This window comes from Actinoplanes sp. NPDC048967, assembly GCF_040649415.1.
GTDB lineage: Bacteria > Actinomycetota > Actinomycetes > Mycobacteriales > Micromonosporaceae > Actinoplanes.
Genome location: NZ_JBEZFL010000007.1, coordinates 433,514 through 491,184, shown reverse-complemented (window position 1 = coordinate 491,184; position 57,671 = coordinate 433,514). Strand labels below are relative to the sequence as shown.

The following is a 57,671-nucleotide window of genomic DNA, read 5'->3' as shown; positions in this document are numbered from 1 at the left end:
CGGCCTGGCGCCGAGCCCGCACCGACCGAGACCCGGCCTGGCGCACCGAAGTCCGCCGCCTGACCTCAGCGATCCCCACCCACGCCGGCGGCGACAGCGACAGCAGCGGCCGGGAGTGGTTGCCCGACGATCTGGCCGCGGGGCTGATCGTCGGCCTGGCGTACCCGGAACGGGTGGCCAAGGTCCGCGAGCCCGGCGGCCGCGCGTACCTGATGGCCGGCGGAACCGCCGCCGACCTCACCGCCGGCAGCGCCCTGGCCGGCACGACCTGGCTGGCCATCGCCGACGCGGACCGAGCTCCGGGCGCCCGCACCGCCCGCATCCGCAGCGCCGCACCCCTCGACGAAGCAACAGCCCGCGAGGCGGCCTCAACCCTGCTGGAATCCGGCACGGAGATCGGCTGGCTGAACGGCGACGTGGTGGCCCGCCGCACAGCACGCCTGGGCGCGATAACCCTGGTGGAGCGCCGCATCGACAAGCCGGACCCGGCCCGTCTGCAGGCTGCCCTCCGGGAAGGTCTCCGCCGCGAAGGCCTCTCCCTGCTCACCTGGTCCCGAGCAGCCAAGGAACTCCGCGACCGCCTGGCCTTCGCCCACACCGCCCTGGGCCCACCATGGCCGGCCGTGGACGACGAATCTCTGCTGAAGAATCTGGAGGACTGGCTTCCCCTGGGCCAGTCCCGCCGCCGCGCCGACCTGGCCAAGATCGACACAGTGGGAGCCCTGCGCCGCCTCCTCCCCTGGTCGATAGCGGGCCGCCTGGACGACATAGCCCCGGAACGCCTTCCGGTTCCGAGCGGCTCGAAGGTCAGAATCGACTACACAGACCCCTCAGCCCCGGTCCTCGCGGTCAAGGTCCAGGAAGCCTTCGGCTGGCGCGAAGCCCCCCGCCTGGCCGACGGCCGCATCCCGATCCTGCTGCACCTGCTCTCCCCGGCCGGCCGGCCGGTGGCGGTGACCCGGGACCTCGCCTCCTTCTGGTCCACGGGATACCCCCAGGTGAGAGCGGAACTCCGCGGCCGCTACCCGCGCCACCCCTGGCCGGAGGATCCGACGACAGCCCCACCAACCCGCCGCCTGAACCCGCGGAGCCGCTAGGACGCCAGGTGCGGTGAGGAATGCGGGGAAGGCTGGGCCGGAACGGTCGCGGTGAGCCGATGAACCGGACCGGGCTGACCGAACAGATAACCCTGCCCGAGATGACACCCCAGAGCGGCAAGAGCATGAGCACGAGCAGGTGTCTCGATCCCCTCGGCCACCACAGCGATCCCCAGCTCAGCGCAAATGGCCAGGACAGAACGGCACAAAGCCCCGGCCCGCTCCGGCGACACGTCCACATCGGTCAGGGTGGAGTCCAGCTTCACGATGTCCACCGGCAGTGAGTGCAACTGCGCCAAAGCGTTATAGCCGCTGCCGAAGTCGTCCAGGGCCACCCGTACGCCGCGCCGGCGCAGCCGCTCCGCGACCTCGATCGCGCGGGGCATGTCCGGGATGCGGCGGGTCTCGGTGATCTCCACGACCAGCCGGGACGGCCGTACGTCGTGCCGTTCCAAAGCCTGGGCCACCGCCTCCTCCAGCCCGTGCTGCCCCAGCCGGGCCGCCGAGACGTTGACGTGCACGTCGATCGGCCGGCCGTAGGTGTTGGCCAGCCCGGCCGCGTCCGCGCAGGCCCGGTCCAGCACGAAGTCGTCGATCGCCGCGACCAGTCCGGTGCGTTCCGCGACCGTCACGAACACGTCCGGGTCGACCGGCCCGGCCACCGGGTCGGTCCAGCGGGCCAGGGCTTCGACGGCGACGATCGCGCCGTCGGTCAGCCGGACGATCGGCTGGTAGTAGACCTCGAAGCCGGCCGCCGCCGGGGCGCCGGACAGGGCCCGGGCCAGCAGGTGCGGCAGGTCCGCGTTCGGTCCGCCGTCCGCGCCGCCGGAGTAGCGGGCGAGGGCGTTCTTGCCGCGGCGTTTGCTGACGTACATCGCTGCGTCCGCCCGGCGCAGCAGCGTGTCCGCGGACAGCTCCGGGTCGCCGGGCTCGGGCACGACCAGGCCGAGGCTGGCGCTGATGCCGACCGTGTGGCCGTCGATGACGAACGGTTCGCGCAGGGCCGCCAGGATGCGGTGGCCGGCCGGTTCGGCGTCGGCGGCGCGGTGGTCGAGCAGCACCGCGAACTCGTCGCCGCCGAGGCGGGCCACCAGGGCGCCGGGGCCGACCGCGGCGACCAGCCGGTCGCCGATCGCCCGCAGCAGCCGGTCGCCCATGGCGTGGCCGAAGCTGTCGTTGATGAGCTTGAAGTCGTCGAGGTCGGCGAACAGCAACGCCACCGGTACGCCGCGGTGCCGGTACGCGTCCAGGGCCAGCACCAGCCGCTCGCGGAACAGCGCCCGGTTGGCCAGACCGGTCAGCGAGTCGTGGTAAGCCTGGTGGTGCAGTCGTTGCTGGCCTTCGGAGACGCGGGCGAGCAGCACCGTGTTGTCGACGATGGTGAACATCTGCCGGGCCACCACCAGCCCCAGCCCGAGCCAGCCGAGGTACGCCTCGTACGAGGTGAGCTGCCCGCCGGTCCCGGTGCGCACCGCGATGACCACGCCGGTGGCGACCACCGGCACGTACGGCAGCAGCAGGTGCAGCCATTCCGCCTCGGCCTGTTCGTCGAGGCTCGGGTCGGCCAGCCCGGGGTTGCTGATCGCCGCGAGGGCGAGCAGCGCCGGCCCGAGCAGGTAGCCGGCTGACTCGACCGGGGTGAGCGCACCGCTGCTCAGTTGGAGCAGCCGTAGCGTGTCGGAGACGCCCAGCGCCAGCATGGCCAGCGCGGTGAGCCGCAACGGCACCCGCGCCGCCCGCGAGGCCGGCCGGGTGGCCAGCAGGAGCATGACCATGACCGCGATCAGCAGGTCCGCGACCGGGTAGGCCGCCGCGAAGCCCACCACCCACGGGTTCTCCCCCACTTCGTGGAAGATCCGCCGGGGCACCGCCGACCAGACCAGCGCGAGCAGCGAGCCGGCGATCAGGACGCTGTCGATCACCAGCACGATCCGGTCCCGGCGCAGCGACGCCTGCACCGGCCGGGGCAGGGCCATCGAGCCGGCGACCAGGCCCAGGACGGTGAAGACCGGCAGGAACAGGACGCCGATGTCGGCCACGTCGGCCGCGACGGCCCGGGTCGGCTCGAGCACGTCGCTGACGGTCCACCAGAGGCGGACGGCCGCGAAGCCGGCGAGGCCGGTGCCGAGCAGGATCCGCCAGCGGCGCCGGTGACCGGACCTGTCCCGCCCGGCGGCGAAGCAGACCACGGCGGCGAGCACCCCGGCCGCACACTGGGCGGCGTCGGTGAAGAGTCGCTGGCCGGCTTCGGCGGGCACGGCGTACGTGCCGATCGCCGTGACGGCGGCGACGAGCGCCAGCGTCACGGCTGACTGTGCCGACAGCCGTCCCGTCGTCATCACCACCCGCAGCAGAGCCGCGGCTGGCCGTCCCGCGACCGGAGTAAGGTACCGCAGCCCCGGGCCGCTGCGGGAAGCCCGCGGCGCCCCGGGATCACGCCGCTCAGTCGACGGCGACCAGATCGGCGACGATCACCGTGATGTTGTCCGGGCCGCCGCCCTGCAGAGCCAGATCGAGCAGCCGTTCGGCGCAGCTCTGCGGGGCGTCGCAGTCGAGCAGCTCAGCCTCGATCCGCTCGGCCGTGACCACGGTGGTGAGGCCGTCGCTGCACAGCAGCCAGCGATCGCCCGGCTCGGGCTCGACGATCACGTACGACGGGCTGACCGGCTCGCCCTGCAGCGCCTGGGTGACGACCGCGCGGCGCGGGTGGCTGCCCGCCTCCTCCGGCCGGATCAGGCCCTGGTCGACCAGCATCTGCACGTACGTGTCGTCCTTGGTGAGCTGGTTGAGCCGGCCGTCGCGCAGCAGGTAGGCCCGGGAGTCGCCGACGTGGGCGAGGGCGGCCCGGTCGCCGGAGAAGATCACGGCGGTCAGCGTGGTGCCCATGCCCTGCAGGGCGGCGTCGGTGGCGACGGTCTCGGCGATCCGGCCGTTGGCCACCTCGAGCGCCTTGTGCAGCGCGTCCATCTGGCTGTCGTTGTCGATCGGCACGTCGAGGGAGGTCATCGCCTCGACGGCGAGGCGGCTCGCGACGTCGCCGGCGGCCATGCCGCCCATCCCGTCCGCGACGACGAGGAGCCGGTCACCGGCGTAGTAAGCGTCCTGGTTGTTGCTCCGGACGTGGCCTCTATCGGTGACGGCCGCCCACCGCAGGTGCAAGGTCATGGCGTGCAGCCTGCCAGGTCCGGTCCAACCTGTCTGCACGTGGTCGGCGGCGCGTCGCGACAAGCCGTGCGTACCCGTGCAAAACCGGAGGTCATCGCGGCCGCAGCGGGCGGCCGAGGCAGCGCGGGTCGACGTCGGTGACCGGCCGGGTGGGTGCGACCCATTCCAGCGCGGACTCGTCGATCGGCCAGCCGCGTACCGTGATCCGGCTCTTCTGGGTCCGGATCGGCTCCGGGCACAGGGTCTTGGACCGCACGTCGGCGTTGGGGATGAACAGCACCTCGCCGCCGCGCCGCAGAATGGTGGTGGCGGTGTCGTCGACGGTGATCAGCTGGCCGCGGACGACTTCGACGGCGGCACCCTCGGCCCCGATCTCCACGGCGCTGTTGGGCAGCACCGGCGCGCGCAGGAAGACCACACCGATCACGAACGGGGCGACGATCATCGCGCCGACGGCCGGCCAGTGCGTGGCGAGCCGGGCCGCGCGGGGCGGGAGCGGCCCGGTGAGCAGCCAGCCGAGCAGCGACGGGGCGATCAGCAGGGCGGCCGTGCCGTACTCGCCGGCGGCCAGCGACATCCGGATGCCCGGCCGGACCCAGAGCAGGATCAGCAGGCCGAGCACGATCGGGACCACCAGGGTGACCACGGTCAGCATCCGGCGCTCGCCGGGGTAGCGCTGCACCGCGGTCAGCGCCAGGATGACGGCGACCAGCATGAGCAGGGTGGGCAGCAGGCGCAGTTGCCAGGTGAAGCCGGCCAGCGCCACCGCGACCGCCACCACCCAGTCCGGCATGCGCAGGGCGGTGAGCGCCAGCAGCGAGCGCCGGGCGGCCTCCTCCTGGTCGGGTGAGCTGATCAGCAGCAGGCCGCCGAGGGCCCGCAGCACCAGCACGACGGCCGGGACGGTCCAGATCAGCGTGATGATCAGCGCGCTGATCATGCCGAGCGGGCTGATGTACTGCACCAGCAGCAGCATCGTCGGCAGGTCCTGCCGGCTCAGGTACCAGAGCCGGAGCACGAGCAGCACCAGCGGGAACGCGGGCAGCGCGGTGAGCACCCAGTTGAGCTGGTTGCGGCGCACCCGGCGGGCCGGCCGGGCGAACGGCGTCACGGTCACGGGACCACCTCCTCCCAGGGCAGCTCCCGGACCCGGGGCCGGGCGGTGACCGGCTGCCCGGGCCGGGACAGCGGCACGAGCTGACCGTCGGCCGCCTTGTTCCGCGCCGTCTCGGGCAGGATGTTGTTCTGGTACGCCTGCTCCCAGCGCGCGTCCTTCGGGTCTTTGAAGGACCGGTAGAGCGTGATGTTGACGAGGTCACGCAGGGCCGCGTTGGCGCCGACGCTGACGCCCCACGCCTCGGTCTTGTCCAGGCCCAGATCCCAGTGGTCGTACTTGTCCGGGTGACGGGCCTTGTAGCCGCCGAGGATGGCCGCGTCGGTGGTGACCGCGTCGACCTTCTCGTCGTCCAGCAGCCGGAAGCACTCGGAGATCCGGTTCCGCCGGGTGATCCTGGCGTCGGAGTCGTCGGCGGTCTTCGCGCTGGTGGAGCTGGACAGCGAGCAGACGTCCTTGTCCTTGAACTCCTCCAGGCTGGCGACCTTGTCATGACCTTTGAGGGTGATCACCGACTGCTCGGTGTGCAGGTACGACTGGGTGAACATGACGTTGGGCTCGCGCTCACGCTCCTCGGTGATGCTGTAGCTGGCGATCACCATCTTGACCGGCACCGGTTTGCCGTCCAGGTCGGTGGCCTCCATCCGGGCCCGGTCCTCGCTCTCGATGCCGTAGAAGCGCACCTCGTCGCGGCGGAAACCCAGATCCTCGGCGATCATGTACGCGATGTCGATGTCGAAGCCGCGCCAGACGCCGTCCACGGGGTTGCGCTCGGCGATGCCGGGCTGATCGTCCTTGACCGCGATGGGCAGCGTCTGCCACTCGTCGACGCCGGCGGTGCGGCGCAGGTCCTCGATCGAGGGCGGGCCGATGTGGAAGAGCCGCACCCAGGAGAACGCCAGCACCAGAATGATGATCACGCCGACCGCCACCAGCCGCCACGGGGCCAGCGAGCCGCCCCAGGTGCGCACCAGGCGATCGGGCCGGGCGAAGGCGGGCGGGAAGTCGGTCTGGGTGAAGGTGCGCCGCAGCCCGGTCATCGCCCGCTGGGCGCGGGCCGAGCGGGGGCGGCGCGGCGCGGGCACCCGCCGGTGCACAACCACCTTGCGGACCTGCGCCCCGGCGTTCTCGTCGTCCATCGTCGACACTGTTCTCCCGTTCGGCGTACCGGAGCGACCATGGTGCCGGACCAATGTCACGGAACGGGGTCGCGGTCACCGACACGACACCGGGCCCGCCCGGCGCCAGCCGGCGGGGACGGCATAGCGACCACCGGTTCGGGGTATGCGCGCCTCATGAGGATCGCTGCGACCCTGACGGCAGCCGCCGTCGCCGCGGCCGTGGCGGTGCGTGTCGCGCACTCCCGGGACCGCCGTTTCCTGCACCCCGACGGCCGTTCCTTCACCGGGGACCTGGAGGTCCGGGGGACGCTCGAACCGACCGGCGCTGAGCTGTTCGACCGCCCGGGCCGGCACCCGGTCACCCTGCGGATCTCCAAGGGCATCGGCACCCGGCCCGGCCGCCCCGACATCCTGGGGGTCGCCGTGCGGGTGCACGGACCTGTCGCGGGACGGCGGCACGACCTGCTCTTCTCCACCGCCGGCCGGGGCCGGGTGCTGCGGCACGTGCCGGTTCCCCGGGGCAGCTTCGACACCGTGTACGGCTCGATCCTGCCGTACCGGACCGGCTCGGGACGCACGTTCCACCTCGGTGTGCAGGCCGACCCGGACGCCGGCCCGCTCGGCCGTACCCTCGAATCGGTGAGCGCCGCGGCCCGGCACGACGGCGGGGTTCTGCTGCTCGCGCTGGCCGACGGCAGCGCCGTCGAGGTCGTCGGCCGGTTGCGCTTCGGCGCCGAACTGGCCCCGAAGCAGGACGCGGAGCTCGCGTTCGATCCGGTCCGTAATGTCCCGGCGGACCTGCACCCGGTCGGTCTGGTGCACGGCAGCCGGGCGCTGGCCTACCGGCTGAGCCAGCGCTGGCGCGGCGCCCGGCCGGCCACGCCGAACCCGGCGGCCGTGGTGCGGACGAACCTGCACCGCTGACCGCCGGGTCCCGGCTCAGCGGAAGGCGACCACCACGGCGGTCTCAGCCGGGAGCTCGACGCGGTCGCGCTGCAGCACCACGCCCTGCTCGGTGGCCAGCAGCACGCTGCGCGGCACCGCGCGCAGACTGATCGTCTGCGGCACCGGCGCCAGGTTCACGGCCACCGCGCAGTTCCCGCGGCGCATCACCACGTACTGGTCGCCGTGCCAGACCTCGACCTGGTCCAGGCGCGGGTCGGACAGGTCGGCGCGGCTGCGGCGCAGCGCGATCAGCTGACGGTGCAGCTGGAGGATCTCGGCGTGGCCGGGCTTCTCCCGCTCATCCCAGTTCAGCTTGGAACGCTCGAACGTCGCCGGGTCCTGCGGGTCGGGCACCTCGGCCTCGGCCCAGCCGTGCGAGGCGAACTCGCGGCGCCGGCCGTTCTGCACGGCCGCGGCCAGCTCCGGCTCGGGGTGACTGGTGAAGAACTGCCACGGGTTGCCGGCCGCCCACTCCTCGCCCATGAACAGCATCGGAGTGAACGGTGAGGTGAACAGCAGCGTGGCGCCGATCTTGAGCCGGCCCGGCGACAGCGTGGCGGACAGCCGGTCACCGATCGCCCGGTTGCCGATCTGGTCGTGGTTCTGCAGGTACGCGACGAACCGGTGCCCCGGGATCCGGGCGCGGTCGACCGGGCGGCCGTGCCGGCGGTGGCGGAAGCTCGACCAGGTGCCGGCGTGGAAGAAGGCACCGGTCAGTACGGTCTCCAGGCTCTCCAGCGAGCCGAAGTCGCCGTAGTAGCCCTGCCGCTCGCCGGTCAGCAGGGCGTGCAGCACGTGGTGCACATCGTCGTCCCACTGGCCCTGCAGGCCGTAGCCGTTGGCCTCGCGCGGGGTGATCAGCTTCGGGTCGTTGAGGTCCGACTCGGCGATCAGGGACAGCGGCCGGTTGAGGTGGGTGGACAGGCTCTCCACCTCGATCGCCATCTGCTCCAGCAGGTGTACGGCGTTGTGGTCGGCCAGCGCGTGCACGGCGTCGAGCCGCAACCCGTCGACGTGGTAGTCCCGCAGCCAGCCGAGCACGTTGTCGATGATGTAGCGGCGGACCTCCTCCGACAGCGGGCCGTCGAGGTTGACCGAGTCGCCCCACGGGTTGCTGCCGGCGGCGCTGAGGTAGGGCGCGAACATCGGGGCGTACGCGCCGCTGGGCCCGAAGTGGTTGTAGACCACGTCCAGGACCACGCCGATGCCCTTGCGATGGGCGGCGTCCACGAACCGCTTGAGCCCGTCCGGGCCGCCGTACGCTTCGTGCGGGGCGTACCAGCAGACGCCGTCGTAGCCCCAGTTGTACTCGCCGTTGAAGGAGTTGACCGGCAGCAGCTCGACCAGGTCGATGCCGAGCTCGACGAGGTGATCCAGCCGCTCGATGGCCGCGTCGAAGGTGCCCTGCGGGGTGAACGTGCCGACGTGCAGCTCGTACAGGACCGAGCCCGGGAGCTGGCGGCCGGTCCAGGAACCGTCGGTCCACCGGAAGGCCGCGTGGTCGTACACCCGGCTGGGGCCGTGCACGCCCTCGGGCTGCCACGCCGAGCGCGGGTCGGGCAGCCCTCCGTCGTGATCCGGCAGCACGTACGCGTAGTCGGTCCCCGGCCCGGCCTCGGGCACGTCGAGGCGCCACCAGCCGTCGTCGCCGCGTTCCATGTCACGGTCCGTGCCGTCGATCCGCAGCCGGACGGTCTTCTCGGGAACCCAGACTTCGAAGAGCGTCATTACTCTTTCACCAGCAGTGCGACGGGATAGATGTGCAGCAGATCGGCCACCGCCAGGCGGTTACCGCCGTAACTGGTGTTCGTGAAGACTTCCGTCCAGGTGTGGCCGTCAAGTGTCAGCGTGGTGTCGTGCCAGCCGCCGTGGCGTGACAATCCGACCGGGAGCCGGGTCGCGACCGCCACCACCCCGCCCCGGTCGAAGGCGAGCACGTGGTCGGACACCCGGCCCTCGGCGAAGACCGGCCGGTAGCCGGTGAACAGCTCCGGCCGCTGCCGGCGCAACCGCAGCGTACGGCTGGTCACCAGCAGCTTCGCCGCGCCGGTCTCGTCGACCGGCGGCTGCCAGCCGTCGTCGAGGCGGCCCAGCAGCTCGCGGCGCAGGCCGAAGTCGACCGGCCGCCGGTTGTCCGGGTCGACCAGCGAGAAGTCCCACAGCTCGGTGCCCTGGTAGGTGTCGGGCACGCCGGGCATGGCCAGCTGGACCAGCTTCTGGCCGAGCGAGTTGGACCAGCCCGGCGCGGTGATCGACGCGGCGAAGTCACCGATCTCGGTGTGCAGGGCCGGGTCGTCGTAGATCTTGTCGACCATCTCGCGCAGCGCGGTCTCGAACCGGTCGTCGGGGTGCTGCCAGGTGGTCGAGACCGCGCCCTCCCGGGCGGCCTTGAGCGCGTACGCCTGCAGCCGTTCCCGTTCGATCGGCCAGGCACCGACCGCGGCCTGCCAGATCAGGTGGGCCAGGGCCGGATCGCTCAGCGGGGCCGCGCGTACCCAGCGGCGCACCACCTCGGTCCAGTCCCCGGGCAGCTCGCTGAGCACGGCGAGCCGGGCCCGGACGTCCTCGCTGCGCTTGGTGTCGTGGGTGGAGAGCGTGGTCATCGTCTCGGGCCAGCGGCCCTGCCGCTCGTCGGCGTACTCGTGGAACTCGTCCGGGTGGACACCGAACTTGGCCGGGTCGTTGCCGACCTCGTTACGGGCGGTGAACCGGGTCCACCGGTAGAACGCGGTGTCCTCGACGCCCTTGGCCATGACCGCGCCGGTGTACTGCTGGAACCGCGCGGCCAGCTCGTCGTCGGCGCGCCGGAGCCGGGCGGTGAGCTGGTCCAGCGCGGGGATCAGCTCCGGGCGCCGCCGGCCCGCCTCGGACCGGGCCCTGGCCAGGTGCCGGGTGCCGAACGGCAGGTAGGACCGGTAGACCGGGAAGCAGGCGGCCAGCTCGGCCAGCGCGCGCGGAGCGGCCTCGATCTCCGGCACCAGCCGGCACATCCGGGCCAGCTCGGCGGCCAGCAGCGTGGTCGCGGCCTGCAGCTTGGTCTGGTGCACCAGATCCTGCCAGCTGCGCTCACCGCCGGTCAGGTGGTGGTCGAGGGTGTCGAAGAACGCCTCCGTGCCCGGGTCGACGAAGACGCCGCAGATCTCGGAGAGCGCGTCGTAGCCCGTCGTGCCGGCCACCGGCCAGTCCGGGAGCTGCTCGCCGGGCTCGAGGATCTTCTCGACCGTGAGCCAGGCGTCCGGTGCGCGCTCGTGCAGCCGCCGCAGGTAGTCCCCCGGGTCGCGCAGGCCGTCCGGGTGATCGACCCGGATGCCCTGCACGGCGCCCTCGTCGTACCAGCGCAGGATCTCGCGGTGGGTGGCCTCGAACACCTCGGGGTCCTCGACCCGCAGGCCGGCCAGGTCGACGATGGCGAAGAACCGGCGGTAGTTCAGCTCCGAGTCGCCGCGGGTCCAGTTGACCAGCTCGTAGTGCTGCCGGTCGTGCACCTCGCGCGCGGTGCCCCCGGCGGTGCCGTCGGCGATCGGGTAGCGCTTGTCGTAGTAGTGCAGCTCGTCGCCCTCGACCTTGAGCTCGTCCAGCGCGGCCGGGTCGTCGGCCAGGACCGGCAGCAGCAGCCGGCCGCGGGACCAGTCGATGTCGTAGAACTTCGCGTACGCGGACTGCTCACCGTGCTTGAGCACGTCCCACCAGGTCGGGTTGGCCGACGGGACGCCCACGCCCGCGTGGTTGGGCACGATGTCGATCACCAGGCCCAGGCCGGCGCCGTCCAGGGCGGCCTTGAGGGCCAGCCGGCCCTCCTCGCCGCCGAGCGCCGGGTTGACCTGGCTGTGGTCGACGACGTCGTAGCCGTGCTCGGAGCCGGGCGTGGCGGTCAGCAGCGGCGCGGTGTAGAGGTGGCTGACGCCGAGATCGGCCAGGTATTCGGCGAGCTCGGCCGTGGACTTCAGGGGGAATTCGGGGCGGACCTGAACGCGGTAGGTACCAGTGGGGAACAAAGTCAGACCGTCCTGTCCAAGACGATGAGGGAGCGGTCCGGCACGAGGATGGAGGAGCCCGCCTCGACGACCGAGGGCCGGTCCGGCGACGGCTCGGCGGTCTCGATGACCTTCTCCCACTTCTCGCCGTACTCCGTGGGGGGCGTGTGGAACTCGATGGGCGCGTCGTGGGCGTTGAAGAAGAGCAGGAAGGAGCTGTCCACGTGGCGCTGGCCGTACTGGCCGCGCTCGCGGATGCCCTCGCCGTTGACGAACAGCGCCACCGCGCGCCCGAAGTCGTTGCCCCAGTCGTCACCGGCCATCTGCCGGCCGTCCGGGGTGAACCATTCCAGGTCGGGCAGCGGGTCGCCGCCGCCACGTGCGGTCACCGGCAGGCCGGTGAAGAACCGGCGGCGCTGGAAGACCTGGTGACGGTGCCGGAACGCGGTCAGCTTGCGGGTGAACTCCAGCAGCGTCTCGTCGGCGTTGTCCCAGTCGATCCAGCTGATCTCGTTGTCCTGGCAGTACGCGTTGTTGTTGCCCTGTTGGGTGCGGCCCAGCTCGTCGCCGTGCGAGATCATCGGCACGCCCTGGCTGAGCATCAGCGTGGCCAGGAAGTTGCGCCGCTGCTTGGCCCGCAGCTGCAGCACCTGCTGGTCGTCGGTCGGGCCCTCGGTGCCGCAGTTCCAGGACCGGTTGTGGCTCTCGCCGTCGCGGTTCTCCTCGCCGTTGGCCTCGTTGTGCTTGTCGTTGTACGAGACCAGGTCGTTGAGGGTGAAGCCGTCGTGCGCGGTCACGAAGTTGATCGAGTGGAACGGCTTGCGGCCGTCGTCCTGGTAGAGGTCGGCCGAGCCGGTGATGCGGCTGGCGAACTCGGCCAGGGTGGCCGGCTCGCCGCGCCAGAAGTCGCGCACGGTGTCGCGGTACTTGCCGTTCCACTCGGTCCAGTTCGGCGGGAAGTTGCCGACCTGATAGCCGCCCGGGCCGACGTCCCACGGCTCGGCGATGAGCTTGACCTGCCCGACCACCGGGTCCTGCTGGACCACCTCGAAGAAGGTGGAGAGCCGGTCCACGTCGTAGAACTCGCGGGCCAGGGTGGAGGCGAGGTCGAAGCGGAAACCGTCGACGTGCATCTCGGTCACCCAGTAGCGCAGCGAGTCCATGATCAGCTGGAGGCTCTGCGGGCTGCGCACGTTGAGGCTGTTACCCGTACCCGTGTAGTCCATGTAGAAATTGGGCTGATCGTCGACCAGACGGTAGTAGGTCCGGTTGTCGATGCCCTTGAGGCTCAGCGTCGGGCCGAGGTGGTTGCCCTCCGCCGTGTGGTTGTAGACGACGTCGAGGATGACCTCCATCCCGGCCATGTGCAGCGCTTTGACCATGGCCCGGAACTCGCTGGTCTGCTGGCCGAGCGAGCCCATGGCCGAATAACCGTGGTACGGCGCGAAGAAGCCGAGCGTGTTGTAACCCCAGTAGTTACGCAGCCCCAGGTCGGCCAGCCGGTTGTCGTGCACGAACTGGTGCACCGGCATCAGCTCGACGGCGGTCACCCCGAGCTGCTTGAGGTGCTCGATGATCGCCGGGTGGCCCAGGGCCGCGTACGTGCCCCGCATGTCCCGGGGCACCTCGGGGTGCCGCTCGGTCAGGCCCTTGACGTGCGTCTCGTAGATCACCGAGTGGTGGTACGGGATGTCCGGGCGCCGGTCGTTGCCCCAGTCGAAGTACGGGTTGACCACGACGCCCTTGGCCATGTGCGGCGCGGAGTCGAGGTCCGACATCTCGTCCGGGTTGTCGAAGTCGTAGGCGTACAGCGAGGGGTGCCACGCGATGTCCGCGTCGACCGCCCGCGCGTACGGGTCCAGCAGCAGCTTGTGCGGGTTGCACCGCAGGCCGCGCGACGGGTCGTACGGGCCGTACACCCGGTAGCCGTAGCGCTGCCCGGGCTCGACCCCGGGCAGATAGGCGTGCCAGACGAAGGCGTCCTGTTCGTGCAGCTGTACCTTCCGCTCGTTGCCCGACGGATCGAACAGGCAGAGCTCCACCGCCTCGGCGACCTCCGAGAAGATCGCGAAGTTGGTGCCCGTGCCGTCGTACGTCGCGCCCAGTGGATACCGGTGACCCGGCCACACCTGCATGTGCTGCTCCCACCCTCGACCGTCGGTACCCTGCGGCCGCGAGGGCCTCACCGCTGGGCGGGCCCGTGTCTTCCCCGCACGGGCGAAGCTCAATCCTGCGCGGCCGTGTCAGCGGTCATTCTCACCGATGGGGCTGCCGGCGTCTCGGCGACTGTCCGGTTACCCACTGAGACTTCCCCCTTTCGCTCAGTACATGCCACGAAATAGGTGGTTTAGAGCGGCCGGCCCCCGGGGCCGGAAAAATGTCACAGGGGTCCGGCACCATGCCGGCATGAGTGCACCGGCCATCGAGACCTCGGAGCTCGTCAAGACCTTCGGGGACAACCGCGCGGTCGACGGCGTCGACCTGACGGTGCCGGCCGGCACCGTCTACGGCCTGCTGGGCCCCAACGGAGCAGGCAAGACCACGGTGGTGCGCATGCTCGCCACCCTGCTGAGACCCGACGGCGGCAGCGCCCGGGTGTTCGGCAACGACATCGTGTCCGAGGCCGACGCCGTCCGGGCCCGGGTCAGCCTCACCGGTCAGTACGCCTCGGTCGACGAGGACCTGACCGGCACGGAGAACCTCATCCTGCTGGCCCGCCTGCTCGGCCACTCCCGGCCCCGGGCCCGCGAGCGTGCCGCGCAGCTGCTGGAGGCGTTCGGCTTGACCGACGCCGCCGACCGGCAGGTCAAGAAGTATTCCGGCGGCATGCGCCGCCGGCTGGACATCGGCGCGAGCATCCTCAACACGCCGGATCTGCTGTTCCTCGACGAGCCGACTACCGGCCTGGACCCGCGCAGCCGCAACCAGGTCTGGGACATCATCCGGGTCGTGGTCGCCAACGGCACCACCGTCCTGCTGACCACGCAATATCTCGACGAGGCCGACCGGCTGGCCGGCCGGATCGCGGTGATCGACCACGGCCGGGTCATCGCCGAAGGCACGCCCGGCGAGCTCAAGTCCTCGGTCGGCGCGGGCACGATCCACGTCCGGATCCGCGACGCCGCGCAGCGCGGGGCCGCTGAGCGCGTCCTGTCCACCACACTGGAGACCACGGTCGAGCTGGACGCCGACCCGGTGGCCCTGACCGCGCGGGCCGAGGGCTCCGAGCAGGGCGCCGCCGAGCGCGCCGCCCGGGCGCTGGCCGCCCTGGCCGCCGCCGGGGTCGTGGTCGACGACTTCGCCCTCGGCCAGCCCAGCCTCGACGAGGTGTTCCTGGCCCTCACCGACCGGCCGGCCGAGCAGCCGCAGGAGGCCACGGCATGAGCACCACGACCAGCACCCCCGAGGCGCCCACCGCCTACACCCCGTCCGCCGAGACTCTGGCAGCGGTGCTGACCCGCGGCGAACGCCCCCAGCGCCCGAGCGCCCTGTCGGCGTCCCTGACCTTCGGCTGGCGCGCGATCCTGAAGATCAAGCACGTCCCCGAGCAGCTCTTCGACGTCACCGCGTTCCCGATCATCATGACGCTGATGTTCACGTACCTGTTCGGCGGCGCGCTGGCCGGTTCCACCCGCGACTACCTGCAGTTCTTCCTCCCCGGCATCATGGTCACCAGCGTCGTGATGATCACCATGTACACCGGCGTGGGCCTGAACACCGACATCGAGAAAGGCGTCTTCGACCGCTTCCGCACCCTCCCGGTCTGGCGCCCGGCCGCCCTGGTCGGCATGATCTTCGGTGACGTCCTCCGCTACATCCTGGCGGCCACCGTCATCATGGGCGTCGGCCTGGCCCTGGGCTTCCGCCCCGCCGGCGGCGCGATGGGCGTGGTCGCGGCGATCGCCCTCCTGGTGATCTTCTCCTTCGCCTTCTCCTGGGTCTGGACGATGTTCGGCCTCCTGCTGCGCTCGGAGAAGTCGGTGATGGGCGTCAGCATGCTGGTCCTGATGCCCCTGACCTTCCTGAGCAACGTCTTCGTGGACCCGCGCACGATGCCGGGCTGGCTGCAGGCCTTCGTCGAGGTCAACCCGATCAGCCACCTGGTGACGGGTGTCCGCTCCATGATGGCCGGCAACTGGAACATGCCCGAGATCACCTGGACCCTGCTGGCCAGCGCGGCCTTCGTACTGATCTTCGGCACCCTGACGATGCGCCTCTACAACCGCCGCTGACCCGGGCGGCAGTCGGCTCGACCACTCACCGCCTCTGATGCGTGGTCGACAAGCGCACGGTCATCCGTCACCCCGCCCGGCTTTCGCTTGTTCCGCACCGAGCCCTTCGAGCGCTTCAGCGCCAACTTGCCCGTCCCCTGATCCGGGCCTCGGCCTCGCGAATCTGCCCGGCCACTTTGCGGCCACCGCAGAGGGCGCATCGCCGTCAGGAGTCCGGAGGGCCATCCTGCTGTCCAGATGTTCGTCATAGTGCTCGAACGCGTTGCGCACTTTCTCCACCTCGAAGATGAACGAGTCGTCCTCGACGCCGAGCACCTCCCTGAGCCGATCGCCCCTCCTCTTGGCGAACTTCTTGGTCTGGTTCTGACTCATACCCGGGTAGTCGTCCTTGACGTTCCCGCCTTCAACAGGCGGGCGATGCAGATCGAGGCGAACAGAGCGTGATGGCCTTCCGTGCCTCGTCAGAGGCGAAGCCGGTGGTGACGTTTGGTAGCAATTTCTGCCCGCTCATCTTTTCAGTCTCAGCGGGGACTGACCGCCGCGCAAAAGGGGTTGAGGCGGGAACGGACGCCCGGTCCGACGTTCAGCGCGCCGCCGTCAGGCGGTCTGGCTCAGCACGTCGTTGAAGATCTTCTGGACGACCGCCTTCTGCGCCGGCGGGGCGAACCCTCCCACCCCTACCTGCCACGTCCCGCCGGTGGTCGTGAAGAAGTGACTCATGTCGAGGGTGTACCGGCCCTTGGCGTCCGTCGGCGTCTCCTCGTACCAGGTGCTCTCGTCGTAGGCCCGGGCCTTCGCCCCGGGGTCGAACCACTCCGTGGTGAGCCGGTCCCGCTCCGCCGGCCCGCAGGGCGCCGGGCACGGCCGCAGCATGAGCTGCACCCGTTGTCCGCTTCCCGGGTTGCCCTCGTCGATGCACACTCGGGCCTGCGCCTCCGGGAGGCTGACACGGCCGGCCACGCACCCCCAGGTGCCGGGCGTACGGAACGCGAACGGCCACCCGTTGAACGCCATCGTGTACGTGTCGTCCCCGGCGGCGTAGGCCGGGCCGACCAGCTTGCGGACCGGCGCCGACCTCAGCGTGGGCTTGTCCGACGGGACCACCTCTGTCGGACGCGGCCGGGCCGGGACCGGCGCAACGGCAGTGGGTCGCGCCACCGAGGTGTCGGCATCGGCGTTGTCGAGCAGCGCCGCCACGCCGATACCGCCGCACACGCACAGCAGCAGGACCAGCGGCACCACCACGAGCGCGATCGCCGCCGGCAGGCCGCGGTACTTCTGCGGCGCCGGTCCGATCGCGCCGTCGAGCAGGGCGATCGCCGGTGCGCGGTACTCCACCTCGACCACCTGGCCGGGATGGACGGGGACCACCGTGTCGGCGGTGCCGATCCGCGACGGCAGCAGGTACGGCACGTGCAGGTGGACGTGGTGCTGACCGGGCGGCACCGGCACGACGGTCCGCCCCCAGCGGGCCGGGACCGGCTGACCGTTGATCGCCAGGTACGGCTTGAACAGGCCCAGCATGAAGGTCAGCCACGAGTACCGGGCCGTCACGGCGATGGCGGTCGAGCCCTGGAGTCCAGGCGTGGGCGCGCCCCATGTGGGCTGCGGCGGGTCGTACACGGCGGTCCCTTCCGATCAAGGACTGCGAAGCATACGGCTGCGGTCAGGCGGTCCTGCCGCGGGAGTAGACCGACAGATTTGTGTACGCCGCCGCGTACAACGGCGCGTCGACGCCCAGCCGCTCCGCGTGAGCGACCAGGTCTCCCACGATCGCGTCGGCTTCGACCGGCCGGCCCGCCTGCATGTCGCGGTACATCGACGAGGTCGTCGGGACCTTGCGGGCGTTGGTGATGCTGCCGCGCAGGAATGTCAGTGCCGGCTCGCGCGGCGGGTGGCCCGCTGCCGTCACGATGGCGACCGCTTCGGCGATCACCCGGTCGGTGAAGGCCGGGCCGCCCGGCGCCGCCAGCACCTCGCCCACGGGGCTGCGCATCAGCGTCGTCACCACTCCGAGGCTGGCCAGGAACAGCCACTTCTCCCACATCTGCTGGGTGATCGTGGTCGTGCCCTCGGAGTCGAACTCCGCCCCGGACAGTGCTTCGGTCACCGCCGGCAGGCGTGGATCCGGGCCGCCGTCCAGCGGGCCGTACGCCAACCTCTGCAGTCCGGTGAGCTGCACGACGTCACCCTCGCCGGTCAGGGTGCCGGCGATCATGCACACGCCACCGTAGACGCGGTCGGGGCCGAACGCGGCGGTCAGTTCGCCGATGTGCCGCATGCCGTTGAGCAGCGGAACGATCACCGTGTCCGGTCCTACCGTGGGCTTGAGGTCGTTCAGGGCCCCCGCCAGGCCGTAGCTCTTCACGGCCAGCACGACCAGGGCGTACGGGCCGTCGATCTGCCCCGCCGTGACCGTCCGGACCGGGATGGTGCTCTCCCCGGCCGGGGAGTGGATCCGCAGGCCGCGCTCGGCCAGGGTGGCCGCGCGGGCCGGACGGACCAGGAACGTGACGTCCCGGCCCGCCTCGGCCGGCCGGCCACCGAAGTAGCCCCCGGTCGCGCCGGCGCCCACGACGAGGGTGCGCATCAGGCGCCCAGCACGTCGTCGACGAAGCACCACTTCCAGTTCTCGCCCGGCTCGTAGGAGCGCATCACCGGGTGGCCATCCGTTTCGTAGTGGGCGGACATGTGCCGGCGCGGCGACGAGTCGCAGCAGGCCACGTAGCCGCAGTCCAGGCAGAGGCGCAGGTGCACCCAGTCGTGGTGGCCGTCGGCCACGCACTCGGGGCAACCGCCCTCGTACGGCGCCTGCGGTGTCGGTTCCCCGGCTTCCTTCAGGTGCTGGCAGGTCAATCGTCACTCCGGTTCAGCTGGGACTCTTCCAGGTCGAGATCGCGCTGGGCGCGGGTGAGCACCTCCTCGGAGATGCGCCCCTCGTTGCGGGCGATCTTGAAGACGTGGCGCTCAGCGGTAATCATCTCCCGACGCAGCCGACCGTACGCCGCCGACGGGGTCTCCTGCGTCTGATTGCCCAGCCGTTCCCAGGCGCTGTTGGCCTTGCTGTCGGTCAGCGCCCGCAGCCGGTCGACCACCGACCGGGGTGCGCCGTCGGCCGCGGCCTCCAGCCGTTCCAGCGCCGCGCGGCTCGCCGCGTGCTGCACCGCCGCCTCGGCCAGGGCGTCCTCGGCGGTGGTGTCCTCCTTGACGCCGAGGCGCCGGGCCAGCACCGGCAGGGTCGGCCCCTGGATCAGCAGGGTGAGCACGATGATCGCGAAGGCCACGAAGACGAACAGCTCACGCGGGTAGTCGGCGTTGGGCACGTCCTTGTTGAGCGGCAGGGTCAGCGCCGCGGCCAGGGTGACCACGCCGCGCATGCCGGCCCAGGCGATCACCGTGGGCACGCTCGGCGGCGGGCGTTCCTCCCGGGCCCGGACCCGCGGGATCAGCCGGGCCAGGTACGTGGCCGGATACATCCACGCGAACCGGACCAGCACCAGGGTCAGGAACACCGCTGCGGTGACCGTGACCGTGGTGGCCAGGTCGCGTTCGATCCGGCTGATCAGGTCGCGGATCTGCAGGCCGACCAGCAGGAAGACCACGCCTTCGAGCAGGAACGTGATCAGCCGCCAGACCGCGTCCATCTGCAGCCGCGAGGTCGCCGACAACAGGTACGGGATCCGGTGCCCCAGGTAGAGCCCGGCCACGACGACCGCCACGATGCTGGAGGTGTGCAGCCGCTCGGCCACGATCACCACGACGAACGGGGTGAGCAGCGACACCGCGTCGTCCAGCAGCGAGTCCTCGATCCGCTTGTGCAGCCAGGCGGCGCCCATCGCGGCCGCGAAGCCGATGAGCACCCCGCCGCCCGCCTTGAGCGCGACCTCACCGGCGATCTCCCAGAAGCCGACGGCCGAGCCGAGCAGCGCGCCGACCGAGATCCGCACCAGCACCAGCGCGGAGGCGTCGTTGAGCAGGCTCTCGCCCTCGAGGATGGTGACCACCCGGCGGGGCAGGCCGATGCGGCGGGCGATCGCCGTCGCCGAGACCGCGTCGGGCGGCGCCACCACCGCCCCGAGCGCGATGCAGGCGGACAGCGGCACCTCGGGCAGCAGCGCGTGCACGACGAAGCCGACGGCGAACGCGGTCAGCACGACCAGCCCGACCGCGAGCAGCAGGATCGGGCGCAGAGCGCGGCGGAAGGCGACCACGTTGGTCTGCAGCGCGGCGACGTAGAGCAGGGGCGGCAGGATGCCGATCAGCACCAGCTCCGGCTCGATCTCCACCTCCGGCAGACCGGGGACGAAGGACAGGCCGAGGCCCGCCACCAGCAGGACCAGGGGCGCGATGAAGCCGAGCCGCCGGGCGAGCGCCGCGCCGAGCACGGAGATCGCCACGAGCACGACCGTGTCGACGATGGGTTCCATGCCCGGAAGCTTAGAGAAGTCCGCCCGCGCCGCCCTGTGGCGCCTCCCACCCTCTTCGACCCTGGTCCTGGTCGCCGGGCCTAGGAAGAATGAGCCGTTCTACTCACGCCGCGGACCCCGGCACTGCTGAAGGCTGGCGCCCATGACGACGACCGTTCCCCGCGTGGGTATCACCGCCGTGGCCAGTTGCCTGCCCGAGCAGCGGATGACGACCGACGACCTGCAGGCCCGGGTGGGCGGCGGCCTGCCGTTGCCGGCCGGGATGTTCGCGCAGGCCACCGGCATCACCACCCGCCGCGTCGCCGCCGCCGGCGAGTACGCCTCCGACCTGGCCGTGGCCGCCGGCCGGCAGGTCCTCGAGCAGGCCGGACTGGACGCGCTGGACGTGGACCTGCTGCTGTTCGCCTCGGCGACCCGGGACATGGCCGAGCCGGCCACCGCGCACGTCGTGCAGGCGGCGCTGGGTGGCCGGGCGCACGCCCTGGACGTGACCAACGCCTGCAACAGCTTCCTCAACGGCATCGACCTGGCCCGTTCGATGATCCTGGCCGGGCGGGCCCGCCGGGCCCTGGTGGTGACCGGCGAGACCCCGACCCGGGCGATGCGGCCCCGGCTGGACGGCATGCGCCAGGCCCGGCAGGCGTTCGCCGGCTACACCTTCGGCGACGCCGGGGCGGCCGTGCTGGTCGAGCCGGTGGCCACCGGCGGCATCCTGGACGTGGACGCCGAGACGCACTCCCAGCACTGGGCGGTGGGCGGGATCTTCGGCGGCGGCTCGCGGCATCCGCGCGGTGACGAGCACACCTACTTCGCCGGCGACGGGCACAAGCTGCGGGGCGTCTTCGAGAAGATCGGGCTCGGCCTGGTCGAACGCGTCCACCACCGCACCGGCCTGGGCTGGGACGACTACGCCCGGGTGCTGGTGCACCAGGTGACGCTGCCCTATCTTCAGCGGTTCGTGGAGGTGGCCGGCGTGCCCGTGGACAAGCTCGAGGTGACCGTTCCCGAGCTGGGCAACATGGCCAGCGCCACGCTGGGCGTCCAGCTCGACCGGGTGCGTCCGGGGCTGCGCACCGGCGACAAGGTGCTGCTGGTCGGGCTGGGCGGCGGCGTGAGCCTGATGACCATGATCTGGGAGGTGTCGTGACCGCGCTGTGGGTGATCGTGCCGGCGTACAACGAGGCCGGGCGGATCGGTCAGACCCTGGCGGCGCTGGCGGCCCAGACCGACACCGACTTCGAGCTGCTGGTGGTGGACAACGGCTCGACCGACGACACGGCGGCCATCGCGCGCGCTTTCGTCGCGCCGTTCCCTGTGCATGTGCTCATCGAGCCGGAGAAGGGCGTCGGCTGCGCGGTCGACACCGGTTTCCGGCACGCCATCGCGGCCGGGGCCACCATGCTCGCCCGTACGGATGCGGACTGCCTGCCCCGGCCCGGCTGGCTGGCGGCGGCCCGGGCCGGGCTGACCGGCGGCGCCGGGCTGATGTGCGGGCGGATCACCGCGCGCCGCGACGAGCACGGCCCGGCCGGGCGGGCGCTCTTCCGGCTGCTGGTGGCCCTGGCGGCGACCTTCGGGCGGCTGCGGCCGGCGCACCGCGCGGACGGCTACCGGGCGCCCTACCGGATGCACGCGGGCAACAACATGGCCATCACCGCGCAGCTCTACGAGGCGTGCGGCGGCATGCCCCGGCGCCCGTCGCCCACCGACCGCACCTTCCTCAACCGGGTCCGCCGCAGCACCACCGCGATCCGGCACAGCCGCACGATGGTGGTCGAGAATTCCACCCGCCGGCTGGCCGCGTACGGGATCGTCGGCACCGCCAAGTGGTATCTCGACCGCGGCAGCGGCGCGCTCACGGCGGATCCCCGCTGATGCTGGACGAGCTCATCGCGGGCCTGCGGGACGACGACACCCGGCCGGCCGTGCTCGGCGCGCGGCGCACCGGGCAGACCGTGGTCCGCGCCACCCGTGCCGACCTGTCCCGGCTGACCAGCGGATACGCCGCCGCTCTGCACGCCCGCGGGCTGGTGGCCGGGGACACCGTCGGCATCGCCGTGCGCCCGGGGCCACGGTCCTTGGCGGTGCTGCTGGCGGCGTACCACCTGGGTCTGCGGATCGCGGTGCTGGACCCGACCGCCGGCCCGGAGGTGCTGCTGTCCCGGCTGCGGCTGGCCGCGCCGCGGCTGGTGCTGGCCGACGCGGCCGCGCAGGCGGTCGCCGGCTGGGCCGCTCCCCTGGCCCGCCGGGCCCACCTGGCCCTGCCCGACCTGGCCGCGCTGGCCCCCACGGTCACCATCGGGCGGCGGCTGCCCGGCACCGCGCCCGGCCTGGCCCCGGCGAGCGGACCGCCACCGGCGGGCTTCGACGGCGACGGCGACGCGGTCGTGGTCTTCACCTCGGGCACCACGAGCCGGCCGCGCGCGGTCGTGCACACCCGGGCGAGTGTCTCCGCCGGCATGCGGGCCGTCCGCGACCTGGTCCTGCCCGTGCCCGGCCGGCCGGTGCTGGGCGGCACCTTCTTCGTGCTGGTCCCGTCGCTGGCCGGCGGCGCTCCCGTGGCGTTGCCGGCGCACCGGCCGAAGACGCTGGTCCGGCAGCTCGCGCGGCTCGCGCCGCAGGCCACCTATCTGACGCCGCCGCAGCTGCGGGCCGCCCTGTCGGCCGGCGCCCGGTTCACCGGGCGGGTCTACAGCGGATCGGCGCCGGTCAGCGCCGGGCTGCTGGTCGCGGTCCGGCGCGCGGGCGCGGAGCAGGCCTGGGGCGTCTACGCCCTCACCGAGGTCTTCCCGGCCGCCGCGGTGGAGAGCGCCACCAAAGCCGCTTTCACCGGGCCGGGTGATCTCGTGGGCGAGCTGCTCCCGGGGGTACGCGCCCGGGTCGACGACGCCGGTCAGCTGCTGCTCGCCGGGACCAACGCGGCGGACCGCTATCTCGGCGAGCCGTCGCAGCAGTGGGTGGCGACCGGGGACATCGGCCGGCTCGACGGCCGCACGGTGGTGCTCGGCGGCCGGTGCAAGGACATGATCCTGCGCGGCGCCGAGAACATCTACCCCGGCCTGTACGAGCCCGCGCTGCACGTCCCCGGTGTCGAGCTGGCGGTGATCGTGGGCGTACCGGCCGGCGACGGTGACGAGCGGGTCGTGGCCGTGGTGCAGCCCGCCGCCGGTGCCGCGCCGGAGGCCGTACGGGCCGCGTTGCGCGAGCCACTGGCCCGGATGGGTACGGCCCGGCCGGACGCGGTTGTGCTCGCCGAGGTGCCGCTGGCCGGGCGGTCCCGTAAGCCCGACCGCGCGGCGGCGGCCCGGCTGGCGGCCGGCGCATGAGGGACCTCGCGGTGATCGTGCCGGCCTACAACGAGGCCGCGCTGCTGCCGGGGTTGCTGGCGGCGCTGACGGCCCAGTCCGATCAGGACTTCACCCTGGTCGTGGTGGACAACGGCTCGACCGACGGCACGGCCGCGATCGCCGCCGCCCATCGCGGTGACGTGGTGGTCGTGCCCGAGCCCGAGCCGGGTGCGGGCACGGCCGCCGACACCGGTTTCCGGCACGCCATCGCCGGCGGTGCGACCCGGCTCCTGCGCACCGACGCCGACTGCCTGCCGGCCCGGGACTGGGTGGCGACCGCCCGGCTGCTGCTCGACGAGGCCGACCTGGTGTGCGGGCGCAGTGTGCCGCGCCGCGACGAGCGGCCGAGCCTGGCCGAGCGGCACCTCTACCCGGCCGTCGTCCGGCTGGCCGCCCGGTACGGCCGGTGGCGGCACCGCTCCCCGGCCTACCGGTGCCCGTTCGTACTGGTGCACGGGCACAACGTGGCGATCACCGCGGAGCTCTACGAGCGCTGCGGTGGCACCCCGCGGGAGGCCCTCGGCGACGGCGCGGAGGACGTGACGATGCTCAACCGGGCCCGGCGGCACAGTGCGCGGGTGGTGCGGGCCGAGCAGCTCGTCGTCGAGTCGAGCCTGCGTCGGCTGCGGGCCTGGGGTGCCCGCCGTACGCTGCTGTGGCACTGGGACCGGCGGTACCGGCCCGCGCCGGCCGCGGTGCACGTGCGATGAGGGCTCGTTCCCGGGACCGGCTGGTCTATCTCGGCAGCCATCCGATGCTGTTCGCGCTGCTCGCGGCGGGACGGCTGCGGCCGGTGCTGCGGCTCGGCGGCACGCTGCTGATCAACGACGCCGGGGCGTACACGGCCGGACTGACCCGGATCCCGCTGGACCGCACCGCCGAGGGCACCACCGGCGGTGCCGCGGGCCGGCTCACCGGTGGTGATCTGCTCTTCGACCAGCAGGGCGACGATCATCGCCAGGCCCGGCGGGGCACCGCCGACGCGCTGGGGGCGGCCGCGGTGGCCCGGTTGCGCCCGATCTGGACCGAGGTGCTCGACCGCGGGCTCAAGCCGCTGACGGATGGCGAGACCGTTGATCTCGTACCGGTGGTGACGGAACTGGCCGGCACGACCGCGGCGGCGCTGCTCGGCCTGGCGGCGGACGGCCCCGCGCTGGCCGCGGCGGCCCGCGAGGCGGCCGCGACGGCAGCCCGCTCGCACCTGCCGGGTCCGGGCCGGCGCCGGGCCCTGATCCGGGCCCGGGCGGCCACCGACCGGCTGTCCGCGCTGGTCGCGCCGGGCGGTGGACCCGAGGCCGGCCTGGCCGTGATGCTGGCGGTGGCCGCGGTCAACACGACGGTCGCCGCGCTGCCGCGGGCCGCGGCCTGGGCCGCGGACGCCGACCTCTGGGGGTACGCCGGCAGCCCCGCCCTGGCCTCCGAGCTGCTGCGGGTCACCGCTGCGACCCCGTTGCTGCCCCGCGTCGCCGCCGCGCCCGGTCACCTGCCGACGCCGTCCGGTGGCTGCCCGGTCCGCGCCGGCGACCGGATGCTGCTCATCGCCCGGCACGCCGTCGGCGCCCACCACCTCGACCCCGACCCGGGTGCGCCCGCGCCGGCGCACATCGCCCAGCTCGTCTTCGGCGTCGGGCCGCACGCCTGCCCCGGTGCCCGGCTGGCCCGTACCCAGCTCACCGACCTGCTGCAGGCGCTCGCTCCGCTGCGCCCGGTGGTGGTCCGGGCCCGGCCCGATCGGCGCGCGGCGCTGCCGGGCTGGCGTTCCTTGACGGTACGGGCGACATGCGGCTAGCTGTCACCGGCGCGTCCGGCTTCTGTGGCGCAGCCGTCGCCCGCCTCGCCGCGGCCCACGGGCACGACGTGCTCTGCCTGGGCCGCCGCCCGGGTCCGGTGGGCCGACACGTTCCCTGGGACGCCGACCGTGAGCTGCCCGACCTGACCGGCGCGGATGCCGTGATCCACCTCGCCGCCGCGGTCGGTGACCCCCGTCCGGGCCGCCGGACCGAGGCGGCGTTCCGGGCCGTGAACGTGGACGGGACCGCGCGGCTGCTGCGAGCGGCGGCCGGGCGGCCCGTGGTCTGGGTGAGCAGCGCCAGCGTCTACCGCCCGGGCCCGTACCGCACGCCCGTGTCCGAGGACCACCCCGTCGACGGGCACCGGGGCGTGTACGGGCGGACCAAGGCAGCCGGGGAACGACTCGCCCTGGCCGCCGGCGCGGTGGCCCTGCGCCCCCGGGCGGTCTACGGCGACGGCGACCGGCATCTGCTGCCGCGGCTGCGCCGGGTGGTGCGCGGGGGCCGGGCGTGGTTGCCGGGGCCGGACGTGGCGATGAGCCTGACGGCGGTGGAGAACCTGGCGGCCGCGTGCCTGGCGGCGGTGGCGTGGCCGGGGGGCGCGTACAACATCGCCGACGAGCGGCCGTACCGGCGCGACGAGGTTCTCGCCCGGGCCCTGCGCGTGCCGGTGCGGCACGTGCCGGCCGGGCCGGTCCGGGCGCTGGCCGCGGTGTCGCCGACGCTGACCCGCTATGCCGTCGACCAGCTCACCGACGGGATGGTCCTGGAGCTGGGCCGGGCCCGGGCGCTGGGCTACCGCCCGGAACGCACGCTGACCGATTACCTGGTGTAGACCACGGACGAGCGGAAGACCGTAGCGGCGTGGGTGCCGTCGCCGCTGCGGCGGATCACCACCGCGTCGACCGTGAAGACATAGCCGGTCCGGCGGTCGAGGCCGGGCACCTCGGCGCTCAGCAAGCCGCACGGGTTGGCCGGCTTGACCGTCACGAAGCCGATGTCGCGCTGGTCGCCGAGCTTGAGGTCCTGGCTGATCGCGGTGATCCGGAACTCGACGATGTTGTAACCGCCGACGTTGTACCAGCTCACCGTGGCCGAGGTGGTGCCCGGCGTGACCGCCAAAGCGTTGATCTTGTTGAAATGGGGGGTGTCCCGGGCGCAGGTGGCCGACGGGGTGGGCCGCACCACCGGGGGCAGCGGCAGGAAGCCGCTGGTGGTCGCGGTCGGGGCCGGCGAGGCGCCGCTGCTCGGCCGCGGGGTCGGCGTGGCGCTGCCCTGGGCCACGACGAGCCACTGGTCACTGCCGGTCACCTCGGAGGTGATGTCCGTGCCACCGCTCTTCGTGGCGCTGGGCGCGGTGAACAAGCTGCAACCGGTGAGCACCAACGGGGTCACCAACAGCAGGAGCCAGCGCTTGCGCAGCGGCAAGCGGCCTCCGGAGTTCGTGTCCCTGTCCTTCACAGGGGCAATCATCGACAACGTTCACGCCGACTTTAGGAAGGGCGGTAGAGCTCCGTGGTGCGCCGGGCCAGGTCCTTGGTCGCGGCGGAGTTCGCCCAGGTGCCGAGCACGACAGCCGCGCCCGGGATGACCTTGGCGGCCATCCGCCGGGCCGCCCGGACGCCGGCCATCTGGGCCAGCTTGACGCCGAGCTTGACCATGACCCCGGACAGCGGCTGGCCGGCACTGGTGGCGAAGAGCCGGCTGGCGCGTTCCCGGCCCGCCGCCACGCCGAGCGCGAGCCGGGCGGTCTCGGCGGCCTTGTGCACCCGTTGCAGCACCAGCAGGTCGGTGGCGCGGTCCGGACCCGTCGGGTCGACGCCGTACGCGGCGGCCATGTGCAGCACCATCCGTGCCTGCGTCCAGGCGAGCACGCCCACGTCGACGACCGCGCCGGGCAGGCCGGTGGCACCGGAGACGGCACCGGAGAGCCGCGCGTGGTTGGTGAACCGCCGGACCACTTGCTGGGCCAGCTCGTCCGGGGTGAGGCCGGGGTGTTCCGAGCGGGCCCGCTCGGCCCAGCGCCGGGCCTCGGGGCCGAGCCGGCGGACCGCCTCCAGAGCGAGGTGCTCCGGGGCGTACTGCGGGTCGGCCTTCATCCGGGCCCACAGCGTCCCGGGTGGGCCGGCCGGGTCCGGGCCCTGGTCAGATGCGTTCGGCGGAGTCGGGAGGGCGGGTACGACGGGATCGGTCACCAGATCACTCCGAGGGGTCGAGAGGGGATCTCGTTCCATTGTGCCGTGCAGCTGCACGTGCACGGCAACGGTTGGCGAGATCCCACGCTGTGCAGCCGTGCGGTGACGCTCGACGCCCCGGTTTTCGCTCATCCCGTCCACCGGGCGACCGATGAGCCCTGGGCAGGCACCCATCCGTGGCGGAAGGACGACGCACGCATGACGACGGGCGAGGAACGGCAGGTGGAACGGCTGCGGCCGACGCCGATGCTGATCACTGCTGTCGCCGTACTGGTCGTGTCGATCGGCGTCTTCGTGGCGAACTACGCCGCGCAGCGCAGCCAGGTGGTCTGGGGCTGGATGCCCGCCATGATCGGTACCGCGATCGCGGGGTGGGCCTGCTGGCGTACCGCCTTCACCCCCGGGCTGGACCGGGTGACCCGGCGCGTGTGGCGCTCGCTGGCGGTGGTCTGCGTCCTGATCGTGCTGGGCCTGGCCGGCGATGCCCGCTTCACCGTGCTGAACCCCGGCCGGCTGGACCAGCAGCACGACGTGCCGACCTCGATCTGCTACGCGCTGGCCATGATGGTGCTGCTCTGGGCCCTGCTGCGGCTGCCGATGGCCAAGCGGGAGAGCAAGGACCGGATCATGGTCCGCTTCCTGCTCGACGCCGCGACCATCAGCATCACGGTCGGCATCTTCTCCTGGTACCTGCTGCTCCAGGTGGTGAACGCCTGGGACGCCGAGGGGCCGGCCGCCGTACCGGTGATCATGCTGATGGCGCTGGGCCTGGTCGGCTCGCTGGCCTTCGTCAAGGTCGCCCTCAGCGGCTTCGGCGGCGTGGACCGCATCGCCCTGCGGCTGCTCGCGGCCGCGGCGGCGGTCGGCGCCGTCGGCGGCGGACTGTTCCCGCTGCTGTTCGACCTGCACCCGGGCCTGAGCGGCTCGCAGATGTTCGTACCGGCGACGCTGCTGTTCGTGGCGTTCGCCGCCGACCGGCAGCGCCGGGCCGCCGGGGTCCCGCAGCCCGAACGCCGCCGCCGGCCCTTCAGCGTCGTGCCGTACCTGGCCGTCGCGGCCACCGACGCCCTGCTGCTGACGGTCAGCAGCCAGGCCGGCGGGGCTGTACTCACCGTCGCGCTGGCCGCCGTGCTGTTGACCGCGCTGGTCGTGCTGCGCCAGGTCAACGCGCTGTCGGAGAACGGCCGGCTGCTCGGCCGGGTGGACGCCAACCTGGTCGAGCTCAACGGCTACCAGCGCCGGCTCACCCATCGCGCCACCCACGACGCCCTCACCGACCTGGCCAACCGCACCCTGTTCGAGCAGCAGACCCGCGCGGCGCTGGCCGAGACCGGGGCCGGGGCGGGCAACACCCTGAGCCTGGCGCTGATCGACCTCGACGACTTCAAGGCGATCAACGACCGGCTCGGTCACGCCGTCGGCGACGCCCTGCTGGTGGTGGTCGCGCAGCGGCTGCGTGAGGCGGTCCGCGAGGACGACGTGGTGGCCCGCCTCGGCGGCGACGAGTTCGGCCTGCTGCTGCGCGGGCTGCGCCTGGCCGAGGCGACCGAGGTGCTGGACCGCATCGCCGAGTCGCTGACCCGCCCGGTGCACGCGCTGGGCTACGACCTGCTGGTCAAGGCCAGCATCGGGCTCGCCGAGGTGTGGCCGGAAGCCAGTCCGCAGGAGCTGCTGCGCCGCGCCGACCTGGCGATGTACGCCGCCAAGGAGCGCGGCAAGGGCCGGCACGCGGTCTACGACGCCCGCCTCGAGCAGGACCAGGCGGCCGACGCCCAGCTCGGCGCCGAGCTGCGCCAGGCGCTGGACAACGGCGACTTCACGCTGGTCTACCAGCCGATCGTCGCGCTGCCCGACGGCGAGTGGACGTCGCTGGAGACGCTGATCCGCTGGAAGCACCCCGAGCGCGGCTTCATCGGCCCGGACGTGTTCATCCCGATCGCCGAGCGCACCGGCCTGATCGTGCCGCTGGGCGACTGGATCCTGCGGACCGCGCTGCGCCAGGCCGCCGAGTGGCAGGACGTCTTCGGATCGGGGGCGCCCGGCGAGATCGGCGTCAACGTGTCGGCCCGGCAGCTGCGGGAGCCGGGCTTCGCCGCGGACGTGCGGGCGGCGCTCGCGGACAGCGGCTTCGACCCGGAGAAGCTGGTCGTCGAGGTCACCGAGACCGCGGTGTTCGACGGCGGCGTGGCCCTGGACACGTTGCAGAGCCTGGTCACGCTCGGGGTCAAGGTGGCGCTGGACGACTTCGGCACCGGGCACTCGTCACTCGGGCTGCTGCGTACCTGCCCGGCCGACACCCTCAAGGTCGACAAGTCCTTCGTGGACGGCATCGGCGGGCGCTCGGAGGAGGCGGTGATCGCCACCGCCATGATCCAGATCACCAACGGACTCCACCTGCAGGCCATCGCCGAGGGCGTGGAGACGGCCGAGCAGGCCGAGACGCTGTACCGGCTGGGTTACCGCTTCGCCCAGGGCTACCACTTCTCCCGCCCGCTGTCCCCGCAGCAGGTCACCGAGCACCTCGAGGCCGCCCGGGTGCTCGCCGTCTGAGCCCGCCCGCGGCGGAGAACCCGGGCAGGTTCAACACACGAGTCACACCACCACCGGGCTGCGTCGTTCCAGCAGCACCACGTCCCGCCAGCGGCCGTGGTGCCGGCCGACCCGCTCGCGGGTGCCGATGACCCGGAAGCCGGTACGCCGGTGCAGCGCCAGGCTGGCCCCGTTCTCCGGGAAGATGCCGGACTGGATGGTCCAGATGCCGGCCGCCTCGGTCGAGGTGAACAGCCGCTGCAGCAGCGCCCGTCCCACACCCCGGCCCTGCGCCCCGGCGTCGACGTAGACGCTGTGCTCGACGACTCCCGCGTACACCGGCCGGGGTGAGACCCTGGTGACCGCGACCCAGCCCAGGACGGCGCCGCCGGCCTCGGCGACCCAGCGGTGATCCGCCAGCCGGCCCGCGTCGAAGGCGGCCCAGTCCGGCGCGGTCGTCTCGAAACTGGCGTCGCCGCCGTCGAGCGCCGCCTGGTAGATCGCCAGCACGGCCGCCGCGTCACCGGGCACCATCGGCCGTAGGGAAAGATCAGACATGCACCGATCCTCGCGCGCGGGAGCAGGAATGAACACGCGCGGCCCGGTGTTCCCACCACATGGCCCGCCCCCGCGGGCGCATCTCGAGGAGGTCCGCAGCGTGCTCGACCCACAAGGGCTCTACGAGTTGGCCGACGACCTGCCCGACCTGGACGAGCCGGTGCTCGTGCAGGCGCTGACCGGGTTCGTCGACGCCGGGAGCGCGATCCAGCTCTCCCGCGAACATCTGCTGGAGCACCTGGACACCCAGGTCCTGGCGACCTTCGACATCGACCAGTTGCTCGACTACCGGTCCCGCCGGCCGTCCATGATCTTCGTCGAGGACCACTGGGAGAGCTACGAGGAGCCGAGCCTGGCCCTGCACCTCGTCCGCGACCAGCTGGGCACCCCGTTCCTGCTGCTCGCCGGGCCCGAGCCGGACCTGCAGTGGGAACGCTTCATCGCCGCCGTGACCGGCCTGATCGAGCGCTTCGGGGTCAACCTGACCGTCGGCCTCAACGCCATCCCGATGGCCGTGCCGCACACCCGCCCGGTGAGCGTCACCGCGCACGCCACCGACCAGCGCCTGCTCGGCGACCGCGAGTCCTGGCTGCAGCGCGTCCAGGTCCCGGCGAGCGTCGGCAACCTGCTGGAGTTCCGGCTGGGCGAGTCCGGGCACGACGCCATGGGGTACGCCGCCCACGTGCCGCACTACCTGGCCCAGACCACGTACCCAGCCGCTGCCGAGCTGCTGCTGGACTCCGTCTCCCGGACCACCGGGCTGGCCCTGCCCACCGGCCGGCTCCGCGAGGCCGCCCTGGTCGTCCGCCAGGAGGTCGACAAGCAGGTCGCCGACGACGAGCAGGCCAGCCGGCTGGTGCTGTCGCTGGAGGAGCAGTACGACGCGTTCCTGCGCGGACGGCAGGGCAACCTGCTGGCCGAGTCGAGCGGGCCGCTGCCGACCGCCGAGGAGCTCGGCGCCGAGCTCGAGCGCTTCCTGGCCGAGCAGAGCCGCGACAACGACCAGGGCTGAGCCGCCCCGGCTTCGCCAAACCCACCCCGACCTGGCCGTACTGCCCGATGATGGAAGCAATCGGGCGGGGATTGTCGGCGAGTATGGGGGATACAAGTGGCACCATTTCGTTCCCGGCAGTCGGGCGGGGCAGCGCTGCGCCCGATTCCCCGTGACGTCGAGAGCCTCGAGAAGCTGATCATGGATCTCGACCGGGCCCAGGATCTGGCGTCGACGTGGCGGATCACGGTGGACAGCACGGTCCAGTCGCACAACTTCAGCTACGGCGCGGTCTGGCTGCCCGACGGCAAGGGCAACGTCTGCATCGAGTACGAGGCCGGCCCGATCACCGGCGAGCTGCGGTCCGCGGTGCCCGCCGGTCCGGTACCGGCCGACGCCGGCCTGGTCGGCAAGGCCTGGCGCACGAAGCAGTTCGTGTACCTGAGCTCGATGGCCGACTGCGCCGACTGCCGGCGCTGCCAGGCGGCGGCCCGGGCCGGCATGGCAGCCGCGGTGGTGATCCCCGTCATGCACCGCAGTCAGCAGGTCGCGGCGCTGGAGTACTACTCGGCCGAGCCGCTCTACATCGACGGGCCGCGCAGCGAGAAGTGGGCGTCGATCGCCCGGATCGCCGAGCAGGCCCGGTTCAACGCCGTCGCCACCGCCGAACTGCGCCAGATCGCCGACGACCGGCTCGCGGTGACCAACGTGGTCACCGCGCTCGGCGACGCGACCGACTCATCGACGGCCCTGCGGATCGCGCTGGACTCGGTGCGCACGTCGTTCGGCTGGGCCTACGGGTCGTACTGGGAGGTCGACGACGACGAGCACGTGCTGCGCTTCCAGGTCGAGTCCGGCTCGGCCGGCGACGAGTTCCGCAAGGTGACGCTGGCCGCCACCTTCGCCGAGGGCGTCGGCCTGTCCGGCCGTGCCTGGCGCGCCAAGGACCTGGTCTTCGTCCGCGACATCGGTGAGCTCACCGACTGCGTCCGGGCGCCCGCCGCCCAGCGGGCCGGGGTCCGGTCGGGGGTCTGTTTCCCGATCGTGAGCCACGGCCGCATCATCGGCACGATGGACTTCTTCACCTCCGAGTTCATCGACCTGTCCGAGTCCCGGGCGTCCGCCCTGCGCAACGTGGCGCAGCTGGTGTCGCAGCGGCTCGACATCGTACGAGCGACCGAGGCGGCCCAGGAGAGCGCCCGAGCCCTGCTGGACACCGTCTCGCGGCTGCGCGCGGCCAGCGACGACGCGACCCGGGTGGCCCAGGACGCGGTGAACCGGGCGTCGGACATGACCCACGAGGTCGAGGCCCTGGGCAACGCCTCCACGGCCATCGGCGACGTCATCAAGATCATTTCGTCGATCGCCGACCAGACCAACCTGCTCGCCCTCAACGCGACCATCGAGGCCGCCCGGGCCGGCGAGGTCGGCCGCGGCTTCGCGGTGGTGGCGGGCGAGGTCAAGGACCTGGCCCGGGAGACCGCCGAGGCCACCCAGCGGGTCGCCGAGCAGATCGCCGGGATCCAGAACAGCGCCCGTACGGTGTCCGCCGGCATCCTGACCACCAGCGACACGATCGGGCAGATGGACGCGGTCCAGGCCCGGATGAACGAGGTCCTCGAGGAGCAGGCCCGGATGGCCGGCGCCCTCCAGCCCTAGTTCTTCAGGGGCAGCCAGTCCAGGACGGTCTGGATCTCGGCGTCCCAGTAACCCCACTCGTGCGCACCCGGTCCGAACGCGGCGTCGAGGTCGACGCCGTGTTCGCGGCAGACCGCCTCGAAGCGCTCGTTGGCCGCGCGCAGGTGGTCCTCGGTGCCGCACCGCAGCATGAGCCGGGGCAGCTCCCGGCGGTCAGCGGTGGCCACCAGGTGCAGCAGGTCGTCGTCGGTGCCGGCGAGCGGGCGGTCGAAGACCCGGCCGAGCAGCTCCACGATGTGCGGGCGGTCGTCGTGCTGCTGCATGCCGGCCACGTCGAGAGCACCGGAGAGGCTGGCCGCGGCGGCGAAGCGTCGCGGCTCGCGCAGGGCCCATTTCAGCGCGCCGTAGCCGCCCATCGACAGGCCGGCCACGAAGGTGTCCTCGCGGCGGGTCGAGACCCGGAAGAACGACGACACCACCGCCGGCAGCTCCTCGGACAGGAACGAGAAGAACCGGGACCCGTGCGTCTCGTCGGCGTAGAAGCTGCGGTGCACCTGGGGCATGACCACGGCCAGGCCGCGGGCGGCGGCGTACCGCTCGATGGAGGTGTAGCGGGTCCAGGCGGTGTCGTCGTCGGTCAGTCCGTGCAGCAGATAGAGCACCGGCGGCGGCGCGGCGGTGTCGTGACCGGTGATGCCGATCTGGGTGCTCGCCCGCTCGGGCAGCACGACGGTCATCGAGGTGCCGAGCGCGAGAGTCTCGGACGAGAAGTCAACACGGAGCAGGGCCATCGCTCCAGTATGTCGTGATTACGGAACGCACCCGCACGGTCACCGCAGCGCTTGGGGAATGTCGTACCCGTCGATTAGTATGTGTGTACTAAAACAAGCGCTGAGCTGCGGGGAGATCACCTTGACGACGCCCGTTTCGACCAGTTCCACCACCCTGATCCCGCCCTACGCGACGATGCTCGGTTTCACCCGCTACGTCGCCCGCACCGGACCGGCGAAGGCCACCTTCGTCGGCGGACTGCGCCGCCAGCGCGAGCGGCGCACCGGCTTCAACCCGCACGGCCAGCTCGTCAAGGCCCTCAAGGCCGACATCGCGTTCCGCACCGGCGGCAGCTACCTCAACGGGGTCGTCGACCTCGTCAAGCCGCGGTGGAAGCCGCTCTACGAGGCGGTCAGCGCGGGAGCGACGACCTACCTGCACTCTCTCGGCGACCCGGAGGGCGTCGGCCTCGCGCAGACCCGCGACGCGCTCGCCTCGGTCGGCCCGCTGGCAGTCAAGATCAACCCCCACTTCGGCCTGCGGTACGCCGACGGCCGGCGCGAGGCTGTCCGGCTGCACTTCGACGAGCAGCCGCCCACCCCCGAGGCCGTCACCGCGACCCTGCACCTGATGGCCCGCCACATGGACCAGATTCTGCCCAACGCCGAGCCGGTGCTGGTCGACCTGCGCCGCGGCACCACCCACCGGATCGACCCGGGAGCCCGCCCGGGCGACGTGGAGAGCTGGCTGGCCGGGGAGGCGGCCGCGTTCACCGCCATGTGGGCCGCGACCGCCGCCTGACCGATCGGCCAGCCAACCTGCCCGAACAGTCCGTATTTCTCCAGGTTTCGGCGCGGGAACTTCTTAGGAGCAGCCCGGTTGCGACGATGTCTCCGGTGTAGGTGAACGGAGACACGTCGGGGGGCGTTCGGACATGCGGGTTGTGACGCGAGCAGCAGGCACCATCGCGCTGACGGTGCTCGGAGCCGCGGCGGGGGCGCTCTTCCAGACGGCGCCCGCCGCCGCGGCCACCCCGGCCATGCCGAGCCTGGTCGCCTACGTCCGCGCCGGCGACGTATGGGTGAGCAAGGGCGCGACGGAGACGAAGCTGACCACCGGCGGCGGCTGGTCGCGGCCGCGCTTCTCCCCCGACGGGCGCTCGATCGCCCTGCTCAAGGCCGGCCAGCTGTGGACCATGAAGGCCGACGGCACCGGTCGGCGCCGGCTCACCACGCGCGCCGCGTCCGGCCCGTCCTGGTCGCCGGACAGCACCAGCATCGCGTTCGCCTCGCTGTCCTGCTCCGGCGGCCCGGGCGTCTACCAGATCTCCGCGACCACGGCCGGGGCCACGCCCACGGTGGTCTTCCCGGCGTACTGCCGCGACGAGCCGCTGCCGGCCGAGCCCGCCCCCGCCGCGAAGGCCGGGACGCCGAGCGCACTCCACGACCGGCTCCGCACCGACGACGCGGTGGCCTGGTCCCCCGACGGCACCCGGGTCGCCTTCCGCGGCGGCGACTGCGAATCGACGTACGACGCCTGCCTGACGGTGGGCACGGTGGCCACCGGCGGCGAGAAGACAGTCGCGGCGTACGGCGGCGGCAGCCTGCAGACCTCCGGCTTCGCGGTGATTCCGAGCTGGCGCGCCGACGGTGCGAAGCTGGCCTGGACGGCGTACCAGCAGGGCGAGACGGCCGCGGAGAACCAGCCGCTGCACGTGGTGGAATACGACACGGCGACCGGAGCGAAGCGCACGGTGGGAGCCAGCCAGGACCGCGAGCTGGCGTACGTGGACGCGAACCGCGGGGTGGCCACGGGCACCTACCGCAACGGGTCCTGGGTCATGGTGGTCAACCTGGCCACGGGCGCGCGGACGCCGTTTCACCAGGGCTCCCAGCCGAGCGTCCAGCCAGCGGTGAGGTGAGCCGGGGGTAGCGGACGACGGCCGGCCCAGTGCCGGCCGTTCTGCCGTTCCCCGATCTCTCCCCCTCAGCACCCCGGCCCGCTCAGCACCCCGGCCCGCTCACGCCGCTGGATGGCAGGCGGCCGGCGCTGCGTATCGTGGACGGCCTGATGAGTGAGACGACAGAGCGCCCGATCCGGACGTTCCATCCCCGGCGTGGCCGGATGGGCAGCCGGCACGCGGACGCCATGACCGACATCTGGCCGGCGTACGGGCTCACGGTCGTCGACGGTGACCGCACTCCCCTCGACCTCGTGGAGTTGTTCGGCCGCGATGCGCCCAAGGTGCTGGAGATCGGCTTCGGCATGGGTGACACGACGGCGGCGATGGCGGCCGCCGACCCGGGCCGGGACTACCTCGCGGTGGAGGTGCACACGCCGGGCATCGGCAACCTGCTCTCGCTGATCGGCGAACGCGGCCTCACCAATGTGCGGGTCGCGCACGGCGATGCGATGGAGCTGGTCCGCAAGGTGCCGGCGGGCAGCCTGGACGCGGTGCACGCCTTCTTCCCCGACCCGTGGCCCAAGGCCCGGCACCACAAACGCCGCCTGATTCAGCCGGCGAACGTCGCCCTGCTGCGGGAGCGGCTCCGACCGGGCGGCACGCTGCACTGCGCGACCGACTGGGCCCACTACGCGGAGGGGATGGCCGAGACTCTGGACGCTGATCCAGGTCTGGCCAACGCGCACGAGGGGTTCGCGCCGCGGCCGGCCCATCGCCCCGAGACGAAGTTCGAACGGCGTGGGGTCAGCTCCGGACGGGAGATCTTCGACCTCATCTACCGCCGGACCTGACACCGCTGGTGGCGGCATCCACCCCGTGGTCACCTCGACGTTTCCGGTGATTTGCCGGTTTTATGGCTTCTTGGTCGGTAGCCTGAAACGCGGAGGTCCAAGCATGCCGCGAAGTGATCTTGGCCTCGAGCGTCCCGCCGCACCGGTGGCGCCGAGCGCCCGGCCTGCCGGAACGGCTGCGGCGGCGACCACGCCGGCCAGCACCGAACCGGACGGGCGCACGCGACCCGGCACCCCGCCGGCCGCGAACAGCCCGGCGCCCGCCGCCTTCGGATCACCCGACCGATCCGAGCCGGCCGAGCCCGCCGCCACCGAGCCGGCCGAGCCCGCCGCCACCGAGCCGGCCGAGCCCGCCACGACCGAGCCCGCCACGACCCGGCCCGCGGCCCAGAACACCTCAACCACGCATCCATCAGCGGCGCAGTCCCCGAACGGGCAAGCCGCGAACGACAAGACCGCGCAGCCCCCGAACGGGCAAGCCGTCGACGAGCGACCCGCGACACCACCGCCCGCCAACGGGCAACCTACAACGACGCGGCCCTCGGTCTCGGAGCCCGCGAACGGGCAACCCACGCACGCGCGGCCCCCGAACGGGCGACCGGCAAGCCCGCAGATCACGACCCCCCAAGCCACGACCCCGCAGCCCACGACCCCGCAGCCGACAACCGCGCACACGCCGGCCGCGCCGACGGCGACCCCGACCGCCTTCCCGCTCAACGGTATTCACCGGGCCGACCATCGGGATGCATCCCCGGCCGGCGGTGGCCGGCAGTCGTGGCCGGACATCTTCACCGCTCACGACGACGCCATCAACAGCGCCGCCGGTGAGCAGCTGGCCGCCCTCATCGCCCGCGCCGCGCACGCACCCAGCGGGCTGGTGCACTTCGTCGACGGTGCGGCGTTGCGGATCTACGGCAGCTACGGCCTGCGGATGCGCTGGGAGGACATCGGCGACACCCCGCTGCGGGACAGTCTCGCCGGGCTGGTCGTCGCCGACGGCCGGCCGTTGGTGATCACCGACTTCGCCTCCGATCCGCGGATTCCGGCCAATTCTCCGATCCGGCGGCGGGGGCTCAGCGGCGCCTATCTCGGGCAGCCGATCCGGGACGCCTCCGGGGCCGTACTCGGGATATGTTGCGCGCTCGACACCCAGCCGCATGAGTGGTCCGCCGCGGATGTCGCCGCCGTCGGTGATGCCGCGCGGCTCGGGACTTTGCTCATCACCGAGCAGCAGGGGCGCCAGGAGGTCGATCGGCAGCGGCGGTTCCTTGACGCCGTGCTGGACAACCTGCACGACGGGGTCACCGCCTGCGACGCCGAGGGGCGGGTTGTGTTGGTCAATGCCCGGATGCAGCAGCTCTGGGGCGGCGCGCGGATGCCCGCCGAACTCTCCGACGACACCGCCGGCGCCGGGCCGAGTGACGGGGACGGGCGGCCCGGTGATGTCGCTCTGTTCCGGGCGCTTCGGGGTGAGCGGCTCCGCAACGAGGAGCTGGTGCTGCAGGGGCGTGGGGGGCGTACCCGCTACTACCTGATCGACGCGCAGCCGATTCTCGGGCCGGACGGGGAGACCGTCGGCGCGGTGCAGGCCGTTCAGGATGTCACCCGGCAGCGGCGGGCCGAACGGTTCCGTACCTGTGAGCTTGCCGTGGTCACCGCCCTCGCCGCCGCGCCGACGATCGAGGCGGCCGGGCCTCGGGTGCTGGAGGCCGTGGTCGGGACGCTCGGCTGGACCCATGCCGAGTTGTGGCTGGTCGACGAGGCCGCCGGCGTGGTGCGGTCCGCCGCCAGCTGGAACTCGCCCAGCTGGCAGTCCGACATCGAGGTGCCGGCCGAGCTGCCGTACGGCACCGGGTTGCCCGGCCGGGCCTGGCAGGCCGGCAAGCCGTTGTGGATCCGCGACGTCGGCCGGCCGCAGAGCCTGATCTCGCCCGAGACGGCCGAGAGCTCGCGGCTGCACACCGCGCTGGCCATCCCGGTGCGCAACGGGCTCGAGCCGCTGGGTGTGCTGACCGCTTTCGCCGACACCATCGAGGATCCCGAGGACGAGCTGGTCGCGCTCATGTCCGGGATCTCCGCGCAGATCGCCCAGTTCATCGAGAAGCGGCTGGTCGAAGATCTGCAGCGGCAGCTCATCCGGACCAAGAACGAGTATCTCGCGCTGATCGGTCACGAGCTGCGGACGCCGCTGACCTCGATCGCCGCCTACACCGAGCTGCTGCGGGACGCCGATGCCGAGACGCTCGTGGCCGAGGGGCCCGGGCTGCTGGAGGTCATCGACCGCAACGCCACCCAACTGCGGCACATCATCAACGAGCTGCTCGAGCTCTCCGCGCTCGACACCGGGCACGCCGCGGTGCAGCTCAGTCCGATCAACCTGGTCGAGCTGGTCCGGGAGTCGGTCCAGGCCGCCCGGGACGCCGTCACCGACGAGCCGGTGTCGATCGTCGACGAGATGCCCGACGAGCTGGTGTTGCCCGGTGACCGGCACCGGCTGCGCCAGGTCGTCGACAACCTGCTCGGCAACGCCGTGAAGTACAGCCCCGACGGCGGGCGGATCGCGGTGCGGCTGCGGACCACCGGCCGGGCCGCCGAGCTGTCGATCTCGGACACCGGGATCGGCGTCTCGCAGGAGGAACGCGAGAAGATGTTCACCGGCCTGTACCGCACGAGCCGGGCCCGGGACCGGGCCATCCCCGGCACCGGGCTGGGGCTGACGCTCAGCCGCGCGGTCGTGCAGCGCCACCACGGCACCATCGAGCTCAGTGAGCACGAAGGACCCGGCACCACCGTGTGCGTGCGGCTGCCGTTGGACGCTCGTTGACAACTCGTTGACAACTGTGACCCTGTTCACCGGGCGGCCGCCGGGCGAGGATGACCATCATGACGAGGTGGACACCAGACCCGACGTTCTATCCCTCCCCGCGGGACGCCGCCGGTGCGCCCGCCGAACAGCTGGCGTACATCGCCGCGTTCGACCGGTCGGCCGGGCAACCGGACGCCATCGCCGTCGTGGACACCGACCCGGCCTCCGCCACGTACGGCGCGGTCGTCGGCTGGACCGAGCTGCCGCACACCGGCGACGAGCTGCACCACTTCGGGTGGAACGCGTGCAGCAGCGCCCTGTGCCCCACCGCGCCGCACCCGCACGTCGAACGGCGCTACCTGATCGTGCCCGGGCTGCGCTCGTCGCGGATCTACGTGCTGGACACCAAGGACGACCCGCGCAACCCCGTACTGGTCAAGGAGATCCCGGCCGAGGAGCTGGCCGGCAAGGCCGGCTACTCCCGGCCGCACACCATCCACTGCGGCCCGGACGGCATCTACGTCTCCGCGCTCGGCGGCGGCTCGGCCGACGGACCGGGCGGCATCGCGGTGCTGGACCACACGACCTTCGAGGTACGCGGCGCGTGGGAGAGCGACCGCGGCGATCAGTACCTGGCGTACGACTTCTGGTGGCACCTGACCCGCGACGTGCTGGTCTCCTCCGAGTGGGGCACACCGTCCATGATCGAGGACGGTCTGGTCCCGGAGCTGCTGCTGGGCCGCAAGTACGGCCACCGCCTGCACTTCTGGAATCTGGCCAAGCGTTCCCTGGTGCAGACGGTCGACCTCGGCGACCAGTACCAGATGACGCTGGAGCTGCGCCCCGCCCACGACCCGCGCAAGGAGTACGGCTTCCTCGGCGTCGTCACCAGCGTCGAGGACCTGTCCGCCTCGGTCTGGGTGTGGCACCGCGGCGACGACGGGCAGTTCGCGGTCACCAAGGTCATCGACGTGGCCGCCGAGCCCGCCGACGCCGACGCCCTGCCGCCGGCGCTGCAGCCGTTCGGTGCGGTCCCGCCGCTGATCACCGACATCGACCTGTCCGTGGACGACCGCTTCCTCTATGTCTCCTGCTGGGGCACCGGCGAGCTGAAGCAGTTCGACGTCAGCGACCCGTTCCACCCGGTGCAGACCGGCTCGGTCCGGCTCGGCGGCGTCGTCGGCCGGGTGGCGCACCCGTCGTTCCCGGACGAGCGGCTGGCCGGTGGCCCGCAGATGGTCGAGGTCTCCCGCGACGGCAGCCGGGTCTACGTCACGAACTCGCTGTACGGCTCCTGGGACGACCAGTTCTACCCGGACGGCGTGGGCGCGTGGCTGGCCAAGATCGACGTGGACACCGAGCGCGGCGGCATGACCCTGGACCCGAACTTCTTCCCGCACGGTGACGAGTTCCGCGGCCGGCGGGTGCATCAGGTACGGCTGCAGGGTGGCGACGCCTCGTCCGACTCGTACTGCTTCCCGTGACCGGTGGCCAGCTCGCGGTGCTGGCGGCGCTGGGCGCCTTCCACGGGCTGAACCCGGCCATGGGCTGGCTCTTCGCGGTGGCCCGGGGCATGCAGGAACGCAGCCGGGCCGTACTGCTGCGCTCGGTGCCGCCGATCGCCGCCGGGCACCTGGCCTCGGTGGCGATCGTGGCGGCGGTGGTGTCGGCGACCGAGTCGGTGGTGGCCGGCAACGTGGTGGCCATCGTCGGCGGGGTCGTGCTGGTCGGCTTCGGCTTGTGGCGGCTGCTCTCCGCCCGGCATTTCCGGTGGGCCGGGATGCGGCTGTCGGCGGCGCAGCTGGCCGGCTGGTCGTTCCTGATGTCCTCGGCGCACGGCGCCGGGCTGATGCTGCTGCCGGTGCTGGCCACGACGACGACGGCGCAGCCGGCCGGGCATGCCGGTCATCTCGCCGCGGCGGCTCCGGCCGGTCTGGCCGGCACGCCCGCCGCGGCCCTCGACGGGCTGCTGGCGGCGGGCGTGCACACGGTGGCGATGTTCGCGGTGCTGGCGACCTGCGCCGTGCTGGTCTACGAGTTCGTCGGCCTGAGCGTGCTGCGCCGGGCCTGGTTCAACGTGGACAAGCTGTGGGCCGCGGTGATGGTCGCGGCCGGCGCGCTGACGATCGCTCTGACGGCGTGAGGCCTGTCCCGCCACGTGGCGGGACAGGCCGTCCGTCAGCGCCGGGGATGCACCACGCCCGCGGCACCGCTGCCACGCCGGGCCGGCTCGGCACTGGCGATCAGCCGGCCGCCGCGGCCGAACTCGATCGCGGTGGCCGCGCCCAGCTCCGCCACGGGCGGCTGGAACGTGTGCCCGAGCCGGCCCAGGGCGTCACCGTACTGCGCGATGAACGCCGGCTCGGCCTGGACGGCGGCGGTGTTGCGCTGCGACGCGCGCGGAGCGGCCATCGCCTCGGGCAGGGTCATGCCCAGGTCGATCCGGTTGACCAGCACCTGCAGCACGGTGGTGATGATGGTGGCGCCGCCGGGCGAGCCGACGGCCAGGAAGGGCCGGCCGTCCTTGAGCACGATCGTCGGGGACATGGAGCTGCGGGGGCGCTTGTTCGGGCCGGGCAGGTTGGGGTCGGGCGCGCTGCCCTGCGTACCGGTGAAGTTGAAGTCGGTCAGCTCGTTGTTGAGCAGGAAGCCGCGGCCCGGCACGACCATGGCGTTGCCGCCGGTCTGCTCGATCGTCAGGGTGTATTCCACGACGTTGCCCCAGCGGTCGGCGACGGTGAGGTTGGTCGTGCTCTGCCCGTCCTCGACCTTGCCGCCGACGCGCGCCGGGGTGCAGCCCGAGGCGGTGATGTCGCCCGGCGGCACCGGCTTGGTCAGGGCTTTCGCGGGGTCGATCTGGCAGGCCCGCTGGCGCGCCCACCGGTCACCGATCAGCCGGTCCAGCACGGGCTGCGGCGTGTACGCGCCCACGTAACGGTTGCGGTCCGCGAAGGACAACGCGGACGCCTCGAGGTACTGGTGCAGGGCCTGGGTCATGGAGACCTCGGACAGGTCGGTCCGCTCCAGGATGTTCAGCGCCTCGCCGACCGCCGTGCCACCGCTGGACGGGGTGGACATGCCGTAGACGGTCAGGCCCCGGTAGCCGGACTTCGTCGGGGCCGGGAACCGCAGCCGGTAGTTGGCCAGGTCGGACAGGCGCAGGTCACCGGGGCGGATCGGGTACGCCCAGGGGGCGGCCGGGTCGGCGGCGACCGGCGGGTGCTGCACGGTGCGCACGATGTCGGCGCCGACGGGACCGCGGTAGAAGACGCCGGTGCCGCGCCTGGCGATCAACCGGTAGGTGTCGGCCAGGTCGGGGTTGCGCTGCACGGAACCGACCGCGGGCGGGGCACCGCCGGGCAGGTACAGCTCGCGGGTGGAGCCGAACTGGGCGAAGGGCGCCGCGTTGTCGGCGATCTGCTGCCGGAAGGTCGCGTCGACGGCGAAGCCCCGGTCGGCGACCTGCGCGGCGGGCTGCAACAGGCTGCCCAGGGAGCGGGTGCCCCACTTGCCGGTCGCGGCCTCCCAGGTGGCCAGGGTGCCCGGGGTGCCGACGGAGAGGCCGCTGACCCGCGCCTCGGCGAAGTCGTAGGGCAGGCCGTCGGCCGGATCGACGAAGATGTCCTCGGTCATCGTGGCCGGCCCGGACTCGCGGCCGTCGATGGTGTGCACCTTGCGGTGTTTCGCGTCGTAATAGACGAAGAAGCCGCCGCCGCCGATGCCGGCGGAGAACGGCTCGGTGACCCCGAGAGTCGCGGCGGCCGCCACGGCCGCGTCGACGGCGTTACCGCCGCGGCGCAGCACGTCGAGGCCGACAGCGGTCGCGGTGGGGTCGACGGTGGAGACCGCGCCGCCGTAGCCGGTGGCGGTCGGGCCCAAGGGTGGCGCACCGCCGTGGGCGGAGGCCGCGGCGGGCACGAGGGCGACGGTGGTCGCGGTGAGCGTGGCCGTCATGGCCAGCGCGGTCGGGAACCGCATCATGCCTCCGGGAGCGGTGAGAACAGAGTGGACAGACTCCTGCCTACCGCGAGTGGGAGGTGCGCACAACCCGGGACGCGCTGGTCACCCACCGTCATCGAGATCAAGAGCAGGATCATGTCGAGACCGGCCGGGTTGCGTTTCGACCGGCCCGGGTAGGTCGTGGTGCAACGGACCACCGATGTCGGGAGGTGTCATGGACAGCCGAACCGAACTTCGCGCACTGGTCGAGGAACGGATCGCCGCCGTGCGGGCGAAGGATCCGAAACCCCTCGCGGCGCGCCAGCATCCCGACGTCGTCACCTTCAACGTGCTGCCGCCGCTGCACGCGCGGGGCGGCGCTGCCGTCGAGCGGGCGACCCGGGCCTGGTTCGACGGGTACGCCTCCGAGATCGGCTATGAGGTGCGCGACCTGCAGGTGACGGCGGACGGCGACGTCGGGTTCTGCTCGTTTCTCTACCACGTCTCCGGCACGCTGCACTCCGGCGCGCAGGTCGACATGTGGGTGCGGGCCACCCTCGGCTGCCGGCGCGTCGACGGCCGGTGGTTGATCGTCCACGACCACGAGTCGGTGCCGTTCGACCCCGAGACCGGCCAGGCGCTCATCGGTCTCCGGCCGTGAACGGCGGGATCCGCCGGCGGACATCCTCGACCGTCGCCGGGCCCGGCTGCCAGGCCGACACCCAGGCGCCCTCGGTGGACCGCGGGATGATGCCCTGCTCCAGAAAGGCATAGCGGCCGCCCAGCACCCGCCGGGTGGCTTCGACGTCCAGGGAGTCGGTGTTCTCCCAGAGCGCGGCGAAGAGCGCCTCGACCCGCAGCCGGGACTGCTGGCAGAACAGGTCGGCCAGTTCGTGACCAGCGGCGCGGTGCTCGCGTTCGGCGCGGGCCCGCACGCACACCGCCGACATGGCGAACAGCTCGGCGCCGATGTCGACGATGCGGCCCAGAAAGGCCTGCTTGTGTTCCAGCCCGCCCTGCCAGCGGGACATCCCGTAGAACGTCGACCGGGCCAGCTTGCGCGAGGTCCGTTCGACGTAGCGCAGATGCGGGGCGAGGGGGCCGAACTCCGCGTACCCGTTCGGCATCTGGCCGCGGCCGACCGCCAGGCTCGGCAGCCACCGCGCGTAGAAGGCCCCGGCCCGGGCCCCGGCGCGGGCCTTGCGGCCCACACCGGCCTCCGGGTCGATGATGTCGCCGGCCACCGTGAGGTGCGCGTCGACCGCCTCCCGGGCGATGAGCAGGTGCATGATCTCGGTGGAGCCCTCGAAGATGCGGTTGATCCGCAGGTCCCGCAGGACCTGCTCGGCCTCGGCCGCGCGTTCACCGCGGGCGGCCTGCGAGGCGGCCGTCTCGTAACCGCGGCCGCCGCGGATCTGGATCAGCTCGTCGGCGACCAGCCAGGCCGTCTCGCTGGCGAAGAGCTTGATCAGCGCGGCCTCGATGCGGATGTCGTTGCGGTCGTCGTCGGCCAGGATGCAGCACAGGTCCAGGGTGGACTCCATCGCGTACGTGGTCGCCGCGATGAAGGCCATCTTCTTGGCCACGGCCTCGTGCTGCGACACCGGCCGGCCCCACTGCACCCGCTCGGCCGACCACTCCCGCGCGACGGCGAGCGACCACTTCGACGCGCCGACACACATCGCCGGCAGCGACAGCCGGCCGGTGTTGAGCGTGGTCAGGGCGATCTTGAGGCCCTTGCCGAGGCCACCGATCACGTTCTCCTGCGGCACGAACACGTCGTGGAAGCGGGTCACGCTGTTTTCCAGGCCGCGCAGGCCGAGGAACTCGTTGCGCCGCTCCACCGTGATGCCGGGCGAGTCGCCCTCCACCACGAACGCGGTGATGCCCTTGCCGGGCACCCGGGCCATCACGACCAGCAGGGTCGCCACGGTGCCGTTGGTGGCCCACAGCTTCACCCCGTCGAGCCGGTAGCCGCCCTCGACGGGCTCGGCGACGGTGCCCAGGCGGGCCGGGTCGGAGCCGACGTCCGGCTCGGTGAGCAGGAACGCGGACACCTCGCCGGCGGCCAGCCGGGGCAGGAACGCCCTCTTCTGCTCCGGAGTGCCGAAGGTCTTGAGCGGCTGCGGCACGCCGATCGACTGGTGGGCCGACAGCAGCGCGCCGACGGCCGGGCTGGCCGAGCCGATCAGGGTCAGCGCCCGGCAGTAGTGCAGGTTGGACAGGCCGAGGCCGCCGTACTCCCGGTCGATCTTCATACCGAACGCGCCGAGCGCGGCCAGGCCGTGGAAGACCTCGTCGGGGATGCGGGCCTCCCGCTCGATGCGGGCGCCGTCGACCTCGGCGACCAGGTACGCCTCCAGCTTGGCGAGGAACTCCTCGGCGTCGGGACGAGGCTCCGCCGCGGGCCAGGGATCGATGAGGTCGAGCCGTAACCGTCCGAGGAACAGCTCCTTGCCGAAGCTGGGCTTGCGCCACTCGGCCTGGCGGGCCTCCTCGGCGACCTTGCGCGCCTGCTTCTCGGTGACGTCGGCCGGTTCGGTCACGGTCTACCCCCTTGACCCGGGTACGGCTGCTCGTGACAGCCACGCTACCCAGCGGGGTTACCGCAGGGTAGCCCTCGACCGATGTCGATCAACGACACCCGGCGCTCACGAGTCGGCGGGGATGTCCGTCTCGAGCTGGTCGACGATGGGGTTCAGGAGCTCGTTGAGCTCACGGACCAGCACCGCGACAGCCCGGTGCGCGCTCTGCTCGACCTGCGCGTCCGGGCCTTCCGGGGCCGGCGGCAGGTCGTCGAGCCGGACGGGTGCCTGCACCAGCAGCGAGGCGCGCAGGTGCGGGCTGCGGGTCAGGTCCTGCTCGGACGGGCCGACGTACTGGCCGAACAGCTGGGGCCAGTCGCGCCAGCCGCGGTCCCGGTCCCACTGGCGGCTCCAGGTGAGCTGGGCCGGCCACGGCGACACCAGTGTGACGTCGCAGATCAGGCTGCCGTCCCAGGCGCTGCGCGAGCACGCCGCCGAGACGATCCGGGGGTGCCGGCGGACGTAGCCGGGCTCCAGGCCGGTGGCCAGCCGCCACGCCACCACGGCGAAGGTGACCGGCGCGAAGTCGCCCCACGCCGGGCCGAACTCGTCGATGCGGCTGCGCACCTCGCCGGCATAGCGGCTCGGTCCGCCGGTCGCATGCTCGCGGTCGAACTGCTCGTCGATCCAGAACGCCTGCTGCACGGTCCCCAGCCTACGGGCGGCGGGGTTCAGGCGGGCGCCGAGTGCGCCGCCCAGGTCTCGAACATCGTCGCGTAGCGGCCGCCCGCGGCCAGCAGCTCGTCGTGGCTGCCCGTCTCCACGATGCGGTGCTCGTCCACCACGATGATCCGGTCGGCCCGCATGGCCGTCGACAGCCGGTGCGCCACCAGGATCGCCGTACGCCCGTCCAGCAGGCGGTCCAGCGCCGCCTCGACCCGCAGCTCGCTGCGCAGGTCCAGGCTGGAGGTGGCCTCGTCCAGCACCACCACCCGGGGCTCGGCCAGGAACGCACGGGCCAGGGCCAGCAGCTGGCGCTCACCCGAGGACACCGACTGGCCGCGCTCGTGCAGCGGGGTCGCGAGGCCCTCCGGTGAGCGTTCCACCAGGTCCCGCAGGCCGACCGCGTCGACCGCCGCCCACACCTCGGCGTCGGTCGCGGCCGGGCGGGCGAAGGCGATGTTGTCGCGCAGCGTCCCGGCGAACAGGAACGGCTCCTGCGGGACGACGCCGATCTGCCGGCGCAGCGAGGCCAGGGTGACCTCGCGCAGGTCGTGACCGTCGATCCGGATGCTGCCGGCGGTCGGGTCGTAGAGGCGGGTGACCAGCTTGGCCAGCGTCGACTTGCCCGCGCCGGTCGGGCCCACGCAGGCCACCGTCTCGCCCGGGTGGATCACCAGCTCCACGCCGGCCAGCACCGGGCGGTCCGGGAGGTAGCCGAACGTGACACCGGCGAAGACGATCTCCCCGCGTACCGGTGGGAGCTCTGCCGCCGCCGGATGCTGGACCACCGACGGCCGCGCGCCGAGCAGGGTGTTGATCTTTCCGATCGCCGCCCGGCCCTGCTGGTACTGGGTGTAGAGCTGGACCAGTTGCTGCACCGGCTGGAAGAAGGCGTTCAGGTAGAGCACGAAGGCGGTCAGCTCGCCGATGGTCAGGGCGCCGCGCAGCACCATGCGGCCGCCGATCAGCAGCAGCGCCGCCATCCCGAGCAGGCCGATGACCGACGTGCCGGGGCCGTAGATCGCGTTGATCCGGCCGGTGAAGTCGTTGGCGTCGCGGTAGCCGCCGACCACCTCGCGGTGCGCCACGATGTTGCGGTCCTGCCGGTTGTGCGCGGTGACCACCCGGACGCCGTTGAGGCTCTCCGACAGGTCGGCGAACATCGCGGCGATCGCGTCCCGCTGGCGGTTGTAGCCCCGGTCGGCCGCCCGGCGGAACCACAGCGAGGCGATCAGCAGCGGCGGCACGACCAGCATGAGCGTGATGACGGCCAGCCCGGCGTGGTAGTGGAACAGCACCCCGGTGACCACGACCATGGTGAGCGCCTGGATGACGAACTGGGCGAAGCCGTCGGCCAGCAGGGACTGCAGCGACTCCACGTCGGAGGTCATCCGGGTCATGGTGACGCCGGCCTTCTCCCGGGTGTAGTAGTCCAGCGACATGCGCTGCAGGTGGGCGAAGATCCGGATCCGCAGGTCGCGGGTGGCCGAGGCGGCGAGCCGGCCGCTCTGCCGCATCCGGACCGCGGTGGCCAGGCCGGTGGCCAGCACCGCGGCGACGAAGGCAACCGTGGCACCGACCAGGACGGGCAGGTTCTTCGCCGCGATGCCGTGATCGATCCCGACCTGCACCAGGTACGGCCCGGCCTGCAGCAGCAAAGTCTCGACCAGGATCGCCAGTAGCGCCGCCACCAGCAGGCCGGGCCGTCCGATGACCAGCCGGGGCAGCGTGACCCGGGCACCGCTGTCGGCCACCGGGTCGAACGGCACGCGCGGGTCGCCGTGCTCCGGCTCTTGTGCCTCCAGTTTCGCGACGCCCTCGGCCACGTCGGCCGGGATGCCGGCGAACGGCAGCCCGTTGCCCTTGCGCCCGGCCATCCCCATCGACGGCCGCCCACCACTGCTGAACCCCCCGAAACCACCACCGAACATGCTCATGCCGCCACCGCCGAGGCGAGAACCCGGGCGTACTGCGGCTCGGTCGCCAGCAGCGACTCGTGGGTGCCGTCGGCGACCACCCGGCCGCCCGCCATCAGCACCACCCGGTCGGCCAGGCTGATCGTGGAGAGCCGGTGCGCCACGATGATCGTGGTCCGCCCGCGCATGAGATCGCGCAGCGAGGAGTGGATGCGCTGCTCCACCGTCACGTCGATGGCACTGGTGGCGTCGTCCAGCACGAGGACCGGCGGGTTCACCAGCAGGGCCCGGGCGATGGCGACGCGCTGACGCTGGCCGCCGGAGAGGGTGTAGCCGCGTTCGCCGACCACCGTGTCGTACCCCTCGGGCAGCTCTTGGATGAAGTCGTCCGCCCCGGCCGCCACCGCGGCCGCGACCACGGACTCGCGGTCGGCCCCGGGGCGCCCGTACGCGATGTTGTCGTGCAGCGAGAGCGAGAACAGGAACGGCTCGTCGGGCACGATGCCGACCTGGTCACGCAGCCGGGCCAGCCGCAGGCCGCGCACGTCGTGCCCGTCCACCGTGATCCGGCCGCCGGTCACGTCGTAGAACCGGGCGAGCAGCCGGCCCAAAGTGGACTTGCCGGAGCCGGTGGCCCCGACGACGGCCACCGTCTCCCCGGCCCGGATGCGCAGGTCCAGGCCGTCGAGGGCCAGGGTGCCGTTCGGGTACGCGAACCGCACGCGCTCGAAGCACACATCGCCGCGCAGGTTGACGTCCACCGGCTGGGCCGGGTCCACCACCTCGCTGGGCGTGTCCAGGATCTCGTAGATGCGCGCGGCCGAGGCCGAGGCCCGCTGACCCATCATGATCATCATTCCGAGCATCCGGAACGGCGGCTGGAGCATCAGCACGTACGAGTTGAAGGCCACGATCGTGCCGACCGTGGTCCCGCCGTCGATCACCATGATGCCGCCGACCAGCAGCACCAGGGCCAGCCCCAGCCGGGGCAGGTTGTCCAGCACCGGATTCCACCGGCTGCGGATCCGCGCGTCCTGCAGGTACGCCCAGCGGATCCGGTCCGCGGCCTCGGCCAGCGAGCGCAGCTGCCGCCCCTCGGCGGCGAACGCCTTGACGATCCGCACGCCCTGGATGTTCTCGTCGACGACGGTGGCCAGCCGGGCCAGCCGGGCCTGGATGAGCCAGGACACCGGGAAGATCGCCTTGCGCATGCCGACGCCGAGGAAGCCGATGACCGGCATGGTGGCCATCGCCACGACGGCCAGCGGCACGTTGATCGACAGCATCAGCACGAAGGCGACCACCGCGATCAGGCACTGCACCAGGATCGAGGGGCCGAACGACAGATACATCTGCACGGCGCGGATGTCGGAGCCGGACCGTGACATCAGCTCACCGGACTGGACCCGGTCGAAGAAGCCGAACGGCATCCGGGCCAGGTGCGCGTAGACGATGTTGCGCAGGTCGTATTCCAGCTCGTACGCGGTGCGCAGCAGGTAGAGCCGGGCAGCGTAGTTGATCAGGCCCTGGGTCAGCGCCAGGGCGACGATCCACCAGACGTAGGTGGGCAGGTCGCCGGTGCGCTCGACGATCGCCCGGTCGATGCCGAGCCGGACCAGGTTCGGGATCTGCACCTGCACGACGAGCCCGGCGAACGACAGCACGAGCGAGGTGATCAGCAGCGCGCGGTGCGCCCGGACCAGCGGCAGCGCGCGACGCAGCCACGACTTGCGCTGGTCAGGGTCGATGGCGGCGCGGGGCGCGCGGCGGCTCAACAGTGCGCCGGGGCGATGGCGGAAGGATGGGACACGGCGCCTCCTCCGGGATACTTAGCCAGGCTAAGGATACCCGCGCCGCGGCGCAATGCCGCCCACGCCGGCCGCCTTCGGCTCCACCCCGGGGCACCTGATCCCGGCGGCGGGCGGCCGGACGGTCAGCAGGTAGCGGTCCACCGCCCCGCCCACACAATCGCTGCGGCCGTAGACGGTGTGTCCCCAGCCCTCGTAGGTGAGCAGGGTTGCCTTCGGGCCGAGCTGGGCGGCGACGTGCCGGGCCCAGGCGTACGGCGTGGCCGGGTCGTGCCGCGCGTTGACCAGCAGCACCGGGCCGGTCCTGGCCGGGGACAGCGCCCGCTGCGGGTTGGCCGTGGTGCCGGTACGGCCGAGGCAGCCGTAGACCGAGGTCAGCGCGAGCGGCGAGAACGGCATCTGCGGCGACTTCGCGGCGATCCGGTCGAGGCGGGCACGCAGGTCGGCGTACCCGGCCACGGGCATCGACCAGTCGTCGCAGAACACGGCGTGGAAGTTGTGCTCGCTGACGTCGACCGCGGCCGCCCGGCCCAGCTTGGTGCCCGCGCCGCCGGTCGCCTCCTTGATGAAGACGCCGAGCGAGTGCCACTGCGGGTCGTACATCGAGCTGAACGCGACCCCGACCAGCTCGTGCAGGGTCAGCTTGTACGCCGTGTCGTTCGGGTCCCGCAGCGTGCCGCGCCGCGCCGAGGCGAGCAGCCCGGCCCAGAGCTTGCGGACGTCACGACCGTGTACGGCGCACTCGGTGCTGCGCGCGCACCAGGCCACGAACTCGTCGAACGAGTCCTGGGCGGTGAGCGCCTCGCCGCCCAGGAAGCCGTCGGTGTCGACGGTGTGGTCCATGACGCTGTCCAGCACCATCGCGCGGACCCGCTGCGGGTAACGCTCGGCGTACTGCTGGCCGAGCAGGGTGCCGTACGAGGCACCGTAGAAGCTGATCCGTTCCTGACCCAGCGCGGCCCGTACCGCCTCCAGATCCCGCACCACGCTCAGCGTGTCGACGTTCCCGTAGAGCGGTCCGGTGCGCTGGGCGCAGTCAGCGGCGAGCCGGCGGTTGTAGGCGACGAACGCGTTGTACGCCTTCGCACTATCGATGGCCGGCGGCGGCGCCGCGGTCAGCACCGTCGTCGTGCACACGATCGGATGGCTGCGCGAGATCCCGCGCGGGTCGAAGCCCACGATGTCGAAGCGCCGCCGCAGCTCGGGGCTGAAGAACGTGCTGTCGAGGGCGAAGTCGACACCCGAACCGCCGGGGCCGCCGGGGTTGACCACCAGCGTGCCGATCCGCTGCTTCGGGTCGGCGGCCGGGCGGCGGGCCAGCGCGATCGCCACGGTCGCCCCGTACGGCTGCGCCCAGTCGACCGGCACGTCGAGGGTGGCGCACTGGGCGGTCCTGTCCTCCTCGCAGGGTTGCCACTTCGGCGCTCCCCCGCGCACCGCGTACGCGGGGGCCGCCGCCGTGGTCACCGCGGCCAGGACAGTGAGGAACGCGGCCAGGATCGGCCGTGTCTGTGCTCGCACCGGTTGTCTCTCCGCCCTGCCCGGCAGGCGCGCCGCGCGCCTCCTGTCTAGAGCAAGCGCGCGGCGCGATCTGCGGTTCTGGCGGTTTACCTCCGAAAGAGGATTACCTCTTCAGGTGACGCAGGGCCCGGCGGACCAGGTCCACCCGCTCCGCCTCGGGCAGCCCCTCCAGGCCGAAGCCCAGGTAGACGCTGTCCGTGGTGGTGACGCCCGCGCCGGAGTCGAAGGCGAGCTGGCTGCGCGCCCAGTCGTTGCTGTTGGCACCGGAACCCGGCGGCGGCCCGGCGACGGTCCAGCCGCCGAGGTCCGACTCGAACGAGGTCTGCTGCGCCACCGCGCCGCCGACCTCGACCCGGACGTCGTCCAGGAAGACGCCCAGACCCTGGGTGCCCCAGTCCGACATGTAGGAGATCGACAGCTCGACCTGCTTGCCCGCGTAGGCGCTCAGGTCGGCGTCGAACTGCTTCCAACCGGCGCTGTTGCCGGTGGCCGCGTTCCAGGTGCCGGTGGTGCCGGTCGAGGTGCAGCCCTCGCCCTGGTAGTGGGTCAGGAACGGATGGATCGTCTCGATGCCGGACTGGCAGCTGTCGCCGGTCTCGGTGGTGGTCAGCCCGCCCGCGTCCGGCAGCGTGGTCCAGTCGTCGGTGCCCACCACGTGCGCCTCGACGAACAGGAAGTCCCAGCCCGCCTCGGTGTCGAACGAGGTCTGGAACTTGAGCCGGGCGGCGGTCGCGGCCGTCAGGTCGACGGTCTTGGTGAGCCGCTTGTACGAGACGTCCGCCTGCCCGCTCCACAGGTACCAGTCGCCGTCGTACGGGTCGTACGGCGCGGCCCCCGGCTGCTGCCAGTCCAGCGGGGCCGAGCTGGCGAACTGCGGGAACTGGGACTTCGGCAGGAAGCTCGAGGTGGACAGGAAGGCGGCGGTGTGGTCACCGGCCGGGTGACCGGAGAAGCCCTTGAACGCCCCCTCGGTGCCGACCACCGGGTACGGCTTGCCGTCGGCGTCGGTGCCACCGTCGTCGACGTACGAGTACGCGCCCAGCCAGTACTGCTCGAAGTCGTTGCCCAGCGGCAGACAGGTCGCGTCGTCCGCGGACAGGCACTCCGCCGGACCTTCGGGCTGGTACACGTACGCACCGTTGGCGCCCTGGGCGAAACCGGCGTACTTGCCGCTGAACAGCAGCTTGCCGCCCTCGTTCAGGTAGTCCCGCACGGCCAGCTCGGTCTCCAGGGCCGAGCGGGCCACCGTGCCGGCCGGCTGGCCGGGCGCCCGCGGGATGATGTCGTCGCCGGTCTCCCACAGCACCGCCTTGTAGTGCGAGAGCACACCGAGCGGGTGCGGGGCCTTGCGGCCACGGGCGTCGATGTCGTAGACGTCGGCCGAACGGCCGGCCCGCTTGAGCGCGGCGACGTGCGCCGCGGCGTAGCGGGCGGTGGTGGCGCCGTCGGTGTTGGCCGGCGAGACGCCGGTGACGTCCTCGGCGGCGAGCACCAGCACGTCCCCACCGATCTTGTCAGCGACGGTGTAGGTGAAGCTCGCCGACTTGACCGTCCGGCGGCCGTTGCGGGCGGTGAACCAGACCTGCACCTTGTCCTTGGCGCGGGCCTTGGCGACCGTGCCCCGGCGCTCGGCGAAGTACTTGTCGACGCCGTCGCCGTAGCGCTCGCCACCACGCCACTCGCGGGTGCGGTCGGTGCGCTCACGCCCGCCGTTGACCCGGTAGTGCAGGGTGACGTCGCGCAGGCTGCGCCGGGCCGTGACGGCCACCGGCTGACGCGAGCCGTACGAGGTGTCGAACGCGTCCACGGTCAGGTCGGCGGTGCTGCGCCCGACCGTCGATACCGGGCGGTCCGGCTGCTTGGCCGACTGCGCGACCGAGAGCGCGAACGGCAGGTTCTTCAGGAACTCGTCCTGGATCAGCTTCTCGTCGTCCGGGAAGTTGAAGCCGCTCTCGCAGTCCTCGGCTTTCCACTGGTCGTCCGGGTACAGGTTGGAGATGGTCTCGCAGGTGCTCATCTCCGGGGTGAAACCGAGTGAGCCGTAGCGGACCTGGGCGTGGAAGTCGGTGTCGCCGTTGGTGGTGTAGAGCTCGGCCGAGATGTCCGGGTCGTAGCCGGGCACGGCCGGGTGCGCGTCGTCACCGGCCATCGCGATCTGGATCTGGTCGTCCGGGCTGGGCGTGCTGACCTGCCAGCCGATGCCGTAGAGCAGCAGCTCGGCGGCCGAGTGGTAGTTGACCAGGAACTCGAAGCCGACCCGGCGGAACAGCGCGTCGAGCGCCCTGGTCTCCGGCTCGGAGTTCGGGCCCGGGCCGCGGTAGGTCTCGCTGGCCGGGTCGGGCGACGAGCCCTCGTTGTCGTAACCCCACTTCTCCGCGAAGTTGCGGTTGAGGTCGACGCCGTCGCCCGCGGTGATCTCACCGTCGCCGTTGTTGTCGCGCAGGTTCTTGCGCCACAACCGGTGTCCCTCGGTGAAGGTGAAGTCGTAGCCGTCCGGGTTGGCGACCGGCAGGAACCACAGCTCGGTGGTGTTGACCAGCCTGGTGAGCGCGGGGTCGGTGCCGTAGCCGTCGACCACGTGGTGCATCAGGCGCCGGGTCATCTCGGGGGTGATCCACTCACGCGCGTGCTGCGCGCCGAGGTAGATGGCCGCGGGCCGGCGGCCGTCGGGCACGACCCGCGCGTCCCGGGTCACCTTCACGGCCTGGATGGGTACGCCGCGCACGGTCTTGCCGACCGTGACCAGCTTGGCGATCCGCGGGTTGGCGGCCACCGTCTGGGCCAGCTCCTCGCGGAGGCCGCCGGGGGCGTTGTACTGCCGGAAGACGGTCGGCGCGGCGGCGGCCTGCTGGCGCATGGCCCGGGTCGCGCGCTTCTCGGTCAGCGGGACGCCGGCCTTGATCAGGGCCTCGGCCTGGCGCCGGCCGAGGATGGGCTGAACGGTGACCTTGCCACCGGCGGCGGCGGTCACGGCGCTCTCGTCGTGGTCGATGCCGACCGCGCGGAGGCGTTCGAGTTGTGCGGCGTCCAAGGTGCCGGTGTACACGGCGAGGTCGTCCTCGCGTGGCACGGCGGCGGCGGGCGCGATCCCGGACAGGACCGCGGCGGCCACTGTCAGAAGAGATAACGCGCAGGCGGTAGCCCGGCGGGCTGGGGTCATGGTGTGAGCCTCCATGGGTGGGAAGGTCGTGAGTGGACCCTCCCGGCCATCCGCCGAGGCTGTCAAGGATGTGCATACCTGTATCGGTGAAGAAATGGTAACGGTCCGTACCCGTTCAGGTTTCTCTCAGCCAGGCGAGGCACGGTGGGTGCCATGTCAACCGCCGATCGGTCGAGGATGCGCTGGCAAGTGGCTGTTACCGCTGCTGGCGCGGCCCTGCTGGCCGCTTGCTCCGCCGAGGAACCCGCTGCCGCTCCGGCGCCCCGAGCCAGCGTGCCGGCGGCCACCGCGCCCGCCTCGACCACCCCGTCCACGGACCGCGGCACCCCCGATCTGAGCGCCCCGGAGACCGTGGCGACCGGCCTCGAGGTGCCGTGGGGAATGGCCTTCCTGCCCGACGGCAGCGCGCTGGTCGCCGAGCGGGACAGCGGGCGCGTGCTGCGGGTGCGGGCCGGGGGCGGAAAGCCGCAGCAGGTCTTCACGGTGCCGGGCGTCGCGGCCGACGGCGAGGGCGGGCTGCTCGGCCTGGCGGTCGCCGCCGACTACGCCCGGACCCGGTGGATCTACGCCTACCACACCGCGGCGGACGACAACCGGATCGTACGGTTCAAGCTCGGCGGGGGCGCCCCGGAAGTGATCTTCGACGGGATCACCAAGGCCGGCATCCACAACGGCGGCCGGATCGCCTTCGGCCCGGACAAGATGCTCTACGTGGGCACCGGGGACGCCGGGGACGGCAGCGCCGCGCAGGACGCCGGCGACACCAACGGCAAGATCCTGCGGCTGACCCCGGAGGGCCGGCCCGCGCCGGGCAACCCGAAGGCCGGCTCGCCGGTCTGGAGCCTGGGGCACCGCAACGTGCAGGGCCTCGCCTGGGCGGCGGACGGCACGATGTACGGCATCGAGTTCGGCCAGAACCGCCTCGACGAGGTCAACAAGGTCGAACCCGGCGGCAACTACGGCTGGCCCGAGGTCGAGGGCAAGGGCGGCGACGGGGACTACGTCGACCCGGTCGTCACGTGGAGCACCGATGAGGCCTCCCCGTCCGGGGCGGCGATCGCCGGCGACACCCTGTACGTCGCCGCACTGCGGGGGCAGCGGTTGTGGACCGTGCCGCTGGACGGGGGCGAGCCGAAGGCCGAGCTCTCCGGGCGCTACGGGCGGCTACGAACCGTAGCCGTCGCGCCGGACGGTGCCCTCTGGCTGACCACCTCGAACACGGACGGCCGAGGCGACGTACAGGATGGCGACGACCGGATCCTGCGCTTCCGGGCCCGGTGACAGCCCGGGCCGCGGAGCGCAGGCGTCACGTCCGGTTGTTGGGCGGGAGCAACGGCAAACTGGAGATCGCCAGCGCGTACTGGGCGATCTGCCGGGAGTTCGGCACGACGCCGACACTGCGCAGCTGATCCTGGATGGCCTGAGCAACTTCATCCTCGGACTTGCCGCGATGCGTCTGCATGACCTTGTTGACCGCGTAGTCAACGCGAAGCTGCATCTGCCAGCCGACGGGCCGTTGTCCGGCCCCACCGGCGAAGCTCACTGAGGCGAGGGGTTCCATGACCTGAGTATCGGAAGCAGACCCGGTGGATCGGAAGGTTCGGGGTAGGGGTGCAACCGTCTTGCACCCGGGCCGCACCGACTTCTCCATCAATCGGGCGGCCCGGGTTGCCGTTCAGTTCCCCACAGGCTCCCGCGGGCCCGCGTCGGCGTCCGGTTCCGCCTTCGCCGTGGGCACCTCGGTCGGGCTCAACCGCAGCCAGAGCAGGAAGAGCCCGCCCAGCGCCAGCATCGCCAGACCCATCCACAGGTTGATCCGGACACCCTGCGCCTTGTCGATCTCCGTGCTGTTGTCGAAGATCCCGAGCAGCGTGACGATCACGCCGTAGACCACGAACAACCCGCCGATCACCCGGCGCACGTCGAACAGGCGCGCCGCGGCCGACACCTTCTCCAGATCCTCGCCCTGCGCCAGCTGCTCGTCGTCGGGCCGGTTGGACTCCTGCGACATGTCGACTCCTCTCGTGGCTCGCGCCGGTTACCAGACGGGGATGTAGAGCAGGAAGGCCAGTCCGACGGCGATGGCGCCGAGCAGGACGGGGTTGCGCCACCAGACCTTGTCCCCGGCGATGATCACCTCGCCGGAGGTGGTCGGGCCGCCCAGGCCGTAGACCAGGCCGCGCAGCTCGTTCTCCGGCTTGGACTCGGTGAACAGCGTCACCGCGACGGCGACCACGACAGCCGTGGCGAAGGCCAGGCCCGCGCCCCAGAAGCTCTCCTCCAGGTCGGAGTTGAACTTGACCACGTCGGCCAGGTAGAGCAGGTACAGCGTGAGCGAGGACGCCGTGCCGAGCAGCAGCGACCAGAAGCCGGCCCAGGCGGTCATCCGCTTCCAGAACATGCCCACGATGAAGGTCGCGAACAACGGGGCGTTGAAGAGCGAGAACAGCGTCTGGATGTAGTTCATGATGTTGCTGAAGCCGGCCGCGATGAACGCGGTGCCGATGCCGACGACGATGCCGCCGACCGTGGCGACCCGGCCGATGCGCAGGTAGTAGTCGTCGGAACGGTCCTTGCGGATGTACGTCTGCCAGATGTCGTACGTGAAGACGGTGTTGAACCCGC

General features: G+C 72.2%; 47 protein-coding genes (2 of these 47 running past the window's edge). 21 read left to right on the top strand and 26 right to left on the bottom strand.

Annotated features, from left to right (window positions below; genetic code table 11):
- A protein-coding gene (gene hrpB / locus AB0C12_RS30450; protein ID WP_360553362.1) for an ATP-dependent helicase HrpB crosses the window boundary here: on the top strand, positions 1–1,097 show its 3' portion. The gene continues 1,390 nt to the left of window position 1, outside the view; the window shows 1,097 of its 2,487 coding nt (coding positions 1,391–2,487); its start codon lies off the left edge, out of view; the stop codon is at positions 1,095–1,097.
- Here the strand turns inward: hrpB and AB0C12_RS30445 are convergent.
- The 4 genes from AB0C12_RS30445 to AB0C12_RS30430 form a co-directional block, all read right to left on the bottom strand.
- The gene (locus AB0C12_RS30445; RefSeq protein ID WP_360553277.1) at positions 1,094–3,403 is read right to left on the bottom strand and encodes an EAL domain-containing protein; all 2,310 of its coding nucleotides are present in this window, start codon (positions 3,401–3,403) and stop codon (positions 1,094–1,096) included. The two genes, hrpB and AB0C12_RS30445, sit on opposite strands and share 4 nt — an antisense overlap.
- A gap of 136 nt (positions 3,404–3,539) precedes the next feature.
- Positions 3,540–4,262: a PP2C family serine/threonine-protein phosphatase gene (locus tag AB0C12_RS30440; protein WP_360553276.1), complete on the bottom strand. Its 723-nt coding sequence runs from the start codon at positions 4,260–4,262 to the stop codon at positions 3,540–3,542.
- 91 nt (positions 4,263–4,353) lie between these two features.
- Positions 4,354–5,379, bottom strand: a complete 1,026-nt coding sequence (locus AB0C12_RS30435; RefSeq protein WP_360553275.1) for a hypothetical protein — start codon at positions 5,377–5,379, stop codon at positions 4,354–4,356.
- Positions 5,376–6,515: a transporter substrate-binding domain-containing protein gene (locus tag AB0C12_RS30430; protein ID WP_360553274.1), complete on the bottom strand. Its 1,140-nt coding sequence runs from the start codon at positions 6,513–6,515 to the stop codon at positions 5,376–5,378. The genes AB0C12_RS30435 and AB0C12_RS30430 overlap by 4 nt, the downstream gene beginning before the upstream one ends.
- Positions 6,516–6,671: 156 nt before the next feature.
- Here AB0C12_RS30430 and AB0C12_RS30425 point away from each other — a divergent pair, with 156 nt between their 5' ends.
- Positions 6,672–7,421, top strand: coding sequence for a hypothetical protein (locus AB0C12_RS30425; protein WP_360553273.1), 750 nt, complete (start codon positions 6,672–6,674; stop codon positions 7,419–7,421).
- 15 nt (positions 7,422–7,436) lie between these two features.
- Here AB0C12_RS30425 and treZ read toward each other — a convergent pair whose 3' ends face one another.
- From treZ to glgX, 3 genes are read right to left on the bottom strand one after another with little or no spacing between them, the layout of a single operon-like run.
- Positions 7,437–9,170, bottom strand: coding sequence for a malto-oligosyltrehalose trehalohydrolase (gene treZ, locus AB0C12_RS30420; protein ID WP_360553272.1), 1,734 nt, complete (start codon positions 9,168–9,170; stop codon positions 7,437–7,439).
- A complete protein-coding gene (gene treY / locus AB0C12_RS30415) occupies positions 9,170–11,437 on the bottom strand; it encodes a malto-oligosyltrehalose synthase (protein ID WP_360553271.1) in 2,268 nt (755 codons plus the stop codon). Before treY ends, treZ begins: the two co-directional genes overlap by 1 nt.
- A gap of 2 nt (positions 11,438–11,439) precedes the next feature.
- Complete coding sequence (gene glgX, locus AB0C12_RS30410; protein WP_360553270.1) at positions 11,440–13,551, bottom strand: glycogen debranching protein GlgX; 2,112 nt, start codon at positions 13,549–13,551, stop codon at positions 11,440–11,442.
- A gap of 271 nt (positions 13,552–13,822) precedes the next feature.
- On the opposite strand from glgX, the gene AB0C12_RS30405 reads away from it, so the two are divergent.
- Positions 13,823–14,800, top strand: a complete 978-nt coding sequence (locus AB0C12_RS30405) for an ATP-binding cassette domain-containing protein (protein ID WP_360553269.1) — start codon at positions 13,823–13,825, stop codon at positions 14,798–14,800.
- Positions 14,797–15,648, top strand: coding sequence for an ABC transporter permease (locus tag AB0C12_RS30400; protein ID WP_360553268.1), 852 nt, complete (start codon positions 14,797–14,799; stop codon positions 15,646–15,648). Before AB0C12_RS30405 ends, AB0C12_RS30400 begins: the two co-directional genes overlap by 4 nt.
- A gap of 60 nt (positions 15,649–15,708) precedes the next feature.
- Here AB0C12_RS30400 and AB0C12_RS30395 read toward each other — a convergent pair whose 3' ends face one another.
- From AB0C12_RS30395 to AB0C12_RS30375, 5 genes are all read right to left on the bottom strand, one after another.
- Entirely contained in the window at positions 15,709–16,020 is a 312-nt protein-coding gene (locus AB0C12_RS30395) for a hypothetical protein (protein ID WP_360553267.1), read from the bottom strand.
- A 225-nt stretch (positions 16,021–16,245) separates the two neighbouring features.
- Positions 16,246–17,271 carry a hypothetical protein gene (locus AB0C12_RS30390; RefSeq protein ID WP_360553266.1) on the bottom strand — a complete coding sequence of 342 codons (1,026 nt, stop codon included), beginning with the start codon at positions 17,269–17,271 and terminating at the stop codon, positions 16,246–16,248.
- 43 nt (positions 17,272–17,314) lie between these two features.
- Positions 17,315–18,238, bottom strand: a complete 924-nt coding sequence (locus AB0C12_RS30385; protein WP_360553265.1) for a ketopantoate reductase family protein — start codon at positions 18,236–18,238, stop codon at positions 17,315–17,317.
- The gene (locus AB0C12_RS30380) at positions 18,238–18,504 is read right to left on the bottom strand and encodes a UBP-type zinc finger domain-containing protein (protein WP_360553264.1); all 267 of its coding nucleotides are present in this window, start codon (positions 18,502–18,504) and stop codon (positions 18,238–18,240) included. The genes AB0C12_RS30385 and AB0C12_RS30380 overlap by 1 nt, the downstream gene beginning before the upstream one ends.
- On the bottom strand, positions 18,501–20,075 hold the full coding sequence (locus AB0C12_RS30375) for a Na+/H+ antiporter (protein WP_360553263.1): 1,575 nt from the start codon (positions 20,073–20,075) through the stop codon (positions 18,501–18,503). The genes AB0C12_RS30380 and AB0C12_RS30375 overlap by 4 nt, the downstream gene beginning before the upstream one ends.
- Before the next feature lie 142 nt (positions 20,076–20,217).
- On the opposite strand from AB0C12_RS30375, the gene AB0C12_RS30370 reads away from it, so the two are divergent.
- From AB0C12_RS30370 to AB0C12_RS30345, 6 genes are read left to right on the top strand one after another with little or no spacing between them, the layout of a single operon-like run.
- The gene (locus tag AB0C12_RS30370) at positions 20,218–21,222 is read left to right on the top strand and encodes a 3-oxoacyl-[acyl-carrier-protein] synthase III C-terminal domain-containing protein (RefSeq protein WP_360553262.1); all 1,005 of its coding nucleotides are present in this window, start codon (positions 20,218–20,220) and stop codon (positions 21,220–21,222) included.
- A complete protein-coding gene (locus AB0C12_RS30365; RefSeq protein ID WP_360553261.1) occupies positions 21,219–21,950 on the top strand; it encodes a glycosyltransferase family A protein in 732 nt (243 codons plus the stop codon). The genes AB0C12_RS30370 and AB0C12_RS30365 overlap by 4 nt, the downstream gene beginning before the upstream one ends.
- Complete coding sequence (locus tag AB0C12_RS30360; protein ID WP_360553260.1) at positions 21,950–23,401, top strand: class I adenylate-forming enzyme family protein; 1,452 nt, start codon at positions 21,950–21,952, stop codon at positions 23,399–23,401. Before AB0C12_RS30365 ends, AB0C12_RS30360 begins: the two co-directional genes overlap by 1 nt.
- A complete protein-coding gene (locus AB0C12_RS30355) occupies positions 23,398–24,132 on the top strand; it encodes a glycosyltransferase (RefSeq protein WP_360553259.1) in 735 nt (244 codons plus the stop codon). Before AB0C12_RS30360 ends, AB0C12_RS30355 begins: the two co-directional genes overlap by 4 nt.
- The gene (locus tag AB0C12_RS30350; protein ID WP_360553258.1) at positions 24,129–25,211 is read left to right on the top strand and encodes a cytochrome P450; all 1,083 of its coding nucleotides are present in this window, start codon (positions 24,129–24,131) and stop codon (positions 25,209–25,211) included. The genes AB0C12_RS30355 and AB0C12_RS30350 overlap by 4 nt, the downstream gene beginning before the upstream one ends.
- Positions 25,202–26,047, top strand: a complete 846-nt coding sequence (locus tag AB0C12_RS30345; protein WP_360553257.1) for an NAD(P)-dependent oxidoreductase — start codon at positions 25,202–25,204, stop codon at positions 26,045–26,047. The genes AB0C12_RS30350 and AB0C12_RS30345 overlap by 10 nt, the downstream gene beginning before the upstream one ends.
- Here the strand turns inward: AB0C12_RS30345 and AB0C12_RS30340 are convergent.
- Both AB0C12_RS30340 and AB0C12_RS30335 read right to left on the bottom strand, forming a co-directional pair.
- Entirely contained in the window at positions 26,035–26,673 is a 639-nt protein-coding gene (locus AB0C12_RS30340) for a hypothetical protein (protein WP_360553256.1), read from the bottom strand. The genes AB0C12_RS30345 and AB0C12_RS30340 overlap by 13 nt on opposite strands.
- A gap of 32 nt (positions 26,674–26,705) precedes the next feature.
- A complete protein-coding gene (locus tag AB0C12_RS30335; protein WP_360553361.1) occupies positions 26,706–27,323 on the bottom strand; it encodes an EcsC family protein in 618 nt (205 codons plus the stop codon).
- A gap of 282 nt (positions 27,324–27,605) precedes the next feature.
- On the opposite strand from AB0C12_RS30335, the gene AB0C12_RS30330 reads away from it, so the two are divergent.
- Positions 27,606–29,957 carry an EAL domain-containing protein gene (locus AB0C12_RS30330; RefSeq protein WP_360553255.1) on the top strand — a complete coding sequence of 784 codons (2,352 nt, stop codon included), beginning with the start codon at positions 27,606–27,608 and terminating at the stop codon, positions 29,955–29,957.
- Positions 29,958–29,999: 42 nt separating this feature from the next.
- Here the strand turns inward: AB0C12_RS30330 and AB0C12_RS30325 are convergent, their stop codons facing one another.
- The gene (locus tag AB0C12_RS30325) at positions 30,000–30,494 is read right to left on the bottom strand and encodes an N-acetyltransferase family protein (protein WP_360553254.1); all 495 of its coding nucleotides are present in this window, start codon (positions 30,492–30,494) and stop codon (positions 30,000–30,002) included.
- Positions 30,495–30,594: 100 nt separating this feature from the next.
- Between AB0C12_RS30325 and AB0C12_RS30320 the strand changes: the two genes are divergently transcribed.
- Together AB0C12_RS30320 and AB0C12_RS30315 are read left to right on the top strand one after the other, a co-directional pair.
- Positions 30,595–31,506: a PAC2 family protein gene (locus tag AB0C12_RS30320; RefSeq protein ID WP_360553253.1), complete on the top strand. Its 912-nt coding sequence runs from the start codon at positions 30,595–30,597 to the stop codon at positions 31,504–31,506.
- Between the two features lie 180 nt (positions 31,507–31,686).
- Entirely contained in the window at positions 31,687–33,144 is a 1,458-nt protein-coding gene (locus AB0C12_RS30315) for a GAF domain-containing protein (RefSeq protein WP_360553252.1), read from the top strand.
- Here AB0C12_RS30315 and AB0C12_RS30310 read toward each other — a convergent pair.
- Positions 33,141–33,914, bottom strand: coding sequence for an alpha/beta hydrolase family protein (locus AB0C12_RS30310; RefSeq protein WP_360553251.1), 774 nt, complete (start codon positions 33,912–33,914; stop codon positions 33,141–33,143). The genes AB0C12_RS30315 and AB0C12_RS30310 overlap by 4 nt on opposite strands.
- 175 nt (positions 33,915–34,089) lie before the next feature.
- Between AB0C12_RS30310 and AB0C12_RS30305 the strand changes: the two genes are divergently transcribed.
- The 6 genes from AB0C12_RS30305 (at position 34,090) to AB0C12_RS30280 (ending at position 41,597) form a co-directional block, all read left to right on the top strand.
- A complete protein-coding gene (locus tag AB0C12_RS30305) occupies positions 34,090–34,695 on the top strand; it encodes a hypothetical protein (RefSeq protein ID WP_360553360.1) in 606 nt (201 codons plus the stop codon).
- A gap of 133 nt (positions 34,696–34,828) precedes the next feature.
- Positions 34,829–35,815 carry a hypothetical protein gene (locus AB0C12_RS30300; RefSeq protein ID WP_360553250.1) on the top strand — a complete coding sequence of 329 codons (987 nt, stop codon included), beginning with the start codon at positions 34,829–34,831 and terminating at the stop codon, positions 35,813–35,815.
- A 149-nt stretch (positions 35,816–35,964) separates the two neighbouring features.
- The gene (gene trmB, locus AB0C12_RS30295) at positions 35,965–36,648 is read left to right on the top strand and encodes a tRNA (guanosine(46)-N7)-methyltransferase TrmB (RefSeq protein ID WP_360553249.1); all 684 of its coding nucleotides are present in this window, start codon (positions 35,965–35,967) and stop codon (positions 36,646–36,648) included.
- Between the two features lie 103 nt (positions 36,649–36,751).
- Positions 36,752–39,472 (top strand): ATP-binding protein, encoded by a 2,721-nt coding sequence (locus tag AB0C12_RS30290; protein ID WP_360553248.1) that lies wholly within the window; start codon positions 36,752–36,754, stop codon positions 39,470–39,472.
- A gap of 59 nt (positions 39,473–39,531) precedes the next feature.
- A complete protein-coding gene (locus tag AB0C12_RS30285; protein ID WP_360553247.1) occupies positions 39,532–40,938 on the top strand; it encodes a selenium-binding protein SBP56-related protein in 1,407 nt (468 codons plus the stop codon).
- Positions 40,935–41,597, top strand: a complete 663-nt coding sequence (locus AB0C12_RS30280; RefSeq protein WP_360553246.1) for a hypothetical protein — start codon at positions 40,935–40,937, stop codon at positions 41,595–41,597. Before AB0C12_RS30285 ends, AB0C12_RS30280 begins: the two co-directional genes overlap by 4 nt.
- A gap of 35 nt (positions 41,598–41,632) precedes the next feature.
- Here AB0C12_RS30280 and ggt read toward each other — a convergent pair whose 3' ends face one another.
- The gene (gene ggt / locus AB0C12_RS30275; protein WP_360553245.1) at positions 41,633–43,432 is read right to left on the bottom strand and encodes a gamma-glutamyltransferase; all 1,800 of its coding nucleotides are present in this window, start codon (positions 43,430–43,432) and stop codon (positions 41,633–41,635) included.
- A 196-nt stretch (positions 43,433–43,628) separates the two neighbouring features.
- Between ggt and AB0C12_RS30270 the strand changes: the two genes are divergently transcribed.
- The gene (locus AB0C12_RS30270) at positions 43,629–44,054 is read left to right on the top strand and encodes an SgcJ/EcaC family oxidoreductase (RefSeq protein WP_360553244.1); all 426 of its coding nucleotides are present in this window, start codon (positions 43,629–43,631) and stop codon (positions 44,052–44,054) included.
- Here AB0C12_RS30270 and AB0C12_RS30265 read toward each other — a convergent pair.
- The 6 genes from AB0C12_RS30265 to AB0C12_RS30240 form a co-directional block, all read right to left on the bottom strand.
- On the bottom strand, positions 44,035–45,939 hold the full coding sequence (locus AB0C12_RS30265) for an acyl-CoA dehydrogenase family protein (protein WP_360553243.1): 1,905 nt from the start codon (positions 45,937–45,939) through the stop codon (positions 44,035–44,037). The genes AB0C12_RS30270 and AB0C12_RS30265 overlap by 20 nt on opposite strands.
- A 105-nt stretch (positions 45,940–46,044) precedes the next feature.
- Positions 46,045–46,623 (bottom strand): hypothetical protein, encoded by a 579-nt coding sequence (locus AB0C12_RS30260; protein ID WP_360553242.1) that lies wholly within the window; start codon positions 46,621–46,623, stop codon positions 46,045–46,047.
- Between the two features lie 26 nt (positions 46,624–46,649).
- The gene (locus AB0C12_RS30255) at positions 46,650–48,578 is read right to left on the bottom strand and encodes an ABC transporter ATP-binding protein (protein WP_360553241.1); all 1,929 of its coding nucleotides are present in this window, start codon (positions 48,576–48,578) and stop codon (positions 46,650–46,652) included.
- Positions 48,575–50,332: an ABC transporter ATP-binding protein gene (locus AB0C12_RS30250; protein ID WP_360553240.1), complete on the bottom strand. Its 1,758-nt coding sequence runs from the start codon at positions 50,330–50,332 to the stop codon at positions 48,575–48,577. Before AB0C12_RS30250 ends, AB0C12_RS30255 begins: the two co-directional genes overlap by 4 nt.
- A gap of 63 nt (positions 50,333–50,395) precedes the next feature.
- Positions 50,396–51,886 carry an alpha/beta hydrolase gene (locus AB0C12_RS30245; RefSeq protein WP_360553239.1) on the bottom strand — a complete coding sequence of 497 codons (1,491 nt, stop codon included), beginning with the start codon at positions 51,884–51,886 and terminating at the stop codon, positions 50,396–50,398.
- Positions 51,887–51,989: 103 nt separating this feature from the next.
- Complete coding sequence (locus tag AB0C12_RS30240; RefSeq protein WP_360553238.1) at positions 51,990–55,046, bottom strand: M14 family zinc carboxypeptidase; 3,057 nt, start codon at positions 55,044–55,046, stop codon at positions 51,990–51,992.
- Positions 55,047–55,199: 153 nt separating this feature from the next.
- Here AB0C12_RS30240 and AB0C12_RS30235 point away from each other — a divergent pair, with 153 nt between their 5' ends.
- Positions 55,200–56,327, top strand: a complete 1,128-nt coding sequence (locus tag AB0C12_RS30235) for a PQQ-dependent sugar dehydrogenase (protein ID WP_360553237.1) — start codon at positions 55,200–55,202, stop codon at positions 56,325–56,327.
- A 25-nt stretch (positions 56,328–56,352) separates the two neighbouring features.
- Here the strand turns inward: AB0C12_RS30235 and AB0C12_RS30230 are convergent, their stop codons facing one another.
- From AB0C12_RS30230 to AB0C12_RS30220, 3 genes are all read right to left on the bottom strand, one after another.
- A complete protein-coding gene (locus AB0C12_RS30230; protein ID WP_360553236.1) occupies positions 56,353–56,607 on the bottom strand; it encodes a hypothetical protein in 255 nt (84 codons plus the stop codon).
- Positions 56,608–56,721: 114 nt separating this feature from the next.
- Positions 56,722–57,057 (bottom strand): hypothetical protein, encoded by a 336-nt coding sequence (locus AB0C12_RS30225; RefSeq protein ID WP_360553235.1) that lies wholly within the window; start codon positions 57,055–57,057, stop codon positions 56,722–56,724.
- Positions 57,058–57,084: 27 nt separating this feature from the next.
- Positions 57,085–57,671, bottom strand: partial view of a sodium:solute symporter family protein gene (locus AB0C12_RS30220; RefSeq protein WP_360553234.1) — the 3' end only. Its footprint extends 1,123 nt past the window's final position; only the last 587 of its 1,710 coding nucleotides appear in the window; its start codon lies off the right edge, out of view — the gene reads right to left on this strand; its stop codon occupies positions 57,085–57,087.

Coding starts and splice junctions, on each gene's coding strand:
- AB0C12_RS30290 (WP_360553248.1), top strand. CDS start 36,752: ATGCCGCGAAGTGATCTTGGCCTCGAGCGTCCCGCCGCACCGGTGGCG.
- AB0C12_RS30440 (WP_360553276.1), bottom strand. CDS start 4,262: ATGACCTTGCACCTGCGGTGGGCGGCCGTCACCGATAGAGGCCACGTC.
- AB0C12_RS30300 (WP_360553250.1), top strand. CDS start 34,829: ATGCGGGTTGTGACGCGAGCAGCAGGCACCATCGCGCTGACGGTGCTC.
- AB0C12_RS30375 (WP_360553263.1), bottom strand. CDS start 20,075: ATGGAACCCATCGTCGACACGGTCGTGCTCGTGGCGATCTCCGTGCTC.
- AB0C12_RS30405 (WP_360553269.1), top strand. CDS start 13,823: ATGAGTGCACCGGCCATCGAGACCTCGGAGCTCGTCAAGACCTTCGGG.
- AB0C12_RS30285 (WP_360553247.1), top strand. CDS start 39,532: ATGACGAGGTGGACACCAGACCCGACGTTCTATCCCTCCCCGCGGGAC.
- AB0C12_RS30240 (WP_360553238.1), bottom strand. CDS start 55,046: ATGACCCCAGCCCGCCGGGCTACCGCCTGCGCGTTATCTCTTCTGACA.
- AB0C12_RS30225 (WP_360553235.1), bottom strand. CDS start 57,057: ATGTCGCAGGAGTCCAACCGGCCCGACGACGAGCAGCTGGCGCAGGGC.
- AB0C12_RS30385 (WP_360553265.1), bottom strand. CDS start 18,238: ATGCGCACCCTCGTCGTGGGCGCCGGCGCGACCGGGGGCTACTTCGGT.
- AB0C12_RS30345 (WP_360553257.1), top strand. CDS start 25,202: ATGCGGCTAGCTGTCACCGGCGCGTCCGGCTTCTGTGGCGCAGCCGTC.
- AB0C12_RS30360 (WP_360553260.1), top strand. CDS start 21,950: ATGCTGGACGAGCTCATCGCGGGCCTGCGGGACGACGACACCCGGCCG.
- AB0C12_RS30235 (WP_360553237.1), top strand. CDS start 55,200: ATGTCAACCGCCGATCGGTCGAGGATGCGCTGGCAAGTGGCTGTTACC.
- AB0C12_RS30310 (WP_360553251.1), bottom strand. CDS start 33,914: ATGGCCCTGCTCCGTGTTGACTTCTCGTCCGAGACTCTCGCGCTCGGC.
- AB0C12_RS30395 (WP_360553267.1), bottom strand. CDS start 16,020: ATGAGTCAGAACCAGACCAAGAAGTTCGCCAAGAGGAGGGGCGATCGG.
- AB0C12_RS30315 (WP_360553252.1), top strand. CDS start 31,687: ATGGATCTCGACCGGGCCCAGGATCTGGCGTCGACGTGGCGGATCACG.
- AB0C12_RS30305 (WP_360553360.1), top strand. CDS start 34,090: ATGCTCGGTTTCACCCGCTACGTCGCCCGCACCGGACCGGCGAAGGCC.
- AB0C12_RS30430 (WP_360553274.1), bottom strand. CDS start 6,515: ATGGACGACGAGAACGCCGGGGCGCAGGTCCGCAAGGTGGTTGTGCAC.
- AB0C12_RS30400 (WP_360553268.1), top strand. CDS start 14,797: ATGAGCACCACGACCAGCACCCCCGAGGCGCCCACCGCCTACACCCCG.
- AB0C12_RS30425 (WP_360553273.1), top strand. CDS start 6,672: ATGAGGATCGCTGCGACCCTGACGGCAGCCGCCGTCGCCGCGGCCGTG.
- AB0C12_RS30350 (WP_360553258.1), top strand. CDS start 24,129: ATGAGGGCTCGTTCCCGGGACCGGCTGGTCTATCTCGGCAGCCATCCG.
- AB0C12_RS30370 (WP_360553262.1), top strand. CDS start 20,218: ATGACGACGACCGTTCCCCGCGTGGGTATCACCGCCGTGGCCAGTTGC.
- AB0C12_RS30255 (WP_360553241.1), bottom strand. CDS start 48,578: ATGAGCATGTTCGGTGGTGGTTTCGGGGGGTTCAGCAGTGGTGGGCGG.
- ggt (WP_360553245.1), bottom strand. CDS start 43,432: ATGCGGTTCCCGACCGCGCTGGCCATGACGGCCACGCTCACCGCGACC.
- treZ (WP_360553272.1), bottom strand. CDS start 9,170: ATGACGCTCTTCGAAGTCTGGGTTCCCGAGAAGACCGTCCGGCTGCGG.
- glgX (WP_360553270.1), bottom strand. CDS start 13,551: ATGCAGGTGTGGCCGGGTCACCGGTATCCACTGGGCGCGACGTACGAC.
- AB0C12_RS30330 (WP_360553255.1), top strand. CDS start 27,606: ATGACGACGGGCGAGGAACGGCAGGTGGAACGGCTGCGGCCGACGCCG.
- AB0C12_RS30325 (WP_360553254.1), bottom strand. CDS start 30,494: ATGTCTGATCTTTCCCTACGGCCGATGGTGCCCGGTGACGCGGCGGCC.
- trmB (WP_360553249.1), top strand. CDS start 35,965: ATGAGTGAGACGACAGAGCGCCCGATCCGGACGTTCCATCCCCGGCGT.
- AB0C12_RS30270 (WP_360553244.1), top strand. CDS start 43,629: ATGGACAGCCGAACCGAACTTCGCGCACTGGTCGAGGAACGGATCGCC.
- AB0C12_RS30355 (WP_360553259.1), top strand. CDS start 23,398: ATGAGGGACCTCGCGGTGATCGTGCCGGCCTACAACGAGGCCGCGCTG.
- AB0C12_RS30230 (WP_360553236.1), bottom strand. CDS start 56,607: ATGGAACCCCTCGCCTCAGTGAGCTTCGCCGGTGGGGCCGGACAACGG.